49 protein-coding genes and 1 riboswitch (2 of these 50 only partly in view) are annotated in these 57,671 nt (G+C 62.1%); of the genes, 16 read left to right on the top strand and 33 right to left on the bottom strand.

The window, feature by feature from the left end:
* A protein-coding gene (locus GbCGDNIH8_RS00735; protein ID WP_072573481.1) for a protein-disulfide reductase DsbD family protein crosses the window boundary here: on the bottom strand, nt 1-75 show its 5' portion. It extends 1,707 nt beyond the left edge of the window; only the first 75 of its 1,782 coding nucleotides appear in the window; the start codon lies at nt 73-75; its stop codon lies off the left edge, out of view.
* 76 nt (nt 76-151) lie between these two features.
* Here GbCGDNIH8_RS00735 and hrpB point away from each other — a divergent pair, with 76 nt between their 5' ends.
* The 5 genes from hrpB to GbCGDNIH8_RS00710 all read left to right on the top strand — a co-directional run bounded on the left by hrpB (nt 152) and on the right by GbCGDNIH8_RS00710 (nt 6,423).
* Entirely contained in the window at nt 152-2,572 is a 2,421-nt protein-coding gene (gene hrpB / locus GbCGDNIH8_RS00730; protein ID WP_081369023.1) for an ATP-dependent helicase HrpB, read from the top strand.
* A 256-nt stretch (nt 2,573-2,828) separates the two neighbouring features.
* Nucleotides 2,829-3,860 carry a trypsin-like peptidase domain-containing protein gene (locus tag GbCGDNIH8_RS00725; protein ID WP_253805631.1) on the top strand — a complete coding sequence of 344 codons (1,032 nt, stop codon included), beginning with the start codon at nt 2,829-2,831 and terminating at the stop codon, nt 3,858-3,860.
* 3 nt (nt 3,861-3,863) lie between these two features.
* Nucleotides 3,864-4,544: a winged helix-turn-helix domain-containing protein gene (locus GbCGDNIH8_RS00720; RefSeq protein WP_072571721.1), complete on the top strand. Its 681-nt coding sequence runs from the start codon at nt 3,864-3,866 to the stop codon at nt 4,542-4,544.
* Complete coding sequence (locus GbCGDNIH8_RS00715) at nt 4,537-6,060, top strand: sensor histidine kinase (RefSeq protein WP_253736060.1); 1,524 nt, start codon at nt 4,537-4,539, stop codon at nt 6,058-6,060. Before GbCGDNIH8_RS00720 ends, GbCGDNIH8_RS00715 begins: the two co-directional genes overlap by 8 nt.
* A 99-nt stretch (nt 6,061-6,159) precedes the next feature.
* Nucleotides 6,160-6,423, top strand: coding sequence for a GlsB/YeaQ/YmgE family stress response membrane protein (locus GbCGDNIH8_RS00710; protein WP_072571720.1), 264 nt, complete (start codon nt 6,160-6,162; stop codon nt 6,421-6,423).
* Nucleotides 6,424-6,476: 53 nt separating this feature from the next.
* On the opposite strand, the gene metW is transcribed toward GbCGDNIH8_RS00710, so the two are convergent.
* Nucleotides 6,477-7,076, bottom strand: coding sequence for a methionine biosynthesis protein MetW (gene metW, locus GbCGDNIH8_RS00705; protein WP_072571719.1), 600 nt, complete (start codon nt 7,074-7,076; stop codon nt 6,477-6,479).
* Between the two features lie 56 nt (nt 7,077-7,132).
* Nucleotides 7,133-8,353, bottom strand: coding sequence for a homoserine O-acetyltransferase MetX (gene metX, locus GbCGDNIH8_RS00700; RefSeq protein ID WP_072571718.1), 1,221 nt, complete (start codon nt 8,351-8,353; stop codon nt 7,133-7,135).
* Between the two features lie 158 nt (nt 8,354-8,511).
* On the opposite strand from metX, the gene GbCGDNIH8_RS00695 reads away from it, so the two are divergent.
* The 3 genes from GbCGDNIH8_RS00695 to GbCGDNIH8_RS00685 are packed head-to-tail and all read left to right on the top strand — an operon-like array spanning nt 8,512 to nt 11,482.
* Nucleotides 8,512-9,489, top strand: coding sequence for a chorismate mutase (locus GbCGDNIH8_RS00695; protein WP_253736059.1), 978 nt, complete (start codon nt 8,512-8,514; stop codon nt 9,487-9,489).
* On the top strand, nt 9,486-10,598 hold the full coding sequence (hisC, locus tag GbCGDNIH8_RS00690) for a histidinol-phosphate transaminase (protein ID WP_072571717.1): 1,113 nt from the start codon (nt 9,486-9,488) through the stop codon (nt 10,596-10,598). Before GbCGDNIH8_RS00695 ends, hisC begins: the two co-directional genes overlap by 4 nt.
* Nucleotides 10,595-11,482: a prephenate/arogenate dehydrogenase family protein gene (locus GbCGDNIH8_RS00685; RefSeq protein WP_072571716.1), complete on the top strand. Its 888-nt coding sequence runs from the start codon at nt 10,595-10,597 to the stop codon at nt 11,480-11,482. The genes hisC and GbCGDNIH8_RS00685 overlap by 4 nt, the downstream gene beginning before the upstream one ends.
* 166 nt (nt 11,483-11,648) lie before the next feature.
* Here the strand turns inward: GbCGDNIH8_RS00685 and cydB are convergent, their stop codons facing one another.
* The 11 genes from cydB to argH all read right to left on the bottom strand — a co-directional run bounded on the left by cydB (nt 11,649) and on the right by argH (nt 24,685).
* Nucleotides 11,649-12,677, bottom strand: coding sequence for a cytochrome d ubiquinol oxidase subunit II (cydB, locus tag GbCGDNIH8_RS00680; RefSeq protein WP_081368761.1), 1,029 nt, complete (start codon nt 12,675-12,677; stop codon nt 11,649-11,651).
* Nucleotides 12,674-14,122 carry a cytochrome ubiquinol oxidase subunit I gene (locus GbCGDNIH8_RS00675; RefSeq protein WP_072571715.1) on the bottom strand — a complete coding sequence of 483 codons (1,449 nt, stop codon included), beginning with the start codon at nt 14,120-14,122 and terminating at the stop codon, nt 12,674-12,676. The genes cydB and GbCGDNIH8_RS00675 overlap by 4 nt, the downstream gene beginning before the upstream one ends.
* Nucleotides 14,123-14,152: 30 nt before the next feature.
* Nucleotides 14,153-15,313: a DUF2125 domain-containing protein gene (locus tag GbCGDNIH8_RS00670; RefSeq protein ID WP_072571714.1), complete on the bottom strand. Its 1,161-nt coding sequence runs from the start codon at nt 15,311-15,313 to the stop codon at nt 14,153-14,155.
* 197 nt (nt 15,314-15,510) lie between these two features.
* Nucleotides 15,511-16,257, bottom strand: coding sequence for a lysophospholipid acyltransferase family protein (locus GbCGDNIH8_RS00665; protein ID WP_072571713.1), 747 nt, complete (start codon nt 16,255-16,257; stop codon nt 15,511-15,513).
* 24 nt (nt 16,258-16,281) lie between these two features.
* A complete protein-coding gene (locus GbCGDNIH8_RS00660; RefSeq protein WP_253736058.1) occupies nt 16,282-16,932 on the bottom strand; it encodes a YdcF family protein in 651 nt (216 codons plus the stop codon).
* On the bottom strand, nt 16,911-17,933 hold the full coding sequence (locus GbCGDNIH8_RS00655; RefSeq protein ID WP_367593388.1) for a cell division protein FtsX: 1,023 nt from the start codon (nt 17,931-17,933) through the stop codon (nt 16,911-16,913). The genes GbCGDNIH8_RS00660 and GbCGDNIH8_RS00655 overlap by 22 nt, the downstream gene beginning before the upstream one ends.
* A 22-nt stretch (nt 17,934-17,955) precedes the next feature.
* Complete coding sequence (locus tag GbCGDNIH8_RS00650; protein ID WP_072571712.1) at nt 17,956-18,873, bottom strand: cell division ATP-binding protein FtsE; 918 nt, start codon at nt 18,871-18,873, stop codon at nt 17,956-17,958.
* 90 nt (nt 18,874-18,963) lie between these two features.
* Complete coding sequence (locus tag GbCGDNIH8_RS00645) at nt 18,964-21,696, bottom strand: DUF4175 domain-containing protein (protein ID WP_072571711.1); 2,733 nt, start codon at nt 21,694-21,696, stop codon at nt 18,964-18,966.
* 52 nt (nt 21,697-21,748) lie between these two features.
* Nucleotides 21,749-23,086: a diaminopimelate decarboxylase gene (gene lysA, locus GbCGDNIH8_RS00640; RefSeq protein WP_072573475.1), complete on the bottom strand. Its 1,338-nt coding sequence runs from the start codon at nt 23,084-23,086 to the stop codon at nt 21,749-21,751.
* Between the two features lie 22 nt (nt 23,087-23,108).
* Complete coding sequence (locus GbCGDNIH8_RS13020; RefSeq protein WP_164504075.1) at nt 23,109-23,252, bottom strand: hypothetical protein; 144 nt, start codon at nt 23,250-23,252, stop codon at nt 23,109-23,111.
* Nucleotides 23,252-24,685, bottom strand: a complete 1,434-nt coding sequence (argH, locus tag GbCGDNIH8_RS00635) for an argininosuccinate lyase (RefSeq protein WP_072571710.1) — start codon at nt 24,683-24,685, stop codon at nt 23,252-23,254. Before argH ends, GbCGDNIH8_RS13020 begins: the two co-directional genes overlap by 1 nt.
* A gap of 18 nt (nt 24,686-24,703) precedes the next feature.
* Between argH and GbCGDNIH8_RS00630 the strand changes: the two genes are divergently transcribed.
* Nucleotides 24,704-25,282, top strand: coding sequence for a TlpA disulfide reductase family protein (locus GbCGDNIH8_RS00630; protein ID WP_072571709.1), 579 nt, complete (start codon nt 24,704-24,706; stop codon nt 25,280-25,282).
* Nucleotides 25,283-25,291: 9 nt separating this feature from the next.
* On the opposite strand, the gene GbCGDNIH8_RS00625 is transcribed toward GbCGDNIH8_RS00630, so the two are convergent.
* The 7 genes from GbCGDNIH8_RS00625 to GbCGDNIH8_RS00595 form a co-directional block, all read right to left on the bottom strand.
* Nucleotides 25,292-25,762, bottom strand: a complete 471-nt coding sequence (locus tag GbCGDNIH8_RS00625; RefSeq protein WP_072571708.1) for a CreA family protein — start codon at nt 25,760-25,762, stop codon at nt 25,292-25,294.
* Between the two features lie 25 nt (nt 25,763-25,787).
* A complete protein-coding gene (locus GbCGDNIH8_RS00620) occupies nt 25,788-27,425 on the bottom strand; it encodes an ABC transporter substrate-binding protein (protein ID WP_072571707.1) in 1,638 nt (545 codons plus the stop codon).
* Complete coding sequence (locus tag GbCGDNIH8_RS00615; RefSeq protein WP_072571706.1) at nt 27,422-28,345, bottom strand: ABC transporter permease; 924 nt, start codon at nt 28,343-28,345, stop codon at nt 27,422-27,424. Before GbCGDNIH8_RS00615 ends, GbCGDNIH8_RS00620 begins: the two co-directional genes overlap by 4 nt.
* Nucleotides 28,342-29,208, bottom strand: coding sequence for an ABC transporter permease (locus tag GbCGDNIH8_RS00610; protein ID WP_072571705.1), 867 nt, complete (start codon nt 29,206-29,208; stop codon nt 28,342-28,344). Before GbCGDNIH8_RS00610 ends, GbCGDNIH8_RS00615 begins: the two co-directional genes overlap by 4 nt.
* A gap of 5 nt (nt 29,209-29,213) precedes the next feature.
* Entirely contained in the window at nt 29,214-30,995 is a 1,782-nt protein-coding gene (locus tag GbCGDNIH8_RS00605; protein WP_367593387.1) for a PQQ-dependent dehydrogenase, methanol/ethanol family, read from the bottom strand.
* A gap of 128 nt (nt 30,996-31,123) precedes the next feature.
* The gene (locus GbCGDNIH8_RS00600) at nt 31,124-35,206 is read right to left on the bottom strand and encodes a translocation/assembly module TamB domain-containing protein (RefSeq protein WP_072571703.1); all 4,083 of its coding nucleotides are present in this window, start codon (nt 35,204-35,206) and stop codon (nt 31,124-31,126) included.
* A gap of 1 nt (nt 35,207) precedes the next feature.
* Nucleotides 35,208-37,172 carry an autotransporter assembly complex protein TamA gene (locus tag GbCGDNIH8_RS00595; protein ID WP_081368758.1) on the bottom strand — a complete coding sequence of 655 codons (1,965 nt, stop codon included), beginning with the start codon at nt 37,170-37,172 and terminating at the stop codon, nt 35,208-35,210.
* Between the two features lie 266 nt (nt 37,173-37,438).
* On the opposite strand from GbCGDNIH8_RS00595, the gene GbCGDNIH8_RS00590 reads away from it, so the two are divergent.
* From GbCGDNIH8_RS00590 to GbCGDNIH8_RS00570, 5 genes are all read left to right on the top strand, one after another.
* Nucleotides 37,439-38,392, top strand: a complete 954-nt coding sequence (locus GbCGDNIH8_RS00590) for a lysophospholipid acyltransferase family protein (protein ID WP_253736057.1) — start codon at nt 37,439-37,441, stop codon at nt 38,390-38,392.
* 173 nt (nt 38,393-38,565) lie between these two features.
* Entirely contained in the window at nt 38,566-40,029 is a 1,464-nt protein-coding gene (gene miaB, locus GbCGDNIH8_RS00585; protein WP_408874679.1) for a tRNA (N6-isopentenyl adenosine(37)-C2)-methylthiotransferase MiaB, read from the top strand.
* A 131-nt stretch (nt 40,030-40,160) separates the two neighbouring features.
* Nucleotides 40,161-41,207: a PhoH family protein gene (locus tag GbCGDNIH8_RS00580; RefSeq protein WP_231130839.1), complete on the top strand. Its 1,047-nt coding sequence runs from the start codon at nt 40,161-40,163 to the stop codon at nt 41,205-41,207.
* A complete protein-coding gene (ybeY, locus tag GbCGDNIH8_RS00575) occupies nt 41,191-41,721 on the top strand; it encodes an rRNA maturation RNase YbeY (protein WP_172822865.1) in 531 nt (176 codons plus the stop codon). The genes GbCGDNIH8_RS00580 and ybeY overlap by 17 nt, the downstream gene beginning before the upstream one ends.
* Complete coding sequence (locus tag GbCGDNIH8_RS00570; RefSeq protein WP_072571701.1) at nt 41,718-42,635, top strand: hemolysin family protein; 918 nt, start codon at nt 41,718-41,720, stop codon at nt 42,633-42,635. The genes ybeY and GbCGDNIH8_RS00570 overlap by 4 nt, the downstream gene beginning before the upstream one ends.
* A 10-nt stretch (nt 42,636-42,645) precedes the next feature.
* Here GbCGDNIH8_RS00570 and GbCGDNIH8_RS00565 read toward each other — a convergent pair whose 3' ends face one another.
* The 3 genes from GbCGDNIH8_RS00565 to gshB are packed head-to-tail and all read right to left on the bottom strand — an operon-like array spanning nt 42,646 to nt 45,236.
* Nucleotides 42,646-43,593, bottom strand: coding sequence for a glycerophosphodiester phosphodiesterase family protein (locus tag GbCGDNIH8_RS00565; RefSeq protein WP_072571700.1), 948 nt, complete (start codon nt 43,591-43,593; stop codon nt 42,646-42,648).
* On the bottom strand, nt 43,594-44,223 hold the full coding sequence (locus GbCGDNIH8_RS00560) for an HAD family hydrolase (RefSeq protein WP_072571699.1): 630 nt from the start codon (nt 44,221-44,223) through the stop codon (nt 43,594-43,596).
* A 23-nt stretch (nt 44,224-44,246) separates the two neighbouring features.
* Nucleotides 44,247-45,236, bottom strand: a complete 990-nt coding sequence (gene gshB / locus GbCGDNIH8_RS00555; RefSeq protein WP_072571698.1) for a glutathione synthase — start codon at nt 45,234-45,236, stop codon at nt 44,247-44,249.
* 202 nt (nt 45,237-45,438) lie between these two features.
* Here gshB and GbCGDNIH8_RS13325 point away from each other — a divergent pair, with 202 nt between their 5' ends.
* On the top strand, nt 45,439-45,636 hold the full coding sequence (locus GbCGDNIH8_RS13325; protein WP_072571697.1) for a (2Fe-2S)-binding protein: 198 nt from the start codon (nt 45,439-45,441) through the stop codon (nt 45,634-45,636).
* A gap of 217 nt (nt 45,637-45,853) precedes the next feature.
* Complete coding sequence (gene bfr / locus GbCGDNIH8_RS00545; RefSeq protein WP_025285694.1) at nt 45,854-46,339, top strand: bacterioferritin; 486 nt, start codon at nt 45,854-45,856, stop codon at nt 46,337-46,339.
* Nucleotides 46,340-46,435: 96 nt separating this feature from the next.
* On the opposite strand, the gene putA is transcribed toward bfr, so the two are convergent.
* The 9 genes from putA to rfbB form a co-directional block, all read right to left on the bottom strand.
* Nucleotides 46,436-50,131, bottom strand: a complete 3,696-nt coding sequence (gene putA / locus GbCGDNIH8_RS00540; RefSeq protein WP_072571696.1) for a bifunctional proline dehydrogenase/L-glutamate gamma-semialdehyde dehydrogenase PutA — start codon at nt 50,129-50,131, stop codon at nt 46,436-46,438.
* A gap of 108 nt (nt 50,132-50,239) precedes the next feature.
* Nucleotides 50,240-51,094: a SirB1 family protein gene (locus GbCGDNIH8_RS00535; protein ID WP_081368756.1), complete on the bottom strand. Its 855-nt coding sequence runs from the start codon at nt 51,092-51,094 to the stop codon at nt 50,240-50,242.
* Nucleotides 51,095-51,132: 38 nt separating this feature from the next.
* Complete coding sequence (gene thiC / locus GbCGDNIH8_RS00530; protein WP_072571694.1) at nt 51,133-52,965, bottom strand: phosphomethylpyrimidine synthase ThiC; 1,833 nt, start codon at nt 52,963-52,965, stop codon at nt 51,133-51,135.
* A 73-nt stretch (nt 52,966-53,038) separates the two neighbouring features.
* Nucleotides 53,039-53,164, bottom strand: a riboswitch (TPP riboswitch).
* 52 nt (nt 53,165-53,216) lie between these two features.
* On the bottom strand, nt 53,217-54,194 hold the full coding sequence (locus GbCGDNIH8_RS00525) for a quinoprotein relay system zinc metallohydrolase 2 (RefSeq protein WP_072573471.1): 978 nt from the start codon (nt 54,192-54,194) through the stop codon (nt 53,217-53,219).
* A gap of 82 nt (nt 54,195-54,276) precedes the next feature.
* Nucleotides 54,277-55,221, bottom strand: coding sequence for a glycosyltransferase family 2 protein (locus GbCGDNIH8_RS00520; RefSeq protein WP_081368755.1), 945 nt, complete (start codon nt 55,219-55,221; stop codon nt 54,277-54,279).
* Nucleotides 55,222-55,226: 5 nt separating this feature from the next.
* Nucleotides 55,227-56,132: a dTDP-4-dehydrorhamnose reductase gene (rfbD, locus tag GbCGDNIH8_RS00515; RefSeq protein WP_172822864.1), complete on the bottom strand. Its 906-nt coding sequence runs from the start codon at nt 56,130-56,132 to the stop codon at nt 55,227-55,229.
* Entirely contained in the window at nt 56,129-56,695 is a 567-nt protein-coding gene (gene rfbC / locus GbCGDNIH8_RS00510; RefSeq protein ID WP_072562473.1) for a dTDP-4-dehydrorhamnose 3,5-epimerase, read from the bottom strand. The genes rfbD and rfbC overlap by 4 nt, the downstream gene beginning before the upstream one ends.
* A 52-nt stretch (nt 56,696-56,747) precedes the next feature.
* A complete protein-coding gene (gene rfbA / locus GbCGDNIH8_RS00505) occupies nt 56,748-57,623 on the bottom strand; it encodes a glucose-1-phosphate thymidylyltransferase RfbA (RefSeq protein WP_072571691.1) in 876 nt (291 codons plus the stop codon).
* Nucleotides 57,624-57,626: 3 nt separating this feature from the next.
* Nucleotides 57,627-57,671 carry the 3' portion of a dTDP-glucose 4,6-dehydratase gene (gene rfbB / locus GbCGDNIH8_RS00500; RefSeq protein ID WP_072571690.1) on the bottom strand. 1,005 nt of this gene lie beyond the right edge of the window, so 45 of the gene's 1,050 nt are visible here — the last part of the coding sequence; its start codon lies beyond the right edge, outside the window; its stop codon occupies nt 57,627-57,629.

Genomic DNA, 57,671 nt, shown 5'->3' with positions numbered 1-57,671 from the left:
TTCCAGCGCATAAGCCGGAGAATGCACACCGAGCAGCGACAGACAGACACCCAGCACAGACAGAAGAAAGCGCATGATCAGGCCCGGATAACATGTTTCGATGCTGCGACCGGGGCTTCGTTTCCCGGCACGCCGTGATATGGGGCGGACCATGAGCGTCTCCGATCTTCCGGTCAAACATGTCCTGCCCGCCTTGCGGGAAACCCTGATCCGGGGCAACGCGGTTCTGGTCGCACCGCCGGGTGCAGGCAAGACCACGACTGTTCCGCTGTTTCTGCTCAGCGAGGACGGCCCTTTCCGGCGCATGGTGATGCTGGAGCCACGTCGTCTGGCCGCCCGTGCCGCTGCTGCACGCATGGCGTCACTGATCGGGCAGAAACCGGGAGAGCTGGTCGGCTACCGCACACGGACCGACAGCGCCGTCTCCGCTGCCACCCGGATCGAGGTGGTCACAGAAGGGCTGCTGGTGCGCCGTCTGCAATCCGATCCGGGGCTGGAAGGGGTGGATCTGGTCATCCTCGACGAAATCCACGAACGCAGTCTGGATGCGGATATCGCCCTTGCCTTCTGTCTGGACCTGCAACGCGCCTTGCGGCCTGAATTGCGGCTGCTGGCCATGTCTGCCACTGCGGATGGCGCACGTCTCTCCGCCCTGATGCAGGCCGACATCGTCGAAAGCGCCGGACAGGCCCATCCGGTCGTCATCACCCACAGCATCCGTGACCTGACCCATCCGCGTGACATTCCCGATGCAACCGCCCGTGCGGTCAGGGCGGCCCTGTCCGATCATCAGGGTGACCTGCTGGCCTTCCTGCCGGGTATGGGGGAAATCCGCCGCGTGCAATCCATGTTGGATGGATGCGGAGCCACCGTGCTGCCGCTGCATGGCGATCTGCCACCCGCCGAGCAGGATCGCGCCCTTCGTCCACTGGAAAATGGGGGGCGGCGCGTCGTGCTGGCGACCTCCATTGCCGAAACCTCCCTCACTGTTCCGGGTGTGCGGATCGTGGTGGATAGCGGCTGGCGTCGTGCGCCGCGTCTCGACACTGCAACCGGGCTGACCCGGCTGGCAACCCTGCGCATCAGCCGTGCCGCCGCCGCCCAGCGAGCCGGACGCGCCGGTCGTGAAGCGCCGGGTGTCGCGATCCGGCTATGGAGTCAGGCAATGGAGCGGGGCATGGCCCCTTTCGACCGGCCTGAAATTCTGGAGGCCGAACTGTCCGGGCTGGTGCTGGACTGCGCGGGCTGGGGCGCACAACCCTCTGACCTGCCGTTTCCCGATGCTCCGCCTGATGGAGCAGTGGCGGCGGCCCGGTCACTGTTGGGCGATCTCGGAGCCCTCGATGCTGAAGGCCGCATCACGGAAGCGGGCCGGCAGATGGCCCGGATCGGCGCCCATCCCAGACTGGCTGCCATGATGCTGGCTGCCCGCACCCCTCAGGAGCGCTTGCTGGCCGCCGATATTGCCGCCCTGCTGGAGGAACGGGACCCGTTCCGCAGCCCGGATGCCCCCGCCGACCTCAGGCTGCGACTGGAAGCCCTGCGCCATGACGATCCCGCGGCCGATCGCGGGGCGCTGGTCCGTATCCGCCAGACGGCAGCCCAGTATCGGCGCCGTCTGAAAACCACCAGCCCCGCTTCGGCTGAGGCCAGCGAGGCAGGGCCTGATGCGGTGGCCCGGCTGATTGTGGCCGCTTTCCCGGACCGGGTCGCACAGGCACGGGGAGAGGCAGGCAGTTTCCGTTTCTCCGGCGGAGGCGGAGCCAAAGTGACCGCGAATGATCCACTGGCCCGATCCCGATTACTTGCTGTCGCCTCGCTGGAAGTGAAAACAGCACCGCGTATCCGGCTGGCCGTGCCGGTAGAGGTCGATACCCTGCGCGACCTTGCTCATGAAACGACCGAGACGACGCATGATTCCACCAGCGGCGCGGTCTATATCCGCCGCAAGCTGCGCCTGGGCGCGCTGGTGCTGGAAGACCGTCTGGAGAAAGCCGATCCTGCCGCCCATCCCGGCGCCTCCGACGCCATGGCTCAGACGGCCTTCGCCGCTCTGGTCTGGAGCGATACCGCCCGCCAGCTACGCGCCAGGGTGGAGCTGATGCGCGCATTGGAGCCGGAGCAGGGCTGGCCGGACTGGTCCGATGATGCTCTGGCCGCCACCGCACCGGACTGGCTTGGCGCATGGCTGGGACAAGGCGTTAAACCGGCCTCCCTTGATGTAGCCGCCATGCTGCGTGCCGCCCTGTCATGGCAACTGGCCCAGCGTCTGGACAAGGAGATGCCCACCCATCTTTCCCTGGCCGGGAATGCCCGTGCAGGCGTGGATTATATGCAGCCCGTACCAGTTGCCTCCGCCCGGGCGCAGGCTTTTTACGGGTTGCAGCGCACGCCGCAACTGGCCGGCGGACGTATTCCGCTGCGACTGGCATTGCTGTCCCCTGCCGGAAGGCCGGTGGCCATTACCGCCGATCTCGCCGGTTTCTGGCGGGGAGGCTGGGCCGATGTCCGCCGCGACATGCGCGGACGCTATCCCCGGCATCGCTGGCCGGAAAATCCGGCAGAAGGATGAATTCCTCCCCTCCGCCGGGGATGGAGCGGCAAAATCGATCATAAAAAATTTCAAGAAAAATTTTGTCCTGACGCGGAAGGCTTGACGCCATGGGATCGAATATGGGTTACGCTTAGAATGACAGATTCGTAAGGTTTCTGATTGCATGCCGTTTTCCAAGCCTGACCGGCCACGGCCATCTCATGGCCACCCAAAGGGCCACCCAAAGGGCCACCCAAAAGATCGCCCAAATCGCAGCCGTGCTTTCTGCATCGTCATGCTGGCGGCAATGCTGCTGTCCACCAGCGCCTGTCAGGCCCGCACGGCACCGGACAGCTTTGCCCCGCTGGTCAAGAAAATCATGCCGGCCGTGGTGAATATTGCCGTTACCGAATCGCTCTCGCCACAGGAAGCACTGGCGCAGATGCCGCCAGAGCTGAAAGGCACGCCGTTCGAAAAGCAGTTTCGCGACAAACTGCGTGGACGGAGGGAACAGGTGATGGGGGCCGGCTCGGGCTTCATCCTTGATCCATCAGGCATTATCATCACCAATAACCATGTGGTCGGACATGCCGACCGCATCATCGTCTCCCTCTCCGACGGTTCGGAACTTCCGGCCCGTGTGCTGGGGATCGACGATCTGACCGATATTGCCGTCATCAAGGTGAATACCAGCCGCCCGCTGCCCTATGTCACATGGGGCGACAGCCGTGTGGTGGAGGTCGGAGACTGGATTCTCGCCGCAGGGAATCCTTTTGGGCTGGGCGGGTCCGTCACGGCGGGGATCGTATCCGCTCGCGGGCGTGACATCGGGGCAGGCCCGTTCGACGATTTCCTGCAGCTTGATGCGCCAATCAATCCCGGCAATTCCGGCGGCCCGACCTTCAATATGGCCGGGCAGGTGGTCGGGCTGAACACCGCCATCGTCTCCCCCACTGGCGGCTCCGTCGGAATCGGCTTCGCCATCCCTGCCGAACTGGCCGCCCATGTGGTGGAAATCCTGCGCAGCAAAGGACATATCGACCGCGGCTGGCTGGGGGTCGCCGTTGAGGATTCCAGCCAGACCGATATGGCAGGCGTGCTGATCGCCAGTGTCGACAGGAATGGACCGGCGGCGCGGAGTGGGCTTCGTGCCGGCGATCTGGTAGAGGCTGTCAACGGTGCTGCGGTACAGAGCGCCCGCAGTCTGATCCGCGCCATTGCAGCCATTCCCCCCGGCAGCACTGCCCGTCTGACAGTACAGCGTCAGGGACGTGACATCGACATTGAGATCACCGTCGGTCGCCGACCGGCAGAACATGCGGGCTGAAGAATGCGCATTTTACTTGTTGAAGACGATAAGGACGTAGCCGGCTTCATCGTGAAAGGACTGCGCGAGGCAGGCCACACGGTAGAGCACCGGGATAACGGACGGGATGGGCTGTTCATGGCCGCCAGCGAGAATTTCGATGCCATCGTGCTTGATCGCATGCTGCCGGGCGGCGTCGATGGTCTGCGCCTGCTGGAAACCCTGCGCAGCCAGGACGTCAATACGCCGGTGCTGTTTCTCTCCGCGCTCAGCGGCGTGGATGAGAGGGTGAAAGGGTTGAAAGCGGGTGGCGATGACTACCTTTCCAAACCCTTCGCCTTTTCCGAGCTGCTGGCCCGCGTGGAAGCACTGACACGACGCGGCAAGACCGATGCCCCCACCACCAAGCTGGTGGTTGCAGACCTGGAAATGGATCTGCTGTCCCGCAGCGTAAAGCGCGGTGGCCAGAAAATAGACCTTCAGCCGCGGGAATTCCGCCTGCTGGAATTCCTGATGCGTCATGCCGATCAGGTCGTGACCCGCACCATGCTGCTGGAGGGCGTGTGGGACTATCATTTCGACCCTCAAACCAACGTGATCGACGTCCATGTCTCTCGCCTGCGGCAGAAAGTGGACAAGCCCTTTACCGTCAGCCTGATCCATACCGTGCGCAACGCTGGCTACATGCTCCGGGCGGATGGCTGAAGGGGCCATTCCCCGGCGGTCCCTGCTGCGCCGCTGGAGTCTGTGGTTGCGGGCATTCCGGCGCAATATCTCGCTGGTGCCCTCCGCCAGTGTGCGCTTCGCCATGCTCTATGCGGGGCTGTTCGCCATCAGCGCCCTGGCTCTGGCGGTTTTCCTCTGGTGGACCACGGCCGGTCTGCTGAATCGCCAGACCGAGACAGCCATTCTCACTGATGCACAGGGGCTGGCGGAGCGCTGGAACGATGGGGGTCTGCCGGCCCTTGTGCAGGGGATTCAGGAACGTCTCAGTGAAAATCTGGATGATGACGCGATCTATCTGCTGACTGATCCCGAGCAGAGGCGAATCGCCGGTAATCTGGCGCATTGGCCAACCCAGATGAACACGACCAATACCTGGTTCGAATTGTCGATCCAGCGGGCCGGAACCAAATCTCTGGCGCGTATCCGCCGCTTCGACCTGCCCAGCGGCTTTCATCTTCTGGTCGGGCGCGATGTACAGGCGCGGGCACGGCTGCGGGATCTGCTGACCGGGTCACTGGTCTGGGCCATGGTGGTCGTGATCGCCCTGAGCGTTGCGGGGGCTTGGGTGGTCAGGGGGCTGTTCCGGCGGTCACTGGCCGATATCTCCTCGGTTGCCGCCGCCATCGGGGCCGGGAACTTGACCCGCCGTGTCAAACTCTCCGGGCGGGGAGACGAATTTGATCGTCTGGCCGAAACCGTCAATGACATGCTGGACCGGATCGGCCGGCTGATGGAGGGCGTGAAGCAGGTCTCCAACGCCATCGCCCATGATCTGCGCACCCCCATTGCCCGGGTTCGCGCCCGTCTGGAAGATGCGCTGACCCATAGCGAGGAAGACACGAAACTGGCTGCCGCGGTCGAGCGCGCCATTACCGATCTGGATGGTGTCACGGCAATTTTTCACGGCCTGCTGCGGATCGCAGAAATTGAAAGCGGCGCGAGACGATCCGCTTTTGCCAGCACGGACCTTCAACCCATTATGGCCGATCTCTGTGAGCTGTACGAACCGCTGGCCGAAGAGAAAAACCTTCTGTTCGTGTTCGACTGCCCCGATCCGCTGCCGATTTTCGGTGATCGCAGCCTGCTGCAACAGGCTTTGGCGAATATGCTCGACAATGCCATCAAATTCCTTCCCACCGGCGGCACACTGCATCTGAGCGGCTGGCGTAATGGAGCAGATATTTTTGCACTGGTTGCAGATAACGGCCCCGGTATTCCGGAAGCCGACCGCAACCGGGCGACAGAGCGTTTTTTCCGCGGCGAAACCGCCCGCAGCACGCCCGGATCAGGTCTCGGTCTCGCTCTGGTGCAGGCGGTAGCCCAACTGCATGGGGGTGTCCTGCGACTTGAAGATAACAATCCGGGCCTGCGCGCGGTGCTCATCCTGCATGCCGCCACACCAAAGGCTCTATCGGATGCTGAAGAGGCCGATAGCTCTTCTACCGCCTCAGGAGCCATAAAGCTGACAGGACAGTCTCCTGTTCAGACATCATAAAGCCCTGGCATCATGAAGCCCTGGCATCGTCATGGCTGAACCTTTTCAGCGTTCATGCGTCATGATCGGTCTGGAGACCTGCATCAAAGGCGCACTGCAATGTTTTCGCTTCTGTGGACTATTCTCATTGGCCTGATCGTCGGGGCCGTGGCCAAGCTGATCATGCCGGGACGTGATCCGGGTGGTATCATCGTCACCATCCTGCTGGGCATTGGCGGCTCTCTGGTTGCAACCTGGCTTGGCCGCGCCCTGCATTGGTATGGTCCCGAGGATGGCGCCCGCTTTATCGGCTCGGTCGTAGGCGCCATCATCATTCTGGCAGTCTACCGCTTCATCGTCGGTCGTTCATCAAATACGGTGTGAGCGTTACTGCCCCGCCCGGATTTCAAGCCCTGGTCTGACAGACCAGGGCTTTTTCATGCCTTGCGCAGCATGAACAGGCCCTGTTCCCCGAACAGATTGGCAAGCCTTGCCGAGCGCCGCCAGGGAGAGCGCTGACCGGCCTCCCCCGCTGCCAGCCATTGTTCGACCTGATAGCCTTCCTGCGCGCACAACTCGAAAAAATCGCGGATAGTGCAGGGATGGATATTGGGAGTCTCATGCCATACGCGGTTCCATGCCCCGGTCATCGGCATTCTGCCCAATACCAGCAACTGAAGCCGCACTTGCCAGTGCCCGAAATTGGGGAAGCTCACCAGCGCCCGGCTGCCGATACGCAACATCTGACGCAACACTTCCCGGGGGCGTTCGACTGCCTGAAGCGTGCGGGACAGCACGACGTAGTCAAACGCATCATCCGGGTAATGCGCCAGATCCTCATCAGCATCACCATGCATCACTGACAGGCCATGTGCGACCGCCCGCGTTGCCTCCGCCATGTCGATCTCGATCCCGCGCGCGTCGCAGCCACGGGTGCGCATCAGATGCTCGATCAGCGCGCCATCGCCGCAGCCAATATCCAGCACGCGGCTGCGCGGCTCGATCATCTCCGCGATCAGACGCAGATCAAGCCGCATGTTCCGCCCGCTATGCCGCATGGCGTGCGAAGGCTCGGGCGGAGAGGACAGGTTGTTCATGATGCCTCCACCCGCAGCAATGCGGAGCCACCGCCAAAACCATTGAACGCCAGCCCGGCATGATCGGCACATCCCTCAAGAAAACCATTCAGCACGCGATGGAAATCCGGTTCATCCAGCAGAAACGCGTCATGTCCCTTGTCGGAGGTCACTTCCACGAAGCTCACATTCGCCGCCACACGGTTCAGGGCGCGGGCGATATGGCGGCTCTCGGCCGTAGGGTAAAGCCAGTCGGAGCTGAAGGAGATAACGCAGAACCGTGTTTTCGTGCCCGCAAACGCCGCCGCAAGATCACCACCATATTCTTCCGCCAGATCAAAATGATCCGCCGCCCGGGTGATGGTCAGATAGGAATTGGCATCGAACCGCTTCACGAACGCGCCACCCTGATAGCGCAGATAGCTTTCGACCTCGAACATCTCCCCGAACAGATTGGCGGCGGTCTCCCCCCCCATCCCGTCACGACGCACCCGGCGTCCGAATTTCCGCGCCAGCGCCTGTTCGCTGAGATAGGTGATATGGGCCACCATCCGGGCCACCGCCAGACCACGCTCCGGCATGTTTCCGGTGCGCCAGTAGGCCCCCCCGTTCCAGTTCGGATCACCGAAAATCGCCTGCCGCCCGACTTCGTTGAAGGCAATGTTCTGCGCCGAATGGAAGGAGGCCGTGGCAATCGGGATCGCCGCGAACACCGCATCCGGATAGCTTGCCGCCCATTGCAGGGCCTGCATCCCGCCAAAAGAGCCGCCAATCACCGCAAACAGGCGTGCAATGCCGAGATGCTCAATCAGTTTTTTCTGGGCGCGCACCATGTCCCGGATGGTCAGACTGGGAAAATCGGTACCCCACAACTCTACACCGGGCGCATCATCCGGCATGTCCGGGTCACGAGGGCTGCGCGGCCCGGTGCTGCCCATACAACCGCCAATCACGTTGGAGCAGATGACGAAATAACGGTTGGTATCAATCGGGCAGCCGGGTCCTACCACACCATACCACCATCCAGGCTTGCCAGTGACGGGATTGGGATCAGCCACATATTGATCACCCGTCAACGCATGGCACACCAGAATCGCGTTGCTGGCATCTGCATTCAGCGCGCCATAGGTACGATAGGCAATGCGAATCCCGTCCAGGCTGCCGCCATTATCCAGCGGCAGGCCATCCCGAAAGACGAAAACATCTTTTTGTGGCGCTGTATTCACAGATGGCTTCATCCGGTCATGGCTCCGGGGGGCAGCTCCCGGCAAAGGGTGACTATGCCCTCTCATGCCCATCGTGCAACCACCCCGCCCATGCTCAACCGCCATGGCTGATACTGCAATGCTTTGCAGCGAGGCATGCTTCGGCTATCAGGTCGATCTTCATTAAGGATTTGGCCCCTGCACAACAGGCGCCCGAATATTGGCCCGATATCGTCATGCGCCCCATTCTGTCTGGTCTTGCCTCGCCTGTTCTGTCTCCACCGGATGCATCGTCTCCCGCTTCCACCGGCGGGGCCGAAGCAGCGCTGGGGATGCTGCGCGCAAAACTGGATACGATCGATGATGCACTGCACGATCTCCTGATCCAACGGGCGGAAACAGTCCGTTCCATCGCCACAACAAAGAGCGGTGTCTCGATCCGACCAGGACGGGAAGCAGCGATCATTCGCCGTCTGCTCGGACGCCATCAGGGACAGTTCCCGGAACACACCATCATCCGTATCTGGCGGGAGCTATTCGCCGGATCGAACAGCATGCAACGCAATTTTACCGTCTCGGTCTGCGACAGCGATGACGGCTCCGCCGCCATGACCCAGATCGCGCGGGAGCATTTCGGGGCCCTGACACCACTGCGCATCTATGGCAGCCCGGCTCAGGCCATTGCCGATGTCAGCAGCGGACAGACCATGGTGGCCGTGGTCCCGGCCCCGGTCGATGACGAATCGCCCCGTGCCGCATGGTGGACCGCCCTGTTGCACCATGATGCGCCCCGCATCCATATCGTCGCCCGCTTACCCGTCTGGAACACCCGGCCCGAAGGCGCTCCCCGTGCCGATGCCATGGCGGTGGCAGCCATCGCGCCCGATCCGTCCGGCGATGACCGCGCTTTACTGGGTCTGGAAATCGCTTCCGACATCAGCCGGGCACGGCTGACACAAATGCTGATCAATGCCGGTTTTTCGGTCGGCAATACGATCCTGCGTCGCATATCGGGGGCGGATGACGCCCATGTGCTGGCAGATGTCGCCGGATTTGTTGAGGATTCCGATCCCCGGCTGGCAGCCCTGACGCCCCTGTTGCGTCCGCCTGTCGTGCTGGGATGCTATGCGGTCCCTGTCCCATCCCCGCAGGCGGGAAACGCAGCATGAGCAGCCCCCGCCCCAATCCCGGTATCGAGGCCATTCACCCTTATGTCGGCGGTGAATCAAAACTGCCCGGCGTCGAGCAGGTGATCAAACTCTCTTCAAATGAGGGCGCGTTCGGGCCGCCGCCTGCCGCGCAGCAGGCTTATCTGAAGGCCGTGTCCTGCCTGCACCGTTATCCTGATGGCGGCTCCCACGCGTTGCGGGAAGCCATCGGGCGTTATTTCGGTCTCGATCCGGCCCGCATCGTTTGCGGTGTCGGATCGGATGAAATGATCGCGCATCTCTGCATGGCCTACAGCAATCCGGATTCGGAACTGATCATGAGCGTGCACGGATTCAGCGTGTACGAGATGTACGGCCATTATGCCGGGGCCACAGTGGTAAAAGTACCGGAACAGGCCCTGACCACCGATGTCGATGCGCTGCTGAGCGCCGTGACCCCGCGTACAAAAGTGGTCTGCATCGCCAATCCGAACAACCCCACCGGCACCATGCTCCCCACCAGCGAAATCACACGTCTGCGGGCGAGCCTGCCGCCTGATGTGCTGCTGGTGCTGGATGCGGCCTATGCCGAGTATGTCGATGATCCCGATTATGACCCAGGCGTGGGACTGGTCGATGAGGGCGACAATACCGTCATGACCCGCACCTTCAGCAAGATTTTCGGGCTGGGCGGCCTACGACTCGGCTGGGCCTATGCACCGCCTGCCATCGTGGATGTGCTGAACCGGGTGCGCGGACCTTTCACCGTCAACACCGCCGTGCAGGCCGCCGCCATCGGTGCGCTGGAAGAACCGGGCTGGATCGAGCGCAGCCGCGCCCATAACAGCGCCGCCCGCGCAAAACTGGCCAAAGCCCTGTTCGATATCGGCATTCCCACTCTGCCGAGCGTCACCAATTTCCTGCTGGCGGATTTCGGCAGCGAAGCACGCGCCAGCGCCGCCGATCGCTGGCTGCGCACTCGGGGGCTGATCGTGCGCCGCGTCGCCAGTTACGGCTTGCCCGCCTATCTGCGCATCACCATCGGCACAAACGAAGAATGCGATCTGGTAGCCGAAGCCCTGCGCGATTTCATGGTGCAGGCACAAGCCGACAGCGATGCCGCATCATGACGGAAGCCTCTCCGCTCTTTCGCCGGCTGACCCTGATCGGTCTGGGCCTCATTGGCAGCTCTCTGGCCCGGGCGGTGCGGGAAAACCGGCTGGCCGATGAAATCGTTGCCTGTGACCGAGCCGATATTCTGGACCGTGTTGCCCGACTGGGCATTGCCGATCGCTGCGAGGCCGATCCGGCGCGGGCGGTACAGGATGCAGATGCCGTGATTCTCTGCGTCCCGGTCGGCGCCTTTGCCGATGTGGCTGAAAAGATCGCCCCTCATCTGGCGCCAGGCTGCGTGCTGACCGATGTCGGCTCCACCAAGCAATCCGTGATCCGGGATGTCGGCCCCCTGCTGCCCCCGCATGTGCATTTCGTGCCCGGCCATCCGCTGGCGGGTACCGAATATTCCGGCCCGGAATCAGGTTTTTCCACCCTGTTCCGGGATCGCTGGACCTTGCTGACGCCTCCCCCCGATACCGCTGAAGAAGCCATCGAAGCAGTCTCCGCCCTCTGGCGTGGCTGCGGGGCGCAGGTCGAGATCATGGAGCCAGCCCATCATGACCGCGTGCTGGCCATCGTCAGCCATCTGCCGCATCTGATCGCCTTCACCATCTGCGGCACCGCCGATGATCTGGCCGATGAAAGCCGCCAGCAGGTTTTGAAATTTGCGGCTTCCGGGTTTCGGGATTTTACCCGCATCGCGGCTTCGGACCCGATCATGTGGCGGGATATTTTCCTCAATAACCGGGATGCCCTGCTGGAGATGCTGGCCCGCTTCACGGAGGACGCTCAGGCCATGGCGCGGGCCGTGCGCTGGGGCGATGAGGACTATATCGTCGATAAAATCGAACGTGGCCGCCGTATCCGGCGCAATCTGATCGAAATCAATCAGGCGTGACGACAGCAGAAAAGGGCGCCATGGCAGCGAGCGCCCCTTTTGCAATTCTATCCCGTCATGGTGCGGCGGATCACCCAGTGCAGAAGCTCCGCCACCCCGCCCACGGCCACAACACCGGCCACCCATAACCCGGCGAACCAGGCCAGTCGGCGCAGATGGCTGCGCATCAGTGGTAGCCCTCGCCGTGCCGCACTTTCCCCCGGAAAATCCAGTAGGAATAGGCGTTATAGCCCAGCACCATCGGAATCAGCACAACCGCCCCAACCAGCAGGAACATCTGGCTGGCCGCAGGAGCCGCCGCATCGACCAACGAGAGCGGGGTCGTACCGTGGGCTGGTGGAACGATATTGGGGAACAGGCTGATCCCCAGCCCGATATAGCACAGCAGAAACATCCCGACCGCATAGAGCAACGGGGCCGCATGCCGTTTCTGTTGCAAGGACCGCCAGAATCCCAGCGCCGTCGCTGCCACCAGCAACGGAACAGGAGCCGTCAGGACAATGCCGGGCCAGGAGAACCAGCGCAGCCGATAGGTTTCGTTCAGCAACGGGGTCCAAAGGCTCACTGCGGCAATCAGCACCAGAAGAAGAATGAAAAGCGGTTTCGCATAATGGCGGGCACGCACATGCAGCCCGTTCTCGGTTTTCAGGATCAGCCAGCAGGCTCCCAGCAGCGTGTATCCCACGACGACCGCCACCCCACACAACACAGTGAAAGGGGTCAGCCAGTCGAACCAGCCTCCCGTATAGGCGAAGCCATTATGGCGCACGCCCTGCAGGATGCCACCCAGCGTCATGCCCTGACACAGTGCTGCCACCAGTGAGCCAAGGCAGAAAGCCCGGTCCCACCACCCACGCCCGCGGACGGTATGGGCCTTGAAACGGAACTCAAACGCCACGCCGCGAAAGACCAACGCCAGCAACATGGCAATAATGGTGGGATAGAAGGCGGAAAACAAAATCGCATAGGCAACGGGGAACACGGCCAGCAGGCCGCCGCCCCCCATAACCAGCCAGGTTTCGTTGCCATCCCAGACCGGCGCAATGGAATTTACCATCACATCCCGGTCCTCATCCTCGCGCTCCACCAGAAACAGGATGCCGCATCCCAGATCGAACCCGTCCAGCAGCACATAGGCCAGTACCGCTACGGCTATGATCATGCCCCAGATATAGGGAAGATTTTCGGTTATCATACGACGCTCCCCGGGCGGATGGTGTGATTGTCACGATGCAGATCATCAACGGCACCCGCAGGTCCGGGCACAATACCGGCCGCACGGCTCGGCTCGGGCGCAGGCGGGGCCTCCCCGTGTTCAGGCGGCCTGCCCATCATACGCAGCAGAATGCTGATCCCGGCCGCATAGACAATCAGATAAACGATCACGAATGCACTCAGTGAAATCGCCATGCCAGGCAGGCCAATGGGGGAGGCACTCTCCGCCGTACGCAACAGCCCATATACGGTGTAAGGCTGCCGCCCGACCTCTGTGACCACCCAGCCCGCCAGCACGGCTGCAAATCCGGCAGGGCCAAGCGTCAGCACCGCACGATGCAGCCAGACTGTGTCGAACAACCGGCCGCGCCAGCGCTCATACAGGCTCCACAGCCCCACCGCGAGCATCAGCATACCCAGCGCAACCATTATGCGGAATGCAAAGAACACCACAATCACAGGCGGCTGGTTTTCAGGCGGCACATCGGTCAGAGCCGGAATTGTCCCCGTCCAGTCATGCTTCAGATACAGAGAGGCGACATGCGGGATGGCGATCTCGAACCGGTTCTCCTGCGCCTTCTGATCCGGCAGGGCGAACAAGACCATCGGCACACCGGCCCCCGGAGCACCATTGCGCCAGTATCCTTCCATCGCCGCGATTTTGATTGGCTGGTGCTTTAACGTATTCCCACCCTGTGCATCACCGACCAGCACCTGAAGCGGCGTGACCAGTGCGGCCATCCACATCGCCATGGAAAACATCGTCCGCACAGCATCATTGCGACGCCCGCGCAACAGATGCCAGGCCCCGGTGCCACCCACCACAAAAGACACGCTGAGAAAGGCTGCCAGCACCATATGGGCAAAGCGAAACGGAAAGGATGGATTGAAAATCACGGCCACCCAGTCCGCAGGCAGAAAACGTCCCGTTGCCGCATCGATCGTGTAACCGGCAGGGGTCTGCATCCATGAATTCACCGCCAGAATCCAGGTGGCGCTGATCAGCGTGCCAAGGGCGACCAGACAGGTGGCGAGGAAATGCAGTTTCTTCCCTACTTTCTCCATGCCGAACAGCATGATGCCCAGAAAACCGGCTTCCAGAAAGAAGGCCGTAAGCACTTCGTATCCCATCAGGGGACCGATGACGGGACCGGCCTTGGCAGCGAAAGCACCCCAGTTGGTCCCGAATTCGTAGGACATCACCAGACCGGAAACGACCCCCATGCCGAAGCCGACGGCAAAGATTTTCGACCAGTAGCGGAACAGATCCAGATAAACAGGGCGACCTGTTTTCAGCCACAGCCCTTCCAGCACCGCCAGGTAACTGGCCAGCCCGATGGAGAAGGCAGGGAAAACGATGTGGAAGCCAACCGTAAAGGCGAACTGGAGCCGCGCCAGGAAAATAGCGTCCATACCGGGCATCATGTTTTTCCTTCAACGCTGGGCGAAAAGCCGTTACCGGCGACGATCCGCCCAAAAGGGAGGGGGTACTTTCAGAACCGGAATCTGTCCGATCATCAAAACGCTGTCGGCCAGCCGGAAAGGCACGGAAACATACGAAGCAGCGTTCCGGGCGGAACCGGCATAACCGACATTGCCCGTCTGTGTTGCACTCTCTGGCGCGTCTGTCGCTTGGACAAACAGGCTCAGCATGGTTTTGGCGGCCATGTATAATCCGGGAGCGATCCAGCCCTGATCACGCAATACCGTCATGGTCTCCTCGGGTGATGCCATCGTCGCAACGCCCTGCATGACCGGTTGCAAAGAGTCATCCAGCCCTCCCTGTCCCGCCATGCTGGCATGCAGGCTACCCCATGTCAGAGTGGCATCCAGTATTCTGAACACACCCGATGCGGCTTGCCACGTTCTGATTTTATCCCGACGCTGAACGTTCGAAAAAGGAAATGGATCAATTCTGGCAGTCACACTTGCATGCTGTACCGTTTTCCCGAATGGCCATGGACGAACCGGCGGCAACACGACATCATCAACATTGCACTGCACGGCCAGAGCCTGATCCAGTCGCAGATGCATCACCACCCTGCTGACGGTGGTGATATCGTATCCTGCAGGCGGTCCTGTCTCAGGGTGCGGGGCGGGATCAGCGCTTGTCCAGCCGGGACCATCGGGCCGCAAACGCACATCCTGGGCCGTCAGATGAAGATCGAGAATATGCATGGACGGGTCCGTATCCGGCACCAGTCCAACCGGCCACCACCCATCCCAGACAAGCCTGACCGGCAACGTGACACTGGCACTGGCAGATTGCATCAGAATCTTCCAGGGTGATTCAGGAAGAGCAGCCTGCGGTCCCTGTGGCCTCATGAGCAGTTGCAGGGGATGCCACGGCGATACCTCCACCTCCAGCGCCTGTCCCTGCCAGACAGGATATCCGCCGACAAACAGCTCCGGCTCCGGCAGGGTGATCCGCGCCAGCAGCGGCCAGCCACCGGATAATGCAGCTGCACGGGCCTTGAGCATCAGTCCATCCGGTCGCTGCTGTGTCCAGAGCAGCGATTGCTCCACCAGACGGTTCACAGCCCACTGCCAGAGCACATAATCAGCGCCCGCCAGAACGAAGGCAAAAAGGACGAGACGGAACCAGAGACGTCTCATGGGAGGCTCCGCTGTGCTGGACGTGCGACCAAATCGTTCATCCAGAACAGTTTAAGGGCATTCAGGGCCGCCGTCGCGCCGCCATTCATCCCCATCATGCCCGGAATCCTTCAAACCTTGTCCATCCCCATGATTTTTTATTTTAAATCAATAGCTTATATAATTCAGTTCGTTTTTTTCCTGACGATTCCTTCAGACTAAACCACAGACTTATCCACAGCCTTCTCCGAGGTGTGGACAAATCTGGCTATGTCATTGCCAGCACGATGATACAGGCTGCGAAGAGCCTCCATGGTTACGGCCCGGCTGCCAGGGGAAAGGGGCGGATGAATATCGACATTGATCGTGCCCGGATATTTACGGAATGCACGGCGTCCCCAGAAAAGACCGGAATTGGTCGTGACCGGCACGATCGGCAGCCCCGTCTGCGAGGCCACCGCATAAATACCGGGATGCAGCGGCGCCTCTACCCCCGGATCCATGCGGGTGCCTTCCGGGAAGATCACAATCTGCCGGTTCAATGAGGCTGCCTCCATCGATGCACTGACCAGATTACGCAAAGAGGTCATGCCACCATCCCGATCCACCGGAATCATCCCCGTCAGTGGCAGCAACGGCCCGAAAACCGGGATTTTCAGCAGCTGCTTTTTCAGAACATAGACCGGGTAGGAGGCCAGCCCGAACCATACCATGGTATCGAACGCGGATTGATGCTGGGAAGCGATCAGCACTGGCTGTCCGGGCGGCAGGTTCTCCAGCCCGCGTACACGGACATGAATACCGCAGATCAGCCGGGCCGCCGCGATCATGATGCGTGACCACAGACGGGCATCGTCGATCAAACGATGCGGGGCGACAAAGCGCAGCACAAATCCATACAGGCTCAGCACAAACGTGACGGTAAAAAACACTGCGTTAAACAGCAGCGAACGGAGAAAAATCATTCCCTGGCAGATCCTGTCAGCTCATCACGTTTCACGGACCGGCGTCAGGCTGGACAGATGCAGCTCCGCACCCAGCCATTTCACATATTCAGACAACAGCAGCTTCAAAACATTGAGCAGGCTGCCCCCCTGATCCGGGTGTACCGTCTCCGGATACAGTATCACATCGGGCATGGCACGCCGCAGCTCGGCCAGTGCGCGTGGCATATGATACCCCGCTGTGACGACGATGACGCTTTTCAGACCTCGCTCATGCGCCCAGTCGGCTGTTTCCAGAGCATTACCCCGCGTGGTGGCGGCCTCATACCCCAGCGTGACCCGCCCCTCCAAAGGAACCGGATCAATGCCAGCAACGCGCGCAAGCGTACCCAGTGAGGCCCCCTTCGCCACGCCTGAAATCAACAGGACACTGCCACGCCCAGCCGCAAGCAGCTTCAATCCGGTCGCGACACGTTCCGCGCCGCCGGTCAGAACCACGATGCCATCCGCATGCGCCGGCGCGCGGAGAACGTGCTGGCTTTGCCATGCAAACCATAAAAACCCACCGGACAGGATCAGCAGGGCAAAGCCACCGAGCAGGCCAAACCCGTTCAGCACGGTCACCACGGCCCGGCCCATCCGTCTCGACAGGGAGGAAGCAGCATATCCCATCGCTACGGCAGGCGCCTCAGCCAACGACGAACGGTCATCTGGGTGGTCAGCCAGCCGATACAGGCAGCCCCCATCGGCATACAGGGAATCGTCAGCCAAAGGGCCAGAGGCAGCCAGGAGACGATTCCGCCCACACCGCCCTGCACGGGTTCCACCTCATCCAGCCCGCCAAATGGCGCTGCCAGCCGCCCCATGAAGATCAGCACCGGCAAAGCCAGTAGCCCACCTGCCAATCCCCCGGCAGCGGCCAGGGCTGTGGTACGCCCCGCGAAGCGCCGTGCGATATAACCATCCGCAGCACCCAGCCCATGCACGATTTCAATTGCCTCTCGCCGGGCCATCAGCCCCGCCCGTGTTGCCACCGCAATGACACAGACCGCAACCAGCGTCACAACGATCAACACCAGACCGGCGCAGAGCTGAAGGCTGTGTGCCAGCGCGGTCAGACGGCCCAGCCAGACACCATGGCTTTCCACAACGGTGCCAGGGGCAACCCGCTCCAGCGTCGCAGCCAGCGCTGTCATATCCAGCGTCGCACCATTCCCCGGACTCCCTGCCGCATTCTGGCGCACACGGATCACAGCCGGGAGCGGCAGGGATAATGTTTCGGCATCAGAGCCAAGCCAGGGACGCAGCAGTGCGGTCAGTTCCTGATCCGACATCGCTTCGGCCGAGGCGATGCCCCGCGTGGCGCGCAGCACGGCCAGCACGGCATCACGCCGCGTATCCGCCTGATTCCCGTCAGCCTCCAGTGAGGCTTTATCATCGGCTCTTGCTGCCGGCCGTGGCACCTGCACGGTCATGGAGGCCGCAGCGCCTTCCTGCCAATGTCGCCCCAAAGCATCAGCTGCGACATATCCTGCGAATGCCAGAGCCGCCAGAAACGCCATGGCTGCCACCAGCAAAGGCAGCAGCCGGTCCGAGAGGGCACGACGCAGCCCCAGATCGTCGAAGCGCATCGGGCGCAGACGGCGGCTGCGGCGTTCCTCTGCCCGGCGGCGTTGTCTTTCCTGACGGGTGCTCATGAGCGGCGGGCATCACAACGCATCAAAGGAAACGGCTCCCGGCCGGCCTGTTTCTGAACGAACGCTCGACCGCCACGCCGTTTCTTCCCGGTTGCAGCGGCGCAGACCCATGCAGCCCGGCCTGACCAGCCGAAGCATGAGGGTAGGCTATTTCCTCCTCCGGTGCTGCAAGACCGTAGGAAAAGCCGGATTCCCGCCCGATCATACCCTGCGTCCATCCGGTATCCTCAGCCAGCACATGACCATGGGCCAGACGCAAAGCGGGTGCGGGATGGCGGGCCACCAGCCCGTCATTATGCGTCGCCACCACGATCGTCGTTCCCAACCGGTTCAACTCCTTCAGAAGCTGCATCAGCCGTTCCGCCTGCGCTTCATCCAGATTACCGGTCGGCTCATCCGCCAGAATCAAGGCGGGACGTCCAATCACAGCCCGCGCAATCGCCACACGCTGCTGCTCGCCACCTGATAACTCAGCGGGTCGGGCGTTCATCTTGCGGGCCAGACCAACCCAGCGCAGCAACTCCGCCACATCGGCCCTGATCTGTCCCTCCGGGCGCCCCGCGATACGCAAGGGCAAGGCGACGTTGTCAAACGCGTTCAGATGCGGCAACAGGCGAAAATCCTGAAATACGACCCCGATCCGCCGACGCAGGACAGGCAATGCAGCCCGCGGCGTCACAGCCAGATCAGCCCCCAGCAACATGATGCGGCCACGGGTCGGACGGATCGCCGCATACATCAGCCGCAGCAGACTGCTTTTCCCCGCACCGGAAGGACCGAGCAGCCAGCGGAAACTACCATCGGGCACCGTCAGGGAAACATCCCGGAGCACTTCCCCCGGCTCAACAAGACCGGGCTGATCCGTATCACCCAAAGTCGTGCCGCCCGTTGCCCGACGCAATGGTCCATAGCGCAGTCCAACCTGCTCAAACCGGATCATGTCAGCACCCTTGCCTCCACCGCGCCCTGCCGACTGAAAAACGATTTTGCCATGATCCGGGGAAGTCTGAAATGCATCGATTGGTGTGGATCAAAACTGCTGCAACAGCCGGTCGATATAATCCAGTTCCTCCTGCGGGCGGTTACGCTCGGCACCACGGCGGCGCAATTCCTGCTGCACATCCCGGCTGCGCATCGGCTCCATCTGCCCGGGCAGGCGGACATCATCGCCATTCTCATCCCCCGCAGCCGATCCCACGGAGCGGCTGCGTCCGAATGGGTCGCGCCGGTCGTGCTGATCACCCGCGCCATCGCTGTCATTGTCACCGGCCTGTTCGCCAGGCGTTTGCCCATCACCCGACTCCCGGCGCTGGCCTTGAGAAGGGGCGCCGAGCGTCACCGCATCCTCATCGCCATCCTCCTGCTCATCTCCGCCTTGATCCTGACCGGGGCGGCCACCTTTATTGGCCTGCTGCTGGCGATTGATGTCCTGCTGGCCCTCCGCCAGTTTCTGGAGCGCCCGTCGTTCCGCATCGACAGTCTGATCATCACGGCCACGGCGCATCGCATCGATCGCATCGCGCATCGCGGCATCAGCCTGCGCCATCCCGCGCGGAATCTGGCCGCCCCGTTCGCTGAACTGCTGCATCAGATCGGCCAGTTTGTGACGCACATCCTGCTGGGCGGCCTCATCCGCTTTTCGCAGGGGCTCAGCCGGATCAGACCGTCTGCCCTGCTGCCCCGGCCGTCCTGAGGGAGGTTGTCCCGATTGGGATTGACTGCCTCCCTGCCCCTGCTGATCGGGCGGCCCGTCATCCGGATCATTCTCCGGGCCGAAATCCGGAAAGCGGGGGGCATCCTGCTGAGCCGCCTCGGCACGCTTCTGCGCATTATCCAGCAATCCGGCCTGCCGGCGGGTCAGATCCTGCAACGCCTTCATCTGTTCCTGCGCCTGCCGTCTGGCCTGCTGCTGCTTCGCCCGGCGGGCCTTCTGTTCCGCCGTCAGCGGCTTTGCATGCTGCAATCGGTCCAGAGCGCGCTCCATCGACGCCATGGCGCGGCGCGCATCCTCCATCCGGCCCTCTTTCAGGGCCTGCCGCATCTGCTCGTCCAGTTTGTGCAGCTGGTCCATCAGGGGGACAGTACGGTCCTCCGGGGCGGGTGTCGCCGCTTCCCGCTTCGCCTGCTCCGCCATCTGCTTCAAATGATCGGACAGGGCGCGCTCAAGCTGGCTCATCAGACGCTGCATCTCGCGCTGATCCGGGGGAGCGCCGTTTTTCTGCTGGTTCAGCGCCTCCCGCAGTTCCTGACGGGCAGCAGACAGAGCGCGGGCCGTGCGCTCGGCACCCCCTTCCTCGATATGCAGGGCAAGCAGCCACAACCGGTTGAGCGCATCGTTGATCGCAGAGGCAGACGTGTTCCGTGCCAGCTCCGAAGTAATGGCGCGCAGATTGAGGTATCCTCCCGGATCATCGGCCAGAATACCGGGCTGAGCCCCCAACTCCACCAGCAAACCAACCGCGTTGCGCCGGTCTTCCGGCTGGCGTGCCAGAGACTGGCGGATCGACAGCAGCGCTCTTGCCAGCGGATTGCGGAACGGCTTCTGCGGCAACACCAGCTCGACAACGTCCGAATGTCCGGTCTGCCCCGCCGTATCCTTCGCGACCAGAGTGACTGTGACCGGCAGACCCGCCCATGGATTGGCGGTCAGATCGCTGTCAGTCGTACCCCCGGTCAGACGAGGATGGCCTGCAGGAACCGGTAAAAGCACTCTGGCGGGGGGCAGATCAGGCCGTTCGGCCAAATGCAGAAGGGCGATGACCTCGACGATGCCGTAATCATCCCGTGCCTGCCACGGAATACGCACCGCATAGCTATGCACTGCCTTTTCCGGTGCCCCGGTGAACGCAACCTGCGGGGGAGCATCGGCCACCTTCCTGATGCGCCATGTAGCAAGAACAGCCCCGCTGGCTGCTCGCAATGTCAGAGGTGCATCAGAGCTGACAGCCTGCTGCCCCAGCGGAATGCTGGCCTGAAAACTGCCCTTCGCCAGACGGGGCAGAAGGGTCTTGTGACCATCCAGTTCCAGCCCCGGCGGCGTATCGAGACCTGAGACGGTCAGAGACAGCATTGAGCCGACCGGAACCACGTAAGGGTGATGCGCCGCGTCGGTTTCGCCACGCAGGAAAATCGGAGGCAACCCGGTATAGGCGGGAGGCGTAATCCATGCCTGCACCTGCGGCGCCGGAACAGATGGCGCAGGGGGCAGAACCGGCCAGAGTGCATGCACCAGCCGAGCGGAAAAATCTCCCCCGGCACTGACCGCCAATGCCGCCAACACAATCAGGGACAAGGCGCGCAGGGCGAAACGATCCCTGACAGCAATGCCGGAACGCAGCACCGCCGGGCGAAGTATCCGCACCTGATCCAGTACACGGTGTGCATGGGCATGCCACAAAGCCTGCGCCATCGGGGAGCTGCCCTGAGCAGGTCGATCATCCAGCGTGGCCAAAGGGCGATGGGCCAGCCCGGCATCCTGCTCCAGCCGCCGGTCGGCATCGGTCCGGAGCGGTTTCGGCAGAACACGCCACCGCCATACCACCCAGATGCCAAGCCCGGCCCAGAATACGATCAGCAGGATCAGATGCGGCCATGGCGGCAGCCACGTCCAGACATCCAGCAAAACAAGGCTGATAAATAACCCGGTGGCAGGCAGAAGCGGCCAGGCGGCACGGCAGAGCCGCTCCAGCCGCAGCACACGCAACGCCTGCCGCCGCCGCTGCGCAAGTATTGGAGGAAGCGTGGAAGGATTCTCCGCCGTCATCCGGCCCGATACTCCATACGGCTGCCTCTCATTTGCCTGTTGCGGGTTGCTGTCAGCCCTGCCGGGTGAGATGCGCCGGAATCACCTCATCACGCCACAACGCCTCGACCATCTGACGCGGGCGGATCACCGTCCAGCGTCCATCATCAACCAGCACCTGAGCCGCCAGCGGTCTGGCATTATATGTGGAGCTCATCACCGCACCGTAAGCCCCCGCCTCCAGAATTGCGACCCGGCTGCCGGCCTGAAGCGGCGGCAGGGACCGCGCCCGCGCAAAGGTATCACCGGTTTCGCAGACCGGACCCACCACATCGCAGTCGATCGGCGCATGCGCGGCCTCGACCGCGGATAAGGGCACGATCCCGTGCCATGCCTCATACAGTGATGGGCGCAGCAGATCGTTCATCGCCGCATCCAGCACCACGAAAGGACGGGGCCGCGACTGCTTCACCAGGACGACACTGGACAGCAGCACACCGGCGGGCCCGGCCAGCCAGCGCCCCGGCTCCAGCACAAGCTGCACATCCAGACCGCCCAGCTCCGCCTTCATCGCCCCGGCCAGCGCCGCCGGGGTGGAGGTGACATCACCGCGGTAATCGATCCCCAGACCACCCCCGCAATCCACCAGTCTGACTGTCTGCCCCTGATCCCGCAGCGCCTGTACCAGAATCGCCATACGGCGGAACGCGGCCAGGAACGGGGTCATGACATTGATCTGGCTGCCGATATGCATGGCAAGACCGACCGGCTCGATCCCCGGCAGGGACGCAGCGCGCGCATACAGGGCAGGGACATCCCCGGCCTGAATGCCGAATTTGTTATCAGCCAGACCCGTCGTGATCTTGGGGTGCGTACCGGCATCCACATCCGGATTGACCCGCAGCGCGATCCGCGCCGTACGGCCCATACCGGACGCAATGGCGGAGAGCATGTCCAACTCCTCCGCGCTCTCCACATTGATCTGGGCGATCCCTTCGGACAGGGCCAGTGTCAGCTCTGCCGCGGTCTTGCCAACACCGGAGAACACGATCCGCTCTGCCGGAATCCCCGCCGCCCGCGCGCGGCTGAGTTCACCGCCGCTGACCACATCCGCGCCCGCACCCTCATTGCCGAGCAGACGCAGCACGGCGAGGTGGTCATTGGCCTTCACTGCGAAATGGATATGCGGCGCGATCCCAGCCTCCGCCAGCGCATCACGCAACAGCCGGTAACGCCGGCGGAACGTCACCGCCGAATAGACCCAGCACGGCGTGCCCTGCGCATCGGCAATGGCATTCAACGGCACATCATCCAGCAGCAGCCCATCCATAGCATGCATGGAAAGGCTCGGGCGTGCGGCAATCAGTTCCATCACCGAAGGATCCGGTCGGTCCGTATCCGTCACATGCATGTCCATCACGGCAATTCCCTGGTCAGCGGCTCGGGTAGGTATGGGGATATGTAATCTGGTCCGGCGGCCCGGGCGGGGACGGAGCACCACGCTTGCCGCAGGCCGTCAGGCCGAACCCCAGACCCAGCAGCAGTACCATCAGGGAAAATGCCCGCAAACAGGTCATCAAGCCGTCTCCTTCAACTGATCCCGCCACCAGGCGGCCTGCTGCGCGACGTTTTCCGGTGCGGTGCCGCCTTCGCTCCGACGCGAGGCAATGGAGGCATCAACCGTCAGCACAGAAAACACATCCTCGCCGATGGCCGGTTCTTCTTCCCGCATCTCTTCCAGTGACAGTTCGGCAAGGTCAATTCCCTTCGCCTCCGCCTTCGCCACCAGACGCCCGGTGACGTGATGCGCGGTGCGGAACGGCAGATGCAGCGCCCGCACAAGGTAATCGGCCAGATCGGTCGCGGTGGCAAAACCGCTGCCGGCAAAGAAACGCATGCGATCGGTATTCGGGGTCATATCCCGCACCATCCCGGCCATGGCGGCAAGGGACAAGGTCCAGGCTTCCGCCGCATCGAACACCGGCTCCTTGTCCTCCTGCGTGTCCTTGGCATAGGCCAGTGGCAGGCCCTTCATCACCGTCATCAGGCCGATCAGATCACCCACCACACGGCCAACCTTGGCGCGGACCAGCTCCGCCGCGTCCGGATTGCGCTTCTGCGGCATGATGGAACTGCCCGTGGTATACGCATCGGACAGGGAGATGAACCGCCAGGGCGCGCTGCACCAGATAACAATTTCCTCGGCCAGGCGCGACAGATGCATCGAGGAAATAGAGGCCGCCGATAAAAATTCCAGCGCGAAGTCACGATCCGACACCGCATCCAGCGAATTGCGCGTCGGCCGGTCGAAGCCCAGCGCCGCAGCGGTCATACGGCGGTCGATCGGAAAGGACGTTCCCGCCAGCGCCGCCGAGCCGAGCGGGCATTCGTTCAGGCGTTTGCGTGCATCAGCCAGACGGCCGCGATCCCGCGCCAGCATTTCGACATAGGCCAGCAGATGATGGCCGAACGTCACCGGCTGTGCGGTCTGAAGATGGGTGAAGCCCGGCATCGGATCCGCCGCATGGTCGGCGGCGCGATGCGCCAACGCACGCATCAGATCGACCAGCTGCGCATCCAGCCCGTCAATCGCATCCCTGATCCACAGGCGGAAATCAGTCGCGACCTGATCATTACGGCTGCGCGCGGTGTGCAGGCGCTTCCCGGCCTCGCCGATCCGCTCGGTCAGCCGGGCTTCGATATTCATGTGAATATCTTCCAGCGCAACGGAGAAAGTGAATTGTCCGGCCTCAATCTCAGCGGCGATTCGCTCAAGGCCGGAGCGGATAGCCTGCGCGTCCTCCCCGGATATGATCCCGACATGGGCGAGCATCGCCGCATGCGCCATGGAACCGCGAATATCCTGCCGCCACAGCTTCTGATCGAAACCAATCGACGCATTGATCTCTTGCATGATAGCGGCAGGACCGGCAGCAAAGCGTCCGCCCCATTGCATATTGGCTGATCTCTGCCCTGAATCGCCGGTGGTGGTCGTCTGATCGTTCGTCATGAAGGAAGGCCTGTCGTCATGCCTGTCAGCAAGCATTTAAAAACCCGCCGCACAATGCTGGCGGCCATTGGCGGCACCCTAGCGGGCGGCGTCATGGGGCGCAAACTGGCCCTGTCACAAGCCAGCGGCGCAACAATGGGGGAACTGCCGCATGGGCTGAAACCGGTCGACCCGCCTGCCAGGCTGCCCGCCTTCCGCTTTATCGACGCCATGGGGGATACACGCAGCATGGCCTATTTCAGCGGCAAGGGAGTGGTGCTGAATCTGTGGGCCACATGGTGTGCGCCCTGCGTTGCGGAAATGCCCTCGCTGGATCAGCTCGCTGCCGCAGTGAAAGATGAGGGGATTGTCGTGCTGCCGCTCTCCGCCGATCAGGGCGGCGTGCAGGCGGTGGATAATTTCTACCGCAAGCACAACATCGTCCATCTCGGCACATGGCTGGATCATGATGGGGAAGCCCAGACCGCACTGAAACTGCGTGGCATCCCCACCACACTGATCATCGACCGGCAGGGCCGGGAGCGCGCCCGGCTGGAGGGGGGAACGAACTGGGCCGCCCCCGCCTACCACGATGCCATCCGGGCGCTGGTCGGCTGAGGGAGGGGGTTACGGCCCGTCCAGCCCGACCACGGAAATCGCGTTGAAGGGCGATCCCTTCACCAGTTTCGTGCTGACCACCGTATAGACCAGTACCGGCCGGTCAGGATCGACCATCCGGACAATCTGGAACGATTTGAAAAACAGGGAGGAGGAGACGAAAGCCACCGTCTCCTGCTTCGGAAGATCCTGCGGCAGCGTGACATGGCCGGTGCGCTGACAGGCGACGGAAAAACGGCTGGGATCCTCGGCCAGCCCGACCCAGCCTTTCATCCCGCCAGTCGCGGCACGGGACAGGTAGCAGGATACACCCTGCACTTTGGGATCATCGAAACGCTCGACGATGATCCGGTCATCAGGCCCCAGCCAGCGGAAGCTGGTATTGATCGACCCTATCCGCGTCTGGGCCGAAGCGGCACTAGCCATCAAGGTGGCAGCCGCCACGACCAGTCCGCTGACAACATAGGCGGCACGTATCATCCGGTTTCTCCGTTCAGGCATTGTGTCAGCCATCAACCGCATAGACATGCATGAAGTTCACCGGCGTCACCACCGGATCAGTGAACAGGGCATCTGCCCCCTGAATACGGGCCGTATGCGGCACGAAAAACAGAGGATTATAGAGCGGCACCCAGGGCTGATCAGCCAGAATGGCCGCCTGAATCGCCTGCCACCGCTTCAGCCTTTCCGGAGCTTGTGATGGTTCCGCCATGGCGTCGGCCGTCACCGCGAGGGCGTCGATGCCGGCATTACGGTATCTGGCCCAGTTCCATCCGCCCGGCGCAGAGGCGGCCACTGACAGGATTGGTCCGTAAAAATCCGATGGATCAGGAAAATCGGCACTCCAGCCGGTATCGCCCGACCAGATCAGCGGCGCACCGGCGCCGGAACAGGCAGCCTCGATCATCGCGGGACGGGCCAGCACGCGCAGGGAAATCCGGATACCGATAGCGGCCAGATCCTGTTGCAGAGCCTGTGCGATACGCGGATTGGGATCGGTGGCGGCAGTCATAAGGTCCGTCTGAAATCCGTCCTGCCAGCCCGCTTTCCGCAACAGGCTCCGCGCCCGCACCGGATCAAAGGATGGTCCTGACAGGGATGGATCATATCCGGGCAGGCCGCGTGGAAAAATCTGGCCAGTCGGCTCGCCCCGGCCATTGATCAGCCGCACGATGCGGGTCTTGTCGATCGCATGGGCCACGGCCTGCCGGACCAGCAGCGTATCGAAAGGCGGCTTTGTCACGTTCATGGCCAGATAGGTCGTCGCCAGTCGCGGCCGGATGCCGATCAGCCCCTGAAAACGCGGATCACGCCGGATCGCATTCAGCCTTGCCGGGGGAATACCGTCACCCACCACGTCGATCTCGCCGCGTTCCAGCCGCAGCATGGCGGTCAGAGGCTCCTGCCCTATTTCGGCGATAATCCGGTCGAGATAGGGCAGACCCGGTTCGTAATATCCCTCGTAACGGCGCAGCACGACGCTCTGGCCGATGCGCCAGGTGTCGAAACGGAAAGCACCACATCCTACAGGGTGACGGCCGAAATCCGCACCGTACCGCTCCACCATGTCCCGTGGCACCACCGAAGCGAAATTCAGCGCCAATGCATGCAGGAACGGCGCATACGGTCGGGAGAGCCGGATCACCACCGTATGCGGATCAGGTGCGAAGAGACCCGGGAGTGCCTGTGTTTCTCCCGCAACGAAGGGGCCGAAACCTTCAATAGCGGCATAGAAACTCTGACCTGGGCTTTGGGTCGCCGGATGGATGGTGCGGCGAAGCGAATAGACGACATCCGCCGCTGTTACCTCCCGACCATGGTGAAACCGCACGCCTTGCCGCAGGGTGAAACGATAGACCAGCGCGTCCGGCGACAGGGAAACAGTCTCGGCCAGACCAGGACGCAGGATCGTGGTGCCCGGCTCGTAGTCCATCAGGCCGCAGAACAGGGCGCGAATCAGCGCCCAGTTCTGAAAATCGTAGCCAATGGCCGGATCCAGCGTGGCAATATCATCCCGAAACGCGATGGTGAGCGTCCCCCCGCGCCGGGGAGAAGACTCTGCATATGACCGGTCCGGCCCGACCACAGCGGCAGCACCGGCCAGACCGGTGACAGACAGACAGGCGCGGCGGGTCAGCATCATCGCGGCAGCCCCATGCGCGGATCAATCAACGGGGCCAGCAGATCGACCACCAGGCTGGTCAGCACCACTCCAGCCGCCGCCACCATCGTCACCCCCAGAATCACCGGAACATCCAGCAGCGGGATCGCCTGCCACACCAGTTGCCCCATGCCCGGCCAGCCAAACACGCTTTCCACCACCACCGCCCCGGACAGGAATCCTGCAATATCGGTTCCCGCCAGCGCCAGCACCGGCAAAGCGGCATTTCGCAGCACATGATGGATCATGATCCTGGTTTCTCCGGCCCCCTTGGCACGGGCCGTGCGGATGTAATCAGCTGCTACCACGTGCTGCGCAGCGGCCCGGATCATCCGGGCATACCAGCCCGCCCCCAGCAAGCCGAGCGTGACAGAAGGCAGCACCCAGTGCCGTACACCCCCATATCCTCCGATCGGAAACCAGCCGAGCCAGACCGAGAACAGCATCAACATCCCCAGCGCCACCACGAAAGGCGGCAGGGAAACACCGATCACCGATCCCCCCATCACCATCCGGTCCAGCCATCCGCCCGGAGCACGGGCCGCCAGCAGACCGGCAGGAAGGCCGATCGCAATCTCCGCCAACACAGCCCCCACCAGCAGGAAAAGAGTGGCCGGCAGACGCTCCCCGATCAGCAGCGCCACCGGGACACGCTGCACCAGGGACTGCCCCAGATCGCCCTGTACCAACCCGCCGATCCAGCCGCAGAATTGCGCAATCAGGGACCGGTCCAGCCCCATGGCGTGACGGATGCGCGCCACCTGCTCCAGCGTTGCCGAGCGTCCGGCCACACTGCGCGCCTGATCCGCCGGCATCATATGGATCAGCAGGAAGGCCAGCACGGCCACTCCCAGCAAGGTCAATGCAGCCTGTATCAGCCGCCGGAGGATAAACAGGCTCACAGGGTATCCTGCTCCGTCACACCCGGCATCCAGCGGCGCTTCAGCGCGGAGCCGGTCAAATTCGCCCCTGCCGCCAGCAGCAGGATCGCTCCGCCCGGCGCAAAGACCAGCCATGGCGCAATCAGCAGATAGGCCTGATTTTCATTGATGATGCTGCCCCAGGATGCTTCAGGCGGCTGCACGCCCGCCCCGAGATAGGACAATGTCGCTTCCAGCAGCACAGAGCCTGCTATCCCCAACGTACCCCAGACCACAATCACCGGCCCGAGCAGCGGCAGGATATGCCGCAGCACGATCCTCCCCCAGCCCACCCCCAAAGCACGGGCCGCCCGCACATGCAGGCGTGCGGACAGGCCGGAAGTTTCAACATAAATCACCCTTGCGACCGGCGCCCATCCTGCCAGCGCCACCACCAGCATCACCACCCAGATGGATGGGCGCAGCACCGCCGAAACTGTCACCGCCAGCAGCAGCACGGGGATCGAGGCCAGCAGATCGGTCAGCCGCATCAGCCCGGCCCCGATCCAGCCCCCCACCCGTCCTGTCGCCATGGCGGCACACACCCCGATGAGGGTTCCGGTCATGACGGCAACGGTATTGGCCACCCCACCGATCAGCAGCGCATCCCGTCCGCCCCATAACAGCCGGGACAGCACATCCCGCCCCAGCAGATCAGTCCCCAGCGGAAAGCGCCAGCAGGGCGGTAGCGGGGCTCCATCAGCATCCAGCCCGTCGGGAAGCTGCAATCCGGGAGGATAAGGGGATAACAAGGGCGCGAAAACCGCCGACAACACGATCATCCCCAGCAGGATCAGCCCGATCCAGCCCGTTTTATCCAGACAACCCGGCCGTCGGGAGGACATACCCGTCACGGCAGGCCGAAAACCGTCAGAACACCGCCAAGCCGTGTATAATTGTTCAGGGCACGGTTCAGCACGGCAGCGCCGGTGCCTTCGCTATCCCCTGCCCCCAGCCCCTCAGCCAGACCGATGCCGGCCCACCCGCCAACACCGGACAGCACCGCGACATACTGACGACCATGATGGCGATAGGTCATGACGTTGCCGATGATCCCGGACGGGGTTTTATATTGCCACAGCAGGGAACCGTCCTTCACATCCACCGCCTTGAGCCAGCCTTCGAGCGTTCCGTAAAACGCCACACCTCCCGCCGTCGCCAGCGCCCCGGACCAGACGGAGAAAGCCTCCGCATCCGTCCAGACGATCCGGCCCTGACCGGCATCATAGCCGATGAACGCGCCGAGATCTTTCGTCCCCGGTGGCGGATACAGGGTCAGGTTTGCCCCCACATAAGGCTGCCCGGCCTGATAGGAGACGCGAAACGGTTCCTCATCCATACAAATACGATTGACCGGGACCAGAAACAGTCCCGTCTGCGGCGAGAAAGCAGCCGGCTGTTCGTTTTTCGCGCCGAGAGAACTGGGACAGATGCCTTTGGTCGCTTCATCCTCCTCCTTTGGCTCATAACGGGCATTGCGCACCGGCTTTCCGGTCGAAAGGTCGATTTCTTTCGCCCAGTTCAGCGATGGATCAAACGGCTTCGCCTGAAGCAGCATACCGCTGACCCGATCCAGCACATAGGCAAAGCCATTACGGTCGAAATGCACCAGCGCCTTTGTCTGCCGCCCGTTCACCGGAATATCGGCCAGGATCATCTCGTTGATCCCGTCATAATCCCAGGCATCATGCGGGGTGAACTGATACACCCATTTCGCGATCCCGGTTTTGCGATCCCGCGCAAAGACGCTCATGGCCCAGCGATTGTCGCCCGGACGTTGCAGCGGATTCCACACCCCCGGATTGCCGGAGCCGTAATAGATCAGGTCCAGCGCCTGATCGTAGGAAATCCAGCCCCAGGACGGCCCGCCTCCCAGTTTCCATGCATCCCCACTCCATGACGACAGCGAAGAATTGGCACCGACCGGCTTACCCATCTGAGTGGTGTGCAGAGGATCCATCAGCGTGTCGCTATCCGGCCCGACCGCGTAGGCGCGCCAGACACGATGCCCGTCCTTGACCGCATAGGCCGTCATATGGCCACGCACGCCGAACTCGCCCCCGCTATTGCCGACCAGCACCAGATCACCAGCCACGAGGGGGGCGGACGTGCCGGTTTCCCCTTTGGCCGGATCACCATCCCTGATCTTCCACAATTCCTTGCCGGTCCGGGCATCCAGCGCCACCAGACTCGTATCCGCCAGATGCAGGAACAGGCGGCCATCCGCATAGGCAGGGCCTCGATTGACCGTGTCGCAGCACATGATCCCGATCACGGCCGGATCCTGCACCGGCGTGTAGCTCCAGCGGATGCGCCCGTCATCGTTCAGATCAAGTGCAAACAGCCGGTTCGGAAAAGGAGTGTGGACATACATCGTATCCCCCACCACCAGCGGCCCGCCCTCATGACCACGCAGCACACCGGTTGAGAAACTCCAGACCGGATGCAGATGCTTCACCGTCTGCCGGTTGATCTGTGTCAGTGCGCTGTATCGCCGGGCATGATCGCCACCCAGAGGATGCGACCAGTCTGTATCCTTGCCTGCCACATCCGCCGCCTGCACCGGTATGGCCGCCCCCAGCAGAAAGGCAATACCGGTCAGCCACAAACCCATCCGCCTCAAGATTGTCACCACCGTCGATCCGGTCCTGTTTCCTGCATCGGAGCAGTCTAGGCCGGTTTGACGGCAGGCGGAATCAGGCAGGTCGTTATATCACCCAGACCACTTCCGATCAGAGCAGGCTGCGGGTGCGCCCAGGGTCAGTAATCGAACCCGTAGGACAGACCCACCGCATTGGCTCCCGGCCCGGAACCGGCATCGGCCTTCAGCTTCAGCCTGCGGGTCAGGTCGATCTGCACCTCCGCCGCGCTGACACTGTTTGCGCCACCCACGCTCTGCTTGGCACCGACATAAATGCCGCGTGCAACGTATTTACCCGCCTCGACCGACGGTCCCTGATTGGTGCGGCTATTCGGCGTGGTGGCCCCGTTCTGAGAGCCTCCGCCCACCGACAGCCGGTCCAGCCCCAGCGCACTGCGCACTGAATTCAACGGATCACCGCTACCGGTCGCACCGCTCAACTGTGCCAGCGCCGCCGCGATTTCCGCCAACTGGAACGGGGACAGGCTGGCCATGCTGGACTGGAACAGCAGCCGGGCCAGGACTTCATCCTGCGGCAGTTCGGGCTGGCTGGAGAGTGTGATCTTCGGATCACTGGCATGGCCACCAACATGCAGGCTGGCCGTCACACTGCCGGAGGTAGAGCTGGCCGTGAAATCCAGCGCCGGATCGGTCGTGCTGCCATCGAAGGTCACGCGGCCCTCGGTGAAACTCAGCGTCGTACCAGCCACGCTGAACTGGCCGCGCCGCAATTCAAAACCGCCATCGGTCTGCGGATTGCTCGCCGTACCATGCAGATGCAACCGCCCTGCCAGCTCCGCATCCAGACCACGGCCACGCACAAAGATCTGCTCCGGCGCATCGAGCGTCACATCCAGACGAATCACAGGACCGGACGAGGTAGAGGGCGGCGGCGGTTTCTGGCCGGGTTTGATCACATCCAGCACGGCAACGCTGGAGGGCATATGCTCCGGCACCCTGATATCAGCGCGCAGGATTTTGATATGGCCGCTGGCGGTCAGTTCCTTTGCAATCTGGCCGCGCAAGGTGAGATCGGCATTCAGCCGCTCCGTCATCAGATCGCTGGCGATCAGCGTGGCGTTGCTGGCCTTCACCGTAAGATCGACCGGCATCGGCGGCTTGATCCCGACCGAGCCGCCTAGACTGAGCGTGCCTTGTCCGGCCCCTGCGCTGAACTGATCGATGCGCAGCGTATCCCCTGCCGCACTGATGAGGGCCTCGATCCGGGCAAGGTGCAGACCCGCTGTGACATCCTGCACATCGCCACCCGTCAGCCGTACCGTGCCGGACGCATTCGGGGCCGCGATAGTGCCACCGACCCTTGCATCGACGATCATCATACCCTGCACACGCCGCCCCTGCGCTGACAGGATCGGATCGAGAATCCGCAGATCGGCCCTCCCCCGCGCCGCGATATTCAACGGGCCGGAGGCCGCTTCCGGCACTGTGCCCGCGATCGTCATGGTCGTGGAGCCAGCATTCAGACGTGTGTCGATCCGGGCCGTGCGGCCATCCATATCAGCTTTCGCCACGATATCAGCCGGAGGCAGAGCACGGGCATCCCCGGTCAGCATGCGCAGACCGCGTGCAGTGATGGAGGCGGAGCCGGCCGGATGCGCGGGTTCTCCTTTCAGAACCGCCTGCATATCCAGCCGCCCGGCAGCCTTCACATCCGGTGCCACGATCCGCGCCAGATCGGCAGTCAGATTGGTCAGGGCAACCCGCAGATCGAGCTTCGGCGTCGCCCTTCCTGCCACATCCAGCACGGCCTGCGCCACGCCGAGCCGCAGCCGGTCAACCGTCACGCCATCCTTGTAGCCAATGAGAACCGGCGCCAGCAGCCGCGCCGTCTGACCTTTCCAGCCAGCCTGCAATGCCGAAATTGCTACCTGTCCGGCCGGCACATCCAGCAGGGCCGCCATACTGGCCTGAAGCGGTGCCCCGGCCACGCCATTGAGCGCCGTGTTCAATCGCACAGCCAGCGCATTCTGCCGCCCCTGTGCGGACAGGGTAGCATGACCGGTTATGCCGCTGGCCGCGATACCGCGCACTTCCAGCCTGGCCTTCACATCGGGATCGGCAACAGGCGATGTGACGGTCGCGTCGAAATCGGCCTTCGCGACGGCGGCCTTTCCGGGCAGGCCCGCACGCGTGGCAGTCAGATGAAGGGTCGCCAGCGCATCGGAAAAATCCGCCTTCGCCGCGACAGAGCCACTGATCGGCTGGCCAAGCAGAGGTCTGAGGTCATCCAGCCTGGTAAAATTCAACACCAGTGCGCCATGGGGAATTTTCGCCCCCGCCGCCAGCGCCATGGCCCCGTCCAGATGGAGAGATTTCCAGTCAGCCTTGCCGATAGACGCCTGCATCACTCCATCGGGCCGGCGGCTGGCCGTGATATCCAGTGCCACCGGTCCCCTGTCCAGCGTACCGGTGGCAACAAGATGCGCCTCCGGTGCTGATGGCAGATGCACCGCATCCAGAGTGAGATGCAACGGGCCGGACTTCACCTCCTGCCCGGATTGATGCGCCTCCACGATTCCATCAATGGTGGCATGGGCGGTCAAATCACTGGTCGGACCAGTTACGTTGCCAGCCGCCTGCATAGTCCCCTTGAGCGTCGTCGCCAGTGCATGCAGATCGCTCAGACCGATCGTCCAGTCGAGTGCCACAGTCTGACCGTTCAGGCCGCCTTTCGCCCCGACAGACAATGTCCTGCCATTGATAGCAAGGTTGGAGAGAGTGATACGTCGCCCCTCCCCCTGCCCATCCATCCGGGCGGACAAGGCCAGACGCGCCTTCTCGCCCAGCAGCGCGGGAACCGGGGCCATGCCGCCGGTCACCGATATGGTGCCATTCAGATCAGCCTGAGCCTTGTCCCCTTCCATCGCCGCCTGGAGTTGCAGTGCTGCATCGCCCTTCAGATCGACTCCGCCAATCTCCGCCAGCGGTGTCAGATCGGGCAGGGACAAGGCGGCATGGACGGTCATCTTTCCAACGGTCCGTGCATCGCCTTTCAGAGCGAGCAGCCTGTGTGACAGCGCGAAAGTCACGGGACGGGATGGATCATCCAGACGCACCGACGCATCCAGCGACAGGGGGGCGGCCTCCAGCAGATCCGGTTTCGGGCCGGGAATCCGCAGATTCTCCACCCGACTGCGCAAGGTGACATATCCGGCATTGCCATCGACATCCGCCGTCAGCGCGGACAGCGAGGCTCCGGCCGCACTCAGACCCTTCAGAACGATATGCGCTGTGGCATCTGGCCTGAGAAACGGGCCGGCCACATGCGCCGTCAGCGCAACAGAGCGCCACTGCACATCCGGGCGAGGTTCCATAGCCCCCGCATGGGCGTTCACATCCAGCAGCGCGGAACGACCGAGCGTATCGACCGTCCCCTTGACCTCCGCCTCTAACGGCAGGGCCGAGACAGTGGCGGCAACATGCGCCGCCTTCCACGGGCCATCGAGTTTGATATCGGCATTGATCCCCTGAACACCCGGCAGGGCCGCCATGGTGGCGATCAGGCCGTGCACTGCCTCCTGCGCGGTGACATGGGCGGCGATACGGGTCTGATCCACCGCCGCATCCAGATGATAATGATCGGCCCCCTGATCCGATCCATCCAGACGATGGACATCGAGCGCCAGATCAGCCTGAGCGATTTTGTCAGGGGTTGGGGCGGCCAGATCAAGCTTGCGGATCGCTGCCCGCCCTTCCAGCATGGCCACCAGAGCCGTGCCCGCGACCGGTTTGCCAACCTCCAGCCTGCCAATCCGCAGATGATTCAGCACAACCTGCACCGGCAGCGAAAAACCTTGCCCGGATGAGGCAGGCGTTGCTTCTGCGCCCGGTGCGGCCTCCGCCAGACGGGGAATGGCGATGCGGTCGGCAGTCAGGGCGTCGATCCGGACCTCCCGGCCCAGCAACCTCAAGATCCGCCAGTCCAGCGCCAGCCGGTCGATCTCCAGCCAGGTTCCTTTCGCGTCATGCAGTTCCAGGCGGGCGATACGCAGACCATCCGGGAAGCTGCCACCAAACCCCTGCATCACGACCATGCCGCCGGTCATGGAGTTTGCCAGCCGGTCCACCTGTCTCTGTCCGATCCCGGTATTCAGTCCGATCACCAGCAGCACCAGCGCCAGCACTGGCAGAGCCAACAGCGTCAGAACGATCCCGAGCAGCCATTTGAGGACACGGCGCATCTCAGAAAGCCTCCCCGATGCCGATATAGGCCTGGAAGCTGCTGTTTCCCCGCTGCTTCATCAGTGGCAGGGCAAAATCAACCCGGATCGGTCCGATCGCAGTGTAGTAACGGGCGCCGATACCCGCACCGACCCGCAGATCACCCGAAAAAGGCCCGCCATTCTGGCTGACCTGCCCCGCATCGACGAACAGAGCGACACCATAACTGGAGCCGAAACGCTGCCTCAGTTCCACCGTCGCCGCATCCACGGCAGTGCCGCCGGTCGGATCATTGTTCGGAAAAGTCGGCCCGACGAACTGGTATTTATAGCCACGGATCGTATCGCTGCCACCGGCATAGAAACGCTGATCGGGCGGCAGATCCATGATCGATACGCCCGGCGCTGCTCCCACCAGGGCACGCAGCGCCAGAACGCTGCGTCCTTCCCGCCGGGACAGATTGATATAGGTCGATCCCTGCGCCTTCATCAGAACAAAGGTCTTCGAGGTTCCATTCCCCCCGGAAGCCAGACTTTCCGTCGGTGTGGCGCTGATAATGGCGCGATAGCCATGGGTCGGCTCGAAAAGACTGCCGGTATCATCGTATTTGAGCGTCACCGGCACCTGGACCAGCGTGTAATTGGTCCTGACGCCCTGCTGCCCGACTCTTTCCTGAATGGCGGTCAGGCCGATGGCGCCTTTCCAGTGATCGCTCAGTTTTCGTGTCAGTGTCGCCCCGACGATGATCGCAGTGCGGTCATAGGAATAAAAATACTCCCGCACGCCGGTGGCATAGAATTGCAGGGACTGATCGCGCCGCAACCAGTCGGGGATCGTATAGACCGCTCCGATATTGTAACCGGGCTGGGACGCCACCTGCGCCGCAACTTCGGTGGCTGCCGCCGACAGGGCAAGCGTTTCACCATTGCCGAAAATATTGCGATAGGTCCATGTCCCGGTCAGGCTGCCGCCGAGATCGGTCGAATACAGCCCATCCAGAGACACGCCATGGCGCGGCCTTTCGGTGAACTCGATCCGCAGCGGCAGGCGTCCTTCGGTATTCAGACGATCAGCCGCCCGCATACGGACAGAACTGAAAATTCCGGCTGCCAACAAATCCTGACGCGCCCTGCCGATTTTATCGGCCTGATATTCCTGCCCGGATTTCAGCAGCAAGCGCCGCTCCACATAGGACGCATTGGTATGCTTCAGACCGGAGAACGTGATCGGCCCCAGATCGACCCGCGGCCCCGGCGTCACCTTGTAGACGACATCCAGCACATTCTGATCCGGACGCTCGAACGCCACTGGCGCCTGCACTTTCGCAAGGGCATAGCCATTATTCTGCAAGACATTGAGCAAAGCCGACTGCCCCGCCAGAACATTGGCCGCAATGGCAGTATCGCCGGTTTTGACCGGCAGCACGTTGCGGGCCACATCCGGCAGCGTCGTACCGGGCGGCGTTTCCACGTGAACATTCCGAAGATGGAACAGAGGCCCTTTCTCAATCGCAATGGTCACCGTCAAAGGCGGCTGTTTCGGCGCCCGTTCGATCAGGGTCGGCAGATCGGGGTCATCCAGGGTCTTTCCGGCGATCCGGATCGTCACCTTGCCCTTGTAATAGCCGAAACTGTTCAGGGCCGTCTGCAACCGGTCCAGATCGGATTGCGCCCGCGCGACCAGTGCAAATCCACCGACCGGAGAGGACGTGCGCAGGCTGATCAGGGTCGCACTGTCCGTCAGGGCCTGATCAATGGCGGCATCGCCGGTTTTGGCCAGCTCTACCGTGTAAGGTTGCGGGTCGGCCGCCCAGGCGAAGGAAACCAGCCCCAAAGCCGCCCCAGGCATGACAAGTGCAGGCATCCCGAACCCGGCCATGCCGATCCGGATCAGCAAACGGAAAACCGTTTCCGGGTGAAAAACGGAACCACGGCGGATCGCCGGGCACAGAAAGGCTGGCGCGTCAGAGGGGGCGCGTCTGGTCATACTTTCTCCCTACCAGCCTGACCGGCTTTGAAAACCCCCAAAAATCTTCAGGAACCAAATGATAACAAGCTCGTGAACAATCGTTGCTATCCCGACACTGTATGGAGGAAGGCTCATAAGCCCATGCAACGCACCCGGATGACTCCTGTATTCCAGTGGCAAACTCATTTTGACGGTTTTATGGCAACAGGGTGGCGCCGTTGCGGTGGAACCTCTGGGCATGTACGTCTGGCTGTGTAATGAATCGCGTGTGATGATTGTGCTTCATGACAGCTGACCAGACGATCCCGACACGCCCCCTGCTCATCCCGTTTGAGCCGCCAGGCGATAGCCGGACCGCATCCGAACCGGATGAATGGCAGGGTGTTTTCCGTCCCCATGGCCGGATTCTGCGCCGGGTCCGTGCCATACGCCGAACCGTTTTTCTGATTCTGTGGACGCTGACGGCCATCACCATCCAGTCCGTGCTTGTGGTGCTGCCCGGCCCGGCCAAGGTGCGCTTCGCCCGGATTTTCTGGTGGGTGTTCGGACGACTGATGGGGCTGAAAGTCCGCTGTATCGGGCAGAAGGCCAAACGTGGCAGGCTGAAGGACGGCACCCGGGCCCGGCCCGTTCTGTTCGTGTCCAACCACTCCTCCTGGCTGGATATCGTCTGCCTCGGCTCCACTCTGCATGCCTGTTTCGTCTCCAAGGATGATGTTGCGGACTGGCCGGTGGTCAAGACCGTGGCCCGACTGGGACGAACCATTTTCGTCAGTCGCCAGCGCGGCTCCACCCTGAAGGAGCGGGATGCCATGACATCCCGCCTCGAAAACGGTGATAATCTGGTGCTGTTTCCGGAAGGCACGACCTCCGACGGCTCCCATGTTCTACCATTCCGGTCTTCTTTCCTGTCACTGGCTGTCGGACCCAATCCGCCGCTGGTGCAGCCTGTCTCCATCGTTTACGACCGGCTGGCTTCCATGCCGACCGGACGCTCCACCCGGGCTATTTTCGCCTATTACGGAGAGACATCGATCGGTGCGCATTTCTGGCGGCTGGCGCAATGGAAAGGGCTACGTGCCTCCGTCATGCTGCATCCGCCACTGGAACCCGCCGATTTCCCGGATCGCAAGGCCCTGACCAATGCGGTTTATGCCGCCGTCACCGCCGGAACAGATGCGTTGAAACAAGGCCGTGTGCCTGATCCACCTCGACCTGAAAAACGCAGCGCGCCCTAAAAAATGCGATTGCCATCAGATCGCGCTTGACAGGAATCCCCCTCCCGGCCCGAGACTACGCTTATTGCAGGGAGACCTATTCGGCCATTGCGCTTGACCCAACCGCGCCCTGAGGCAATTGCTGTTTTTTCTCGTGCCGGAGCCTTCCGCACAGGGAGGATGGAGAATTGCCCATGACTGGCCTGCCACAGACCACCCTATCCACCACCGATCAGGACCGGCCCGGCAGCGGGGATGCGCCTGCACGCGCCAATACAAAGCGTCTGCACGTTATCACCTGGGGCTGCCAGATGAATGTGTATGACAGCGCGCGGATGACGGATGTGCTGTCTCCACTGGGCTATGCCGCGCATTCGGAGCCCGAGGGCGCGGATATGATCGTGCTCAATACCTGCCATATCCGCGACAAGGCTACGGAAAAGGTTTTCTCCGAACTGGGACGTCTGCGCCTGTTGAAAGAAGCCCGCGCACGGGAAGGGCAGCCCATGCTGCTGGCCGTAGCCGGATGCGTAGCACAGGCGGAGGGGGAACAGATCCTCGCCCGCGCGCCCTATGTTGATATCGTGCTGGGGCCGCAAACCTATCACCGGCTTGGTGGCATGGTGCGACGGGCCATGAACGGGGAGCGGGTGATCGAGACCGACTTCCCGCCGGAGGACAAGTTCGATTACCTGCCCGAAGCCGCTGCCCCTCAGCACGGGCCGGGTCTGGCGGGCGGACGGGCGGCGTTCCTGACCATTCAGGAAGGATGCGACAAATTCTGCTCCTTCTGCGTTGTCCCCTATACACGCGGTGCGGAGGTGAGTCGTCCGGCCAGCTCCGTGCTGGCGGAGGCGCGGCGCATGGTGCGCGGCGGGGCGCGGGAGATCACCTTGCTGGGCCAGAACGTCAATGCCTATCACGGGCTTGGAGAGGACGGTGAGGTCTGGACACTGGCCCGCTTGATCAGGGCGCTGGCGGACATTCCGGACCTGCTGCGCATCCGCTACACGACCTCCCACCCCCGCGATGTCAGCAATGATCTGATCGCCGCGCATCGCGATATTCCGCAGCTGATGCCATTCCTGCATCTGCCGGTTCAGTCAGGCTCCGACCGTATCCTCGCCGCCATGAACCGGCGCCACACGGCTGAGGACTACTTCCGGGTCGTGGACCGTCTGCGTGAGGCACGGCCCGATCTGGCCCTGTCCTCCGACTTCATCGTCGGCCATCCGGGCGAAACCGATGAGGATTTCGAGGATACGATGCGCCTGATCGAGCGTGTCGGCTTCGCACAGGCCTACAGCTTCAAATATTCTCCCCGCCCCGGCACCCCGGCGGCGGAGCGTGACAGCCACGTGCCGGAGCCCGTGATGGATGAGCGTCTGCAACGGTTGCAGGCCCTGCTCCGCACCCAGCAGGAAGCATTCAATGCCGCCTGCATCGGCAAGACCGTCAATGTGCTGCTGGTCACCCCCGGACGGCATCCGGGGCAGATCGGCGGCCGCTCCCCTTGGTTGCAGGCTGTGCATCTGGATGCCCCTGCAACCCTGATCGGACAGGAGGTGCCGGTGACAATCACCGCCGCGCACACCAACTCCCTGTCTGCCACTCTCCCGGATTGCGCACCCCAGCCAAAGGAGCTCACCTGCGCGTGACCCAAATTTCCCCGGCTCTCGCCTCCTCCCTGCCGAAAGCAGGGGCTTCCTCCGCCCTCCCACAGGCGGCGCTTGCGCCGGGAAAGACCAGTCCGTATCGCCCAGGTGACCGAGAGCGGGACAACAGAACCGTGACGGTACAGTTCGCCAACAACCTGTTGCTGCCGCAGCTTCTGGGCGATCATGACCGCCATCTGGTGCGGCTGGAACAAGGGTTGGGGGTGCGGATATCCTGTCGTGGCAACAAGATTGCCATCGCAGGCGAATCCGATCTGGTCGAAGCGGTGAAACTGGCGCTTGCTGCCCTATGGCAGAAGCTTGAACGAGGCGAGGACGTGACCATGGGTGACGTAGATGCAGCAGTGCGCCTGACCAAAAGCCGTTTCGAGGAAGGAGATCGCTCGCCGCGCCTGCCGCTGGCCGATCTGCCCTCCATCCGCACGCGACGCGGCGCGCTCAGCCCGCGCAGCGCCGGGCAGGCTGCCTATATTGAAATGCTCAGCACCAAGGAAATGGTGTTCGGCATCGGCCCGGCCGGGACCGGCAAAACCTATCTCGCCGTGGCTCAGGCCGTGGCCATGCTTCAGGCCGGGCGCGTGGACCGGATCGTGCTCTCCCGCCCGGCGGTCGAGGCCGGGGAACGTCTTGGCTTCCTGCCCGGCGACATGAAGGAAAAGGTCGATCCCTATCTGCGCCCGCTCTATGACGCGCTGCACGACATGATGCCGGGCGATCAGGCCGCACGGCGCATGGCCACCGGCGAAATCGAAGTCGCACCGCTGGCCTTCATGCGCGGCCGGACCCTGGCCCACTCCTTCGTCATTCTGGACGAGGCCCAGAACACAACACCGGTACAGATGAAGATGTTCCTGACCCGCATGGGCGAGGGCACACGCATGGTCATCACCGGCGATCTCAGCCAGATTGATCTCCCGGCCGGGCAGCGCTCCGGGCTGCGGGATGCTCTGGACACGCTGGAGGGCATTCCCGCCCTCGGCATCTGCCGTTTCGACAAGCGGGATGTGGTGCGCCACCCGCTGGTCGCGGCCATTGTAGACGCTTACGACCAGCGCTCGGCTGCCCAGCAGGACCGAAGCCGTGATGCGGACACACATGGCCAGACGGAACAGCGCACACGATCAGGAGCACGGTCAGAAATCAATGGACCCGGCAAGTAGTCCCAACCCCGCGAGCGCCTCTTTTGCGCCCGCGGGGTTCCCTTCGGATACGGATGAGGACGGGGTCTCACCCGGCTATATCGTGCCCGAGATCATCGTCACGGAACCGGCCTGGCGGCGGCACATCCCGCATGCCGACAGGCTGATCCGCCGGGTCGCCAGAGCAGCCGGCAGCACGGCCGACTGTGTGGTACTGAGTTGCGACCGTGATGTGCGCCGCCTGAATGCACGGCATCGCGGCAAGGACAAACCAACCAACGTACTGACTTTCGAACCTGTCGGAATGCCGGGCGCGGAAGGGGGCGAAATCGTGCTGGCGCTTGGCGTTGTGCTGCGGGAAGCAAAGGCCGCCCGCAAACGCCCGGCGCATCATCTGGCCCATCTGCTGGTGCATGGCGTGCTGCATCTGCATGGGCACGATCACCATCACGCCGGAGACGCCAGGCGCATGGAAGCGGAAGAAGCCCGCATCATGCGCAGTCTGGGCATGCCCAACCCGTGGAAACGGTCATGAACGACGAGGAACCTTTCCCCATCCGCCTGCCCCTGCCGCCGCGCGGCAGCGTCATGGCCCGGCTGAGGCACCGCCTGCTGCACAAAGCCGTCGAGCACAGCGTGCGCGACAGCATCGCCGAGTTGGTGCAGGAAGCCGCCAGCCATGCCCAGCTGCCGGGAGAGCTGCCGGAGCTGGACCGGCAGGAACGCGCCCTGATCGGCAATGTGCTGCGCCTGCGCGGCACCACGGCGGATGACGTGATGGTCCCCCGTGCCGATATCGTCGCGATCCGCGCCGACACGCCTTTTGAAGATGTGCTGGCACTGATCCGGCAGGAAGGCCATTCACGGCTGCCGGTTTACAATGAAGAGCTGGATGACGCGATCGGCATGATCCATATCAAGGATGTGTTCGGTTATGTCGGTGATCCGGCTGAATTCCGGCTGACGGATATTCTGCGCAAACCTTTGCTGGTCGGCCCCCATATGCCGGTGCTGGAGCTGCTGTTGCAGATGCGGCAGCACCATATGCATCTGGCGCTGGTGATCGACGAATATGGCGGCGTTGACGGGCTGGTGACGATCGAGGATCTGGTCGAAACCATTGTTGGTGACATCAGCGACGAACATGACGAGGCCGCTCCCTCCATCACTGAACGGCCTGACGGTACGCTCGATCTGGATGCCCGTATTCCGATCGAGGATTTCGAGAAACGTCTCGGCGCCGTCCTGACAGAGGATGAACGGGAAGCGGATATCGATACAGTCGGGGGGCTGGTATTCACGCTGGCTGGACGCGTGCCGGCCCGCGGCGAGGTGATCGGTCATTCCTCCGGCATGGAATTCCGCGTGCTGGAAGCCGATCCGCGCCGTATTCGCCGTCTGCGCGTGCGTCCGCCAGCACGCGCCTCTCAGGCCGAGGCCGCGGAATAAGCCTGCCGGTTTATCTTCCGTGGCTGATCCGCTCACAGCGCGGCCCTGCCGGTTCCAGCCGCCTCAGCGCCGCCATGCGCTGTGGCGAGTCCGTCAGGATGGCATCCACCCCGAGACAGGCGGCCAGCCTGTCATCATCCGCATTGTCCACCGCAATCGCCAGGATCTTCACATCCGGATGACGGCGGAAACAGGCGATGGCGGCAGGCGTCCACATCGTTGCCTGCACCATGGAACGGCCTTCCCCCAATGTGAAATGCTCCACCACCGTCAGGGAACGGTGCAGCTCGAACGCCACCATTGCATGCGCAGGCGGAGGATTGTCGCAGCGCTGATCAAGAAGAACACCCAGCAACCGTCCCCGCGTCGCATCGCGTGACTCGAAAAGCCTTGCTTGCGGATAGGCTGCGAAGCTCTGTTGATAGGCTGCATCGGTCGCATAAATCGTGACCCGTCCCCATGCCTGCTCCTCCTCCAGAACCCGCGCCACCGCCTGGGTCTGTGGCGCAGCAGGCAGAGCCTTCATATCGAGAATGATCGGCCTATCAGACGGAATGACCCGCAAAGCCTCCCGCAATGTCGGAATACCGACCGGATGATCGCGATAGGGATAGGAATCTCCGCGGCGGAACTGCCAACCGGCATTGATCAGGGACAGCTCGGCAGCCGTGAAAGCCGCTGTTTTTCCAACTCCATCCGTCAGCGCAGACAGATCAGCCGGGCGATACAGAACCGGAATACCATCACGGCTCAGTTGCACTGTCAGCCATATGGCATCCGCCCGATGCGCAATAGCCTGCCGGATCGCCTCAATCGTGTTTTCAGGAGCATCCCCGCTTCCACCACGATGCGCGATCATGACCGGCCAGGGCACCCGGGCCGGGGCTGGTGTGCAACCAGGCACCCCCACACTGATCACCAGCATCGGGACGCGTAAAAACCGTGGCCAATGCACCATTTACGCTGACATCCCAGCCACCGGATGCAGCAGACCATACCGGCTCAGCTCCGCCTCCAGAGCTTCTGCCGAGGTAAACAGCGCCCCATGGCAGGCAGCCTGACGGGCACCCTCCACATGCATCGCCCGATCATCGATGAACAGGGTATGCTCCGGCCTGACGCCTATCTCCTTCAGGCAGGCAAGGAACACAGCCGGATCGGGCTTGGCGCTGCCGAACGCGCCGCTGGCATAAATCTGACTACCGAACAGGGTTGCAACCGGCGGACAGATCATCGCCATGCAGGCGGGCAGAATATCCGCATTGTTGGTCAGCACGGCCCGCCCAATCCGGGGATGGAGCCGTGCCACCAGCGACAGCACCTCCGATTTTGGCCGGGTAGCAATGCGACGGGCTTCCGCCCATTCCTGCACAGAAAGCGGATACCCCAGCGCCTGCCCGAATGCCGTCAGATAGGCATCCCCACGCAGACGGCCATCATCGCCCTGATCATCAAAGCCTGAGTCCCACAGAGCCTGTTGAACATCCTCTGCCCGGCGTCCGGCCAGCGCACCGAGCCATGTGGCCCGGGCCGATTTATCGACATCAGCCAGCACCCCATCCATATCGAACAGAACCAGATCAATCATGGTCTTGTTCCATCTACCCTTCGTCAGGCAGCGCGTGCAGCCTTGCGACTTTCGATGGCATCCCAGATGCGCGCGGCAAGATTGACGCCATCAAACCGACCGATCTCCTGAAGCCCGGTCGGCGAGGTGACGTTGATCTCCGTCAGCCAGTTTCCGATCACGTCGATACCCGCGAAAATCAGTCCACGCTCCTTCAGCACCGGACCGATCGCGGCACAGATCTCCCGATCCCGCGCCGTCAGCCCGGCGGCTTCGGGACGGCCGCCGACATGCATGTTACTGCGGCTTTCTCCGGCCGCCGGCACACGGTTGATCGCACCCACCGGCTCCCCATCGATCAGGATGATGCGCTTGTCCCCCTGCCGCACCGCCGCTTCATAGCGCTGCACCATCAGAGGCTCCCGCGAGCGGGAGAAAAACATTTCCAGCAGAGAGCTTAGATTTTCATCATCTTCCCTGACCCGGAACACCCCGGCACCGCCATTGCCGTAGAGCGGTTTGACCACGATGTCCCGATGCTCGGCACGAAAGGCCCGGATTGCTTCCACATCCCATGTCACCAGTGTAGGCGGCATCAAATCAGGAAAATGCGTGACCAGAATTTTCTCCGGCGCGTTCCGCACACCTGCCGGATCATTCACCACCAGCGTGCGAGGGTGGATATGCTCCAGCATGTGGGTCGCGGTGATATAGGCCATGTCGAAAGGTGGATCCTGCCGCATCAGCACCACATCCATGGTCGCGAGGTCGAGAATCTCCGTCGGGCCAAATGTGTAATAGGACGCATCGATTCGCCGTACCGAAACCGGATGCGCCCGCGCCAGCAGCCGTGCTCCTGTCGCGCCATCCTGCCGCCGTCCCCCTTCCCGCAAGGCCATATGCCTGACTTCGTAGTGCCACAGCGCATGGCCACGAGCCTGTGCTTCCAGCATCAGCGCAAAACTGCTGTCGCCCGCCATATTGATGCTGTCCATCGGGTCCATCTGGACCGCCACCCGCAAGCCGCCTGCCATCGCCCTGTTCCCTGCCTGCCGGCCTCCGCCGCCCCATGACGAATCGTCGGATACCGGTCGTTATCCGGCCTCATCATGCCGTGAAAACACGCTGCCGCCCAATCACGTCATCTGCAATTGCAATCTATTTGCATTTTCATACCAACCAAGCTAAGCAGCCTCGCTGATAGTCGCCTTATTCGAATCCAGGTTTGCCCCATCGATGTATATCTGCATCTGTAACGGCCTGACGGATAAACAGGTTTGCGCCGCCGCTCAGGCTGGCGCCTGCCGTCTGGCAGAGTTGTACCGAGCCTGCGGCTGCACTGCACAATGCGGCAGATGCGCCCAAGCTATGCTCAAAATGATACCCAGCATTGCAAATGACGAAGGAATTCTCAGTCTCGAAGCAGGCGACTGAACAGCCCTGCCAGAGCCGGTTTCGTGTAAGCAATTCATTGAAAAATCACAGGAATGTACTTTCCTGTAAATGCATCTTCCTATCATCTCCCGCCCAGGCGGGAATGCGAAACAGTTTCACCCCGTCCTAGCTGCGATCTGCTTGCAATCATGAGGCTTTATCCGCGCCCGGCCCCTCGGATAGGGTCCGCCGCAGTTGAAAACGGGAGATGAGACCAATGAAGGCCGATGCCACAACGATCCAGAATCTCAACAAGGTTCTGACCAACGAGCTGACCGCGATTAACCAGTATTTCCTGCATGCACGCATGCTCGAAAACTGGGGCATGACGAAAATGGGCCGCCACGAATTCAAGGAATCCGTGGAAGAAATGAAGCATGCCGATGAGCTGATCAAGCGCATCCTGTTCCTGGAAGGCCTGCCGAATGTGCAGCGTCTGAACCATGTTCTGATCGGTGAAACGCCGGAAGAAGTTCTGCAGCGCGATCTGGAACTGGAAGTCACCGCCATCGCCGATCTGCGTGAATTCATTGCCTATGCCGAAAGCATCCGCGATTTCCCGACCCGCGATCTGCTGGCTTCCATCCTGCGCGACGAAGAACACCATGTGGACTTCATCGAAACCCAGCAGGACATGATCAATCGCATGGGTGTGCAGAACTGGGTGCAGCTGAACAGCGACGCCCCCGACGGCGACCACTGATCAACTTATTATCCCGCTTGGATACGAAGAAGGGAGGATGCCCGGTGCATCCTCCCTTTTTTCGTATCAGCCCATGGACGCTCAAGCCGTCACTGCCTATGCCATTGCCATCAGCGCGGCATTTCCCCCAGCAGCAGCCGTGTTTATACTGATCGTGCATTCTGTCACCAAAGCCGGCAGCGGAATATCTCTGCCGTGCCTGCGGATACGATAGACCGGCACGATTTTGCCGGATTGATGCGCAAGACGTGTCTGCAACGCAATCAGGGCCACATCATCGCCCTCAAACAGCACGGTATCCGCCCTGTCCTCCTGATCCGGTGACGCCACAACCACTGTCGAACGCAATGCATCCGGCAATGTGTTGAATACAGATGTGCTGTCAGCGGGGATAGATACCGCAATACGCTTCACACCCGCCGCCAGCGCCAATTGTATCTGATACGATATTCCTTCCAGATCGGACGCAATGCATAACAGACTGGATCGGGGCGACAGGCGATAGATATTCTGCTCTCCCACCGGCCCAGGCAGCACCATATCCCGATCATACCGCAGGATCGGGAAAGGTGAAGGTTCAATTCCCTGCCGCTTTATCCATGCCTGCCAGATTTTCATCAAGACTGGGACAGCGTTTTCTTCTTTTGCAATCAAAAACTGTTTCACTGGTGGCGGTAAGGGTGGCGCATGCGCCACAAGACGGGAAAGATAAAGTGGGCCACCCGCTTTCGGACCTGTTCCGGACAGACCATGCCCTCCGAACGGTTGTACGCCGACCACGGCACCGATCATACTGCGATTGACATAGATATTTCCGGCCGCACTTTTCATGCAGGCCTGATCGACGGTTTCCTGAATACGGCTATGAATACCAAAGGTCAGCGCATATCCGGTTGCGTTGATCCTGGCGATCACATCGGACAGATGATCCCTGTGAAATTTCAGCACATGCAAAACAGGACCAAAAACTTCCTTGTCAGGGATTGGATGTGATCCAAGTTCTATAATTGTCGGAGAAACAAAAAAACCATCCTCCGTCTCCTGCCGCAGAGCCGCACGATGTACTGTGCAGCCTGCCTGCGCCATCGCTGCAATATGGTCCTCAATCGCATCTCTGGCAGCAGCACTGATGACAGGACCTATATCAGTGTCAAGCCGGTCGGGACGTGCCGTCACACGCTCCTGCAAGGCTCCACGCAGCATGGTGATAATCAGATCAGCAATATCATCCTGAAGACACAACACACGCAGGGCCGAACAACGTTGACCTGCACTGTCAAAAGCCGACACCAGAACATCAGCCACCACCTGCTCCGGCAAAGCGGTGCTATCGACAATCATGGCATTTTGTCCGCCGGTTTCGGCAATCAGCGGAACCGGATCACCATGGGTATTCAAACGATATGACAAAGACCGCTGAATGGAACGGGCAGCTTCGGTAGAGCCGGTAAAAACGACTCCATCGACCCGTGAATCATTCACCAGCATCGCCCCTACTGCGCCATCACCAGGAACAAGCTGCAACACCGTCACCGGGACGCCGGCACGATGCAGGACAGCAACCGCCTCAGCCGCGATCAGCGGTGTTTGCTCAGCAGGTTTTGCCAGCACAACGTTCCCCGCTGCCAAAGCCGCCGCAACCTGGCCTGTGAAAATTGCCAGCGGAAAATTCCACGGACTGATACATGTCACCACACCCAGCGGAGGATGCATCTGGGCACTCCATCCATTCTCGATACCGGCCGCATAGTAGCGCAGAAAATCAACAGCCTCCCGCACCTCTCCAATAGCGTTGGGAATCGTTTTGCCTGCCTCGCGCACAGCCAGACTGATGAACAGGGCAGCATCGCGTTCCATCGCATTTGCAGCCTCCCGCAGGCAGGCTGCACGGCGGCAGGGAGGCTCCGCAGCCCATGAAGGAGCCGCTTTCCGGGCGCGCGTTATTGCACGGTCCACTTCATCCGTCGTAGCGAAAACGACGTCGCCGACATCATCCCATGAAGCAGCCGGATTACGGATGGACATGCATTCTCCACCCGCGTCCTCCTCTATGGAAACCAGCCATCGTTTTGACGACAACGCGATACACGCTTCAGCAAGCTGCGCCAGCCTGGTGGCATCCGTCAGATCAATCCCCCATGCATTCTCCCGCTCTGGCCCGTACAGGCTGCGTGGAGACCGGATTTTGGGATGAGGTGCACCACACTCCGACTGCATCGCGGTGATCTGCTGTACCGGATCAGCAATCAGTTGCTCGATGGGAAAAGCGGTATCAGCAACACGATTGACGAAAGACGTATTCGCACCATTCTCCAGAAGACGGCGCACAAGATAGGCCAGCAAAGTTTCATGGGTACCAACAGGAGCGTAAATCCTGCACGGCCTGTTCAGACCATCAGGCCGCACCACATCGGCATAAAGCGCCTCGCCCATGCCATGCAGGCACTGAAATTCATATTGGCCGGGATTGAATGAGGCTCCCGTTATCTCCTCCGCCATCGCGATAATCGTAGCGACCGTGCGGGCATTATGGGTGGCGAATTGCGGGAACACGGCATCAGGTGCTTCAAGCAACATCCGCGCACAAGCAATATAGGAAAGATCCGTATACGTTTTTCGTGTAAAAACCGGAAAACTGTCCAGACCGTCTATTTGTGCACGCTTGATTTCACTATCCCAATATGCCCCTTTTACCAGCCGCACCATCAGACGCCTGTCTTGATGGCGCGCAAGATCAACCAGATTTTTGATCACCTCTGGCGCACGGCGCTGATAAGCCTGCACAGCCAGGCCGATGCCATTCCACCCCGCCACCACAGGATCAGCACATAAAGCCGCCAGTACATCGAGCGAGAGAGGCAGCCGATCCGCTTCCTCCGCATCGATGGTCAGGGCAATTCCGTTTTTCCGGGCCATGGCGGCCAGGTTTCTCAAAAGTGGAGGCAGTTCCTGCATAATCCGTGCATGTTGCGTGTGTTCATAGCGCGGATGCAGGGCTGAAAGCTTGATTGAAATACCTGGCGCCTGAAGCAGGGCAGCCATATCCTCCGATGGCTCATACCCACGCGCCCGCAAGGCAGCGCCAATGCGGTCAATCGCATGTTCATAGGCACGGTAATACCGATCCGCATCGGCGCGGGTCATCGCCGCTTCACCCAGCATGTCGTAGGAATGGCGAAATCCCTGTGTCCAGAGCCGGCTGGTAGCGGCCAGCGCCGCCTCAATCGTCTCGCCCGCGACAAAGCGCGTGCCCAGCAGACGAACAACCCGATCCATCGCATGCCGGATCACGGGCTCCCCCGCCCGTCCGATCAGTCTGGTTAATGCTGCTCCCAGATTGGAGGCAGAGGAAGGGGCTACCAGCCGCCCCGTCAACACCAGACTCCATGTCGCCGCATTGACAAATAACGGGCGTTCCCAACCCAGATGCGTATGCCAATCGCCATGACCGATTTTATCGCGAATCAGCGCATCCCGCGTTCCATCATCGGGTATACGCAACAACGCCTCTGCCAGACACATCAGGGCGACGCCCTCCTGACTGGACAGATCATATTCATGAATCAGCGCCGACAGACCCTTGCCCGGCCCATGCTCACGCAGCCTCTCTGCCAGAGACCGTGCCAGCGTATCGGCCTGTGATGCTGCCCTGTCGGACAGCGCGGCATGCAGCAACAGGGAAGCCACACAGTCCTGCTCCGGACGACGGCAGGCCGTATCCAGACGATGCCGCGCTTCCGTCATCGTACCGGCAGCCTGCCTCAGAGCCGTGAACAATCCGCCTCTGGTCATTACCAGACCTCCATGCTGCTCATGCAGCCTTTGTCAGGCTAAAGCCGGATATGTCGATCGCGCCATAATCTTTCGATGACTGTTACAGCGACGGCTTTTCTGGCGGACTCAGTGCAGGCGTGAGCGCAGATCCTGCATCACCGCACGCGCCCGCTGCGCACTTTCGCTATCCGGATCGAGGATGAGAAAACGCTCGAAACACCGCAACGCGGCAGAAACACGATCCAGCCGCTGATTCATCAGCGCAGTTTCCCGCCATAAAGGGGCTTCATCCGGCGCAATCATCAGCATGGATTCAGAACAGGCCAGCGCATCTTCCATCGCGCCCAGCTCAAGATACCGGGCCCGCAGATTGTTCTGGAGACGCAGCAATACTCCCCGATTGCTCATCGGCTTCAACTGATCGGGCCGCAACTCGGCGGATGGTCCCTCGGCCTTTTTCAGCAGATCACGCAAGGCGGGTACATCCATTGGTACCCCACCTTCAAAGACATCCAGCACGATGCACCGCTCCGCGCTGGTACCCGGCCCGTCTTCTTCCTGAAGGCAAACCAGAAACCGGCCAGGAAAATCCAGGCCATAAGCCTGCCACCCCACCGCCCTGGCAGTGTGAATCCACAGGATTCCAAGTGCCACCGGCAGCCCGGCCCGCCGCTCGATCACACGGAGCAGATCGGCGAAATCGGGGAAACGGGTATCATCGCCCGTATAGCCGTGGCTGCCCTGCAACAGCCCGGCCAGTATCCCCGCCCGCGCTGAAAGGTCCGTTTCCTCCATCCCCGCAGCCAGCATGACGCCATCCTGCGCCAGCTCCGTCAGATGCGCCCGTGCTGCTGTAATCTGCTCCTCGACCGCACCGGAGGACTCGCCTGCCAGCAGCCTGCCCCTGCGGGCAAGCTGCAAAGCGGCATCCGCCAGATCGATCTCATCATCCGGAAGCTGGCCAATCGCCTCCAGAATCACGGCAGAGGGATCAAGGTCCGGGGAAACAGATCGGTCGGTCAGCGGTCCTCCTTCGCCGGGGCGTGCTCCGGCACATACAGTGTCGCACCCATGTCACGGAACTCGGCGCTTTTCGACTCCATGCCCGCCATGCGTGCAGCTTCTTCCCTCAAATCCTGCGTGATCTTCATAGAACAGAATTTCGGTCCGCACATCGAGCAGAAATGCGCCACCTTGTGCGCCTCTTTCGGCATGGTCTCATCATGGAAAGCCTGCGCCGTATCCGGGTCAAGAGACAGGTTGAACTGATCCTGCCACCGGAAGGAGAAACGGGCGCGGCTGACCGCATCATCCCTCAAACGGGCCGAGGGATGACCTTTGGCCAGATCGGCGGCATGGGCGGCAATGCGATAGGTGATGACGCCGGTTTTCACGTCATTACGATCCGGCAGGCCCAGATGCTCCTTGGGCGTGACGTAGCAGAGCATGGCGGTGCCGAACCAGCCGATCATCGCCGCGCCAATGGCGGAGGTGATATGGTCGTAGCCAGGTGCGATATCCGTGGTCAGCGGCCCCAGCGTGTAGAATGGCGCCTCACCACAAACGGCGAGTTGCTTGTCCATATTGGCCTTGATCTTGTGCATCGGCACATGGCCCGGACCCTCGATCATCACCTGACAGCCGTGATCCCAGGCGATTTTGGTCAGCTCACCCAGCGTTTCCAACTCGGCGAACTGCGCCGCGTCATTGGCATCGGCAATGGAGCCGGGACGCAGCCCGTCCCCCAGCGAGAATGACACGTCGTATTTGCGCATGATCTCGCAAATCTCGCCGAAGCGCTCATACAGGAAGCTCTCGCGGTGATGGGACAGGCACCAGCGCGCCATGATGGAGCCACCGCGCGAGACGATCCCCGTCACGCGGGACGCCGTCAGCGGCACATGGGCCAGACGCACACCGGCATGGATGGTGAAGTAGTCAACGCCCTGTTCCGCCTGCTCGATCAGCGTGTCGCGGAACACTTCCCAGCTCAGCTTCTCCGCCTCGCCCCCGACTTTCTCCAGCGCCTGATAGATCGGCACCGTGCCGATCGGCACAGGCGAGTTCCGCATGATCCAGCCACGGATATTGTGGATGTTACGGCCGGTGGACAGATCCATCACCGTATCCGCGCCCCAGCGTGTAGCCCAGACCATCTTCTCCACCTCTTCCGCGGCAGAGGAGGTCACGGCAGAGTTGCCGATATTCGCGTTGATCTTCACCAGAAAATTCCGGCCGATCGCCATCGGCTCAATCTCCGGGTGGTTGATATTGGCCGGGATGATGGCCCGGCCCGCCGCTACCTCGGCCCGCACGAATTCGGGGGTGATGAAGGCGGGGATGCTGGCACCGAAATCCTCTCCATCGGCGCGGCGGGCTTCAGCCCCTTCCAGCATGCGGGCACGGCCCATGTTTTCGCGATGCGCGACATAGATCATCTCTTCCGTGATGATCCCGGCGCGGGCGAATTCAAGCTGAGTGACCAGTTGACCCGGCTTCCCCTCGAACACGGTATGCGGGGCAGGACAGGGCGTCACCAGACGATCCGCCGGGGCATAGCCGTTATCGGCCGCCGTCACTTCACGCGGGGTGACGCTGGCATAACCACGCCGGGCCAGCCATGGCGCACGCAGCGGCGGCAGGCCCTGCTCCAGATCGATATGCGAGGACGGATCGGTATACGGGCCGGATGTGTCGTAGACCCGCACCGGATCCTCCGCCGCGGAAGGATCGAGCGCGATTTCCCGGAACGGGATCGCCATATCATCCCGTCCCTCGACAGGCACATAAATCTTGCGGGAGCCCGTGATCGGGCCAAGAGTGACAGTAGTGGGTTTGGTCTGAACGGTCATGCGCGTTTCCTCAAGCTCCGCGAACCGACTACAGAACCAACGCGGAGAAAGGGTGCCGTTCGGGGCATGCCCGTTTTCGGCGCGATCCCGTCCCTACGCCGGTGCTAACCGGATCAGGTGTCAGGGTCACCATGCGCCTGCCATGGATGGCGGCCTGACGGTATCTCAGCCCTCTGCCAGGGCCCCCCTCGGATGCTGCGACCCTCGGCGCAACCGTTCCTCAAGTCAAGCATACAAACGCGCCTGCGCCCTTATTCCCATTCAAGTTCGTGATAGGCTTCCTCGACATTGCGGCCATTATAATCCGCAAACAGCGTCCAGCGGTCCTTCTGCCCGGCTGCCACCTGATGCGCGGCCTGACCGATCGGCACATTATCAGCAATGGCCTTGCGAGTTTCCGTCAGCAGCGTGTCCAGATACAGCCGCAAGGCCGCCACACCGGCGCTCCATCCGGTCAGGGAGGCCGCATCCACCGGGCCATGTCCGGGCACCATCCGCGCCGGGCGGATCGCCGGCAGCGTGTTTAAAACGCCGAGCCAGCCCTTGAGACTGCCATCCAGCGCCGGAACACGGCGGACAAACAGCAGATCGCCAGTGAACAGCGTACCGGTGGAGCGGTCCAGCACCGACAGATCGGCATCCGTATGCGCCTTCGGATGCGCGGTCAGCGCCAGCACACGATTGCCCAGATCAATCTCGGCTGCGTCCCGGACCGGCATGGTCGGCATCACCACCGGCCCTGCCCGGCCCTTGCCGAGAATCTCATCCAGCTTGTCGCGATAGAACGTGCCCCGTGCCGCAAGCGCCGCCACCAGTCTGGCATGGCCGACCATAACCGGATGATCGTCCAGAAAAGCCCCTGCCCCGAAGCCGTGATCGGGATGCACATGGGAGATGATCACATGGCTGACCGGCAGACTGGTCCGGCCCAGGATCGCCGCCCGCAAACGCCGCCCGTCCTCAAGACAGCCGCCCGGATCAATCACCGCGACCGAACGCTGGCCGATCACGAAGCCGATATTGGCGATTGCATCCTGATTCCCGGCGGTCGCGTCCTCATCCACACCATGGCGGATGAAAATGCCCGGCGCGGCCTCCTGAAAAACCCAGTCGGGCGCGGCGGCACGGGTCGGGCGCAGGCAGCAGAGGCAAAATCCCAGACCGGCCCCTGCACCCAGCACGGCACGCCGCCCGAAAAAGACTGACTGCACACGGCCCGGGGCTGTCATCGTCTTTCCCTGCTCCATCAAGCATCCAGAGATTAGGCGCGGCCTGTTATAAGATCGTCAAGAGTCCGCCACAGCATACTCTTCAGCCGAGCAGAAACCACAGGCGAAACAGCCAGGTCTCGGCCAGACCGTGGCGACGCAGGCCGGGGATGAACCAACCGCGGATGCGGGAGATCAGCCCGCCCTGCATGGCATGCCGCATGCGCGCCAGATCATTGCAGGCGGAAGGGGTGAGGCAGGCTTCCATCTCTGCCAGCACGGCCAGATGCTGCCGGAACAGGGTCATGAAACGCCGCGGCCCCCGCCGCAACGCCGCAATAGCCCGCACCAGCGTCGAGGAAGGGGCGCCGATCGTATTATCCTGATGCTGCCGGTAAAGAATGACGGCCTCGTCATCGGTCAGGAGCACACCGCCACAACCGGCCGTGAGAATAAAGGCCCACCAGTCATGCATGCCATTTTCCGGCGGAGGCCTTACCTGCATCAGCGAGGCCAATGCAGGGGTCAGCACCGCCGTGCATCCGGTCACCACATTCTGCGCCAGTGCCCGCGGCAATGACAGGGTTTGCTCCAGCCCCGGATCAAAGGGCGGCGAAACAGAGAGAAGCTTCAGATCACCATCCACCAGCCTCTGCCGTGCGCAATAGAGGCCGGGTGTATGGGGATCAAGCATCTGTATCCGCGCTACGGCGCGGGCCAGCTTCTGCGGCAGCCAGACATCGTCCTGATCGCAAAAAGCAAGCATCGCCTGCGGCATCGCCGCATGGGCATGACCCAGCAACCACATGAAACTGCCGCATGCCCCCAGCCCTGATGGACCTCCAACATGGTGGCAGCGTTCCGGCCCGACCTTTGCCGCAAATGCGTCCATCACGGTGATGGTCGCATCAGAGGAGCCATCATCCCGCCAGAACAGCACCCAGTTCTGATAAGTCTGCGCCAGCAGACTATCCAGCTGCTCCGACAGGTAACGGGCACCCTGATATGTCGCCAGCAAAATGGCGACAGGCGGTTCGGCCGTGCTCAATACAGTCAGCCCGGCGCGCCTTCCGTGCTGAGTTGATCGACGATAAGGGCGATGCTGCCCTGCCAGTCCGGCATACGCACCCCGAACACCGTTTCCAGTCGCGTGCAGTCCAGGCGGGAATCAGCCGGGCGACGGGCAGGGGTTGGCCAGTCAGACGTCCTGATCGGATGCACGGCAGGACGGGGAGCGCCATGCTTCGCCGCCTGTTCGAACACTGCTTCCGCCAGCCCATGCCAGGTGGTGGCCCCGGTTCCCGCTGCATGGGTCGGGCCGAAATAGTTGTCGTTCCAGCCTTTTTCCAGCTTCTTCGCGATGTCGAGAATGGCTTCCGCCAGATCGGCGGCGCTGGTGGGATTGCCCTGCTGATCGGCCACCACCCGCAACGTGTCGGTTTTGCGGGCGGCATTCAGCATCGTTTTCACGAAATTCCTGCCGGTATGGGACACGACCCACGCGGTACGCAGCACGATGGCCTGACGGCAGGTTGCCAGCACCGCATCCTCCCCCGCCAGCTTGGTCCGGCCATAGACACCGGTCGGGTTGGTTGGGTCGGTCTCCACATACGGCGCGCCTTTGCTGCCGTCGAACACGTAATCGGTGGAAATGTGAATCAGCGGAATCCCCGCCACCGCGCATAGCTCGGCCAGACGGGCGGGACCGTCGCGATTGGCCCGCTCCGCCGCCGCAACATCACTCTCCGCCACATCAACCGCCGTATAGGCCGCCGCATTGACCACCAGAGAAGGCGCAACTTCACGAAACACGGTTTCAATCGAGTCGGGACGGTCGAAATCGAATTCCGGCCGCCCCACCCGCCGGATGGAAACACCACGTGCCTTCGCGGCTTCCTCAACCGCAAGGGCAACCTGACCGCTGCCGCCCGTCACCAGAATAGGGCCGCCCATGCTCACTGCTCCCCGTAGGTGAACCAGCCTTTTGCCGCCGAGAAAGGTGGCAACTGGAGATCTTTCTCGGACGTCACAACCTCTTCCGGCGCAACAGGCCAGGGCAGGTTCAGTTCCGCATCGTTCCAGATCACACCACGCTCGGCGGATTTATCGTAATCACCGGTAACCTTGTAGATTACCTCCGTATCCGGCTGGAGCGTGCAGAAAGCATGCAGGAAGCCGCCAGGAACCCAGAGCTGCTGCCAGTTCTCCGCCGACAATTCCGCCGCCACCCACTGGCCGTAGGTAGGGGAGCCAGTGCGCGCATCCACAGCGACATCCCAGATCGCTCCCCGCACGCAGCGGACCAGCTTGCCCTGCACATTCGGCGCCACCTGACAATGCAGGCCGCGAATGGTGCCGCGCTGGGCAGACAGGCTGTGATTGTCCTGAACGAAAGTTCCGGCGATCCCGCCTTCAGCGTATTTGCGATGCTGATAGGTCTCGGAGAAAAATCCCCGATTATCGCCGAACCGGTCCGGCGTCACCAAAATCACCTCAGGGATAGCCAGCCGTTCGAATTTCATCGCGCACCTGAATTATGTCGGTCTTTCGAAAGTCTACAGATGGACAGAGCGCTTACTGCGCCCCTTCCGCCAACTCGACCAGCAAACGGCCCAGCTCGGTTTTCGCAAGCAGTCGCGCCTGCGCCTTCAGCTGATCCGCATCGATAAAGCCCATCCGGAAGGCGACCTCCTCCGGGCAGCCCACCAGCAGACCCTGCCGATCCTGAATGGTCTGCACGAAGGTCGCGGCATGCAGCAGGGAGTCGCAGGTCCCTGCATCAAGCCAGGCGCAACCCCGCCCCAGACGCTCCACATGCAGCGTGTGGTTTTCTAGATACATCCGATTGATATCGGTGATTTCCAGCTCTCCGCGGGGTGAGGGCTTCACCGCCGCCGCGTATTCCGACACTTTTTCGTCATAGAAATACAGACCGGTGACCGCCCAGTTCGATTGCGGCGCCGCCGGTTTTTCTACGATTTCCAGCGCCCGCCCGGCATCATCGAACGATACCACGCCGTAGCGCTCCGGATCCCGCACACGATAGGCGAATACCGTCGCCCCTTCCGGACGGCTGGCAGCGGCACGCAGCATCACCGACAGATGATCGGCGAAAATGAGATTATCGCCGAGCGCCAGCGCACAGGCCTGACCTTCCAGCCAGTCCCGCCCGATCAGGAATGCCTGCGCCAGACCTTCAGGCTTGGGCTGCACGGCATAGCTGAACTTGACTCCGAACCGCTCCCCCGTGCCCAGCAGGCGCTGGAACTGCGGCAAATCCTCCGGGGTCGAGATGATCAGGATATCGCGTATCCCCGCCAGCATCAGCGTGGACAGCGGATAATAGATCATCGGCTTGTCATAAACCGGCAGCAATTGCTTGCTGGCAGCCAGGGTCATCGGGTGCAGGCGTGTGCCGGAACCACCGGCGAGAATAATGCCTTTTTTCATGACTCAGCCCGCCGTTCCCAGACGCTGGCCGGCATAACGGCCACTGCG

This window comes from Granulibacter bethesdensis (genome assembly GCF_001889545.1).
In the GTDB taxonomy this organism is placed as follows: Bacteria; Pseudomonadota; Alphaproteobacteria; order Acetobacterales; family Acetobacteraceae; genus Granulibacter; species Granulibacter bethesdensis_B.
The sequence above is the reverse complement of the archived record's forward strand: the minus strand, read 5'-3'. Positions and strand labels throughout refer to the sequence as shown.

Bases quoted from the DNA above. Each gene is read 5' to 3' on its own strand.
- hrpB (WP_081369023.1), top strand. From the start codon at position 152: ATGAGCGTCTCCGATCTTCCGGTCAAACATGTCCTGCCCGCCTTGCGG.
- GbCGDNIH8_RS00725 (WP_253805631.1), top strand. From the start codon at position 2,829: ATGCTGGCGGCAATGCTGCTGTCCACCAGCGCCTGTCAGGCCCGCACG.
- GbCGDNIH8_RS00720 (WP_072571721.1), top strand. From the start codon at position 3,864: ATGCGCATTTTACTTGTTGAAGACGATAAGGACGTAGCCGGCTTCATC.
- GbCGDNIH8_RS00715 (WP_253736060.1), top strand. From the start codon at position 4,537: ATGGCTGAAGGGGCCATTCCCCGGCGGTCCCTGCTGCGCCGCTGGAGT.
- GbCGDNIH8_RS00710 (WP_072571720.1), top strand. From the start codon at position 6,160: ATGTTTTCGCTTCTGTGGACTATTCTCATTGGCCTGATCGTCGGGGCC.
- metW (WP_072571719.1), bottom strand. From the start codon at position 7,076: ATGCGGCTTGATCTGCGTCTGATCGCGGAGATGATCGAGCCGCGCAGC.
- metX (WP_072571718.1), bottom strand. From the start codon at position 8,353: ATGAAGCCATCTGTGAATACAGCGCCACAAAAAGATGTTTTCGTCTTT.
- hisC (WP_072571717.1), top strand. From the start codon at position 9,486: ATGAGCAGCCCCCGCCCCAATCCCGGTATCGAGGCCATTCACCCTTAT.
- GbCGDNIH8_RS00685 (WP_072571716.1), top strand. From the start codon at position 10,595: ATGACGGAAGCCTCTCCGCTCTTTCGCCGGCTGACCCTGATCGGTCTG.
- cydB (WP_081368761.1), bottom strand. From the start codon at position 12,677: ATGATAACCGAAAATCTTCCCTATATCTGGGGCATGATCATAGCCGTA.
- GbCGDNIH8_RS00675 (WP_072571715.1), bottom strand. From the start codon at position 14,122: ATGATGCCCGGTATGGACGCTATTTTCCTGGCGCGGCTCCAGTTCGCC.
- GbCGDNIH8_RS00670 (WP_072571714.1), bottom strand. From the start codon at position 15,313: ATGAGACGTCTCTGGTTCCGTCTCGTCCTTTTTGCCTTCGTTCTGGCG.
- GbCGDNIH8_RS00665 (WP_072571713.1), bottom strand. From the start codon at position 16,257: ATGATTTTTCTCCGTTCGCTGCTGTTTAACGCAGTGTTTTTTACCGTC.
- GbCGDNIH8_RS00655 (WP_367593388.1), bottom strand. From the start codon at position 17,933: ATGAGCACCCGTCAGGAAAGACAACGCCGCCGGGCAGAGGAACGCCGC.
- GbCGDNIH8_RS00650 (WP_072571712.1), bottom strand. From the start codon at position 18,873: ATGATCCGGTTTGAGCAGGTTGGACTGCGCTATGGACCATTGCGTCGG.
- GbCGDNIH8_RS00645 (WP_072571711.1), bottom strand. From the start codon at position 21,696: ATGACGGCGGAGAATCCTTCCACGCTTCCTCCAATACTTGCGCAGCGG.
- lysA (WP_072573475.1), bottom strand. From the start codon at position 23,086: ATGCATGTGACGGATACGGACCGACCGGATCCTTCGGTGATGGAACTG.
- GbCGDNIH8_RS13020 (WP_164504075.1), bottom strand. From the start codon at position 23,252: ATGACCTGTTTGCGGGCATTTTCCCTGATGGTACTGCTGCTGGGTCTG.
- argH (WP_072571710.1), bottom strand. From the start codon at position 24,685: ATGACGAACGATCAGACGACCACCACCGGCGATTCAGGGCAGAGATCA.
- GbCGDNIH8_RS00630 (WP_072571709.1), top strand. From the start codon at position 24,704: ATGCCTGTCAGCAAGCATTTAAAAACCCGCCGCACAATGCTGGCGGCC.
- GbCGDNIH8_RS00625 (WP_072571708.1), bottom strand. From the start codon at position 25,762: ATGATACGTGCCGCCTATGTTGTCAGCGGACTGGTCGTGGCGGCTGCC.
- GbCGDNIH8_RS00620 (WP_072571707.1), bottom strand. From the start codon at position 27,425: ATGATGCTGACCCGCCGCGCCTGTCTGTCTGTCACCGGTCTGGCCGGT.
- GbCGDNIH8_RS00610 (WP_072571705.1), bottom strand. From the start codon at position 29,208: ATGTCCTCCCGACGGCCGGGTTGTCTGGATAAAACGGGCTGGATCGGG.
- GbCGDNIH8_RS00600 (WP_072571703.1), bottom strand. From the start codon at position 35,206: ATGCGCCGTGTCCTCAAATGGCTGCTCGGGATCGTTCTGACGCTGTTG.
- GbCGDNIH8_RS00595 (WP_081368758.1), bottom strand. From the start codon at position 37,172: ATGACCAGACGCGCCCCCTCTGACGCGCCAGCCTTTCTGTGCCCGGCG.
- GbCGDNIH8_RS00590 (WP_253736057.1), top strand. From the start codon at position 37,439: ATGACAGCTGACCAGACGATCCCGACACGCCCCCTGCTCATCCCGTTT.
- miaB (WP_408874679.1), top strand. From the start codon at position 38,566: ATGACTGGCCTGCCACAGACCACCCTATCCACCACCGATCAGGACCGG.
- ybeY (WP_172822865.1), top strand. From the start codon at position 41,191: ATGGACCCGGCAAGTAGTCCCAACCCCGCGAGCGCCTCTTTTGCGCCC.
- GbCGDNIH8_RS00570 (WP_072571701.1), top strand. From the start codon at position 41,718: ATGAACGACGAGGAACCTTTCCCCATCCGCCTGCCCCTGCCGCCGCGC.
- GbCGDNIH8_RS00565 (WP_072571700.1), bottom strand. From the start codon at position 43,593: ATGGTGCATTGGCCACGGTTTTTACGCGTCCCGATGCTGGTGATCAGT.
- GbCGDNIH8_RS00560 (WP_072571699.1), bottom strand. From the start codon at position 44,223: ATGATTGATCTGGTTCTGTTCGATATGGATGGGGTGCTGGCTGATGTC.
- gshB (WP_072571698.1), bottom strand. From the start codon at position 45,236: ATGGCAGGCGGCTTGCGGGTGGCGGTCCAGATGGACCCGATGGACAGC.
- GbCGDNIH8_RS13325 (WP_072571697.1), top strand. From the start codon at position 45,439: ATGTATATCTGCATCTGTAACGGCCTGACGGATAAACAGGTTTGCGCC.
- bfr (WP_025285694.1), top strand. From the start codon at position 45,854: ATGAAGGCCGATGCCACAACGATCCAGAATCTCAACAAGGTTCTGACC.
- putA (WP_072571696.1), bottom strand. From the start codon at position 50,131: ATGACCAGAGGCGGATTGTTCACGGCTCTGAGGCAGGCTGCCGGTACG.
- thiC (WP_072571694.1), bottom strand. From the start codon at position 52,965: ATGACCGTTCAGACCAAACCCACTACTGTCACTCTTGGCCCGATCACG.
- GbCGDNIH8_RS00525 (WP_072573471.1), bottom strand. From the start codon at position 54,194: ATGACAGCCCCGGGCCGTGTGCAGTCAGTCTTTTTCGGGCGGCGTGCC.
- rfbC (WP_072562473.1), bottom strand. From the start codon at position 56,695: ATGAAATTCGAACGGCTGGCTATCCCTGAGGTGATTTTGGTGACGCCG.
- rfbA (WP_072571691.1), bottom strand. From the start codon at position 57,623: ATGAAAAAAGGCATTATTCTCGCCGGTGGTTCCGGCACACGCCTGCAC.